The following is a 57,671-nucleotide window of genomic DNA, read 5'->3' as shown; positions in this document are numbered from 1 at the left end:
CCACCCCCCAGATCGCCAGGCGCGGCCCGCCGATGGCCAGCAACAGGGGCAGCAGCACCCACAGCGAGACCACGCGGATGATGTTGTCCATGGCCTGGTACTTGGTGTGCCCCAGGGCGATCCAGATCTGGTGGGTCAAGGTATAGCGCAGGGTCAGGAACGACAGCGACAGGATCGCCAGCATGGGGCCTGCGTCGACATAGCGTTCGTCGTACATCCAGCCGATCAGCAGCGGGCTGCCCGTCAGGAACACCCCGCAGACGAACAGCATGACCAGGTCGACCAGCAGCTTGAAGCGATCGTACAGGGTGCGCAGGCGGTCTTTGTCGCCGTCGCGGGTCGCCTCGCTGAACGCCGGCAGGGCCACCGCACCGAACAGCTTCATCAGGCCGGTCTGGAGGGAGCCGAGGATCAGCACGGCAATCGAATACACGCCCAGTTCCGCCACCGTCATGCTGGCGCCGAACCAGATCCGGTCACCGTACATCGCCAGCACGCCGACCACCGATGACAGCAGGATCCAACGCCCGAAATTGACCAGTTCGGTCAGCGCAGTGCGGTCCCACTGCAAGCGATTGCCCGGCCCCTGCAAGGCAGTATGGCCAAGTACCGTGCCAGCCAGGGCGGCCACTACGCCTGCGGCGACCAGGGACCAGATGGAGCGGGTGAACCAACCGATCACCAGCATCACGACCAGACCGATGACCTGCGAAGCCAGGTCGATCAGGACCACGCGCTTCTGTTGGAAAGTTCGCACGGCGACATCCATCTTGGTCGACTGGAACCCCCAGATGATCGCCTGCACGCCGGTTACCGCCAGCACCAGGGGCAGTTCCGGCGCGGCATAGGTGGACGCGGCGGGCCACAGGTTGGCCTGCTGGGCGAACCAGGCTGCCACCGCCAGCACCAGCGTCAGGCCGAACAGCACCAGGCCGCGCAGAATCTGCACGGTCCAGGCGGTATTGAGGAACAACGGGTCGTCGCCACGGGGGCTCTGGATGATGTTCTGGCGCAAGCCGACGTCGGAAAGCAGATGCAGGAGTACCGAAACGGTGGTGGCGATGACCATTACCCCGAACATTTCCGGCAGTAACAGACGTGCCATGATCAAGTTGCCACCCAGGCGCATGCCCTGTGAGGCCAGCAAAGACACCAGGTTCCATGCCCCGGCACCCATTGCACGCTTGCGCAGACTCCCAGCTGCTGACGCTTCAATCGACGGCATGACTTCAATCTCTGACTGAATGGCTAGAACTCACTATAGTTTCAATTAGCCATGACGCTAGCCGTCGTCCACCGACAGAATTTATAGGTGCCTGTAGCCCATGCCTGAACAATTTCGTGCGCTAGTCGTCATTCTGTTTGTCGCGAGCGTGGTGTTCTTCCTGGCCCGCCGACCGGCCAGCGACCTGATTCCCGACCGCGACTTCAAGCGGCGGCGCAATCTGTGGCTGCTGATTACCCTGCTGGCGTTCTTCTCCTTCAGCTTCTGGGTCTACACCGCGGCGGCCATCGTCACGCTGGTGCTGGCCAGGCGCCGGGAACACAACCCCATGGCGCTGTTCTTCATGCTGGTGTTCGCCATTCCGCCGGCCTCGATGAATATCCCCGGGTTTGGCGTGATCAATTACGTGATCGAACTCAACCATATTCGTATCCTCACCCTGTGCGTACTGCTGCCGACGGCGTTGACCCTGAGCAAGCAGAACGACACCGTGCGCTTCGGCCGCCTCTTGCCAGACAAGCTGCTGACCGCAAGCCTGGTGCTGATGACCTTGATTTACCTGCGCGAAACCACGGTCACCGATACCCTGCGCCAGGCCGTGTCGCTGTATCTCGATGTGTTCCTGCCCTACTACGTCGCCAGCCGCGGGCTCAAGACCGTGCAGGATTTCAAGGACGCCCTGCTCGCCTTCGTCCTCGCCGCGTTCCTTTTGTCCATCATCGCGGTGGCCGAGTTCGCCCGTCACTGGCTGCTGTACAACGGCCTGATCAGCGCCATGGGGATGCAGTGGAGCATGTCCAGCTACCTCAGCCGCGGCGGCTCGCTGCGGGCCAGCGCCACCACCGGCCAGGCGATCGCCCTGGCCTACGTCATCAGCGTGGCGATCGGCATGTACCTGTTCGTGCAAGGCTATGTGCGCAACCGCCTGCAGCGCTACATGGGCGCCCTGCTACTGGCCGCAGGGCTGGTCGTGCCGTTGTCGCGTGGGCCCTGGATCGGCGCGGGGATCATCGTTGCGGTGTTCATCGCCACCGGCAAAGGCGCCGTCAAGCGCCTGACCCTGCTGGCCTGCGCCGGCCTGTTGGCGTTGCCGCTGCTGACCCTGCTGCCCGGCGGCGAGAAAGTGCTCGACCTGCTGCCGTTCGTCGGCAACCTGGAAAAAGAGAACATCACCTACCGCCAGCGCCTGCTCGACAACGCCTGGATCACCATCCAGCGCAACCCGATGTTTGGCTCGTTCGACTTCCGCAACACCCCCGAGATGCAAACGATGATCCAGGGCGAAGGCATCATCGACATCGTCAACAGCTACATCAGCCTGGCGCTGCGCTTTGGCCTGGTCGGGCTGGCGCTGTTCGTGGCGTTCTTCGCCAGCGTGTTGCTGGCGCTGTACAAAGCCTTGCGGGCATTTCCCGACAAGGAGGACGAACACCGACGATTGGGCCGAACGTTGCTGGCAACCTTGCTCGGGATTCTGGTGATCATCTTCACCGTCAGCAGCATTACCGTCATCCCGGTGGTGTACTGGTCGGTGGGCGGGCTGGGCGTGGCCTACGTGCAGATGGTGCGCAGGCTCAGGAGCAGTGAATCCACCGTGCTGGGCACTGCCCAGCCCACCAACCAGGTACTTTCATGACAAGGATTGGTCTGCGCCCGAAGGTCAGGGCTTCGCTACTCGTGGGTCTGTTGTCGCTGCCGGCACTCGCCTGGTCCTCGGCCTGGACCGTCAGCGTCGACGAACAGAATGGTCTGCCCAGCGTGACCCGCGGCGGCAGCCCCGCCATGCAGGCACGCTTCGATTTCTGGGGGCCCGACTGGAGCTGGACCGGCTTCGGCACGGCATTGAAGGTCAACGCGCCCTACCGCTACACGCTCAACGGCAAGAACCCGCAGCTGGATTTCGAGCTGGCGGCAGACATCAGCAAGCCGCAGCCACAGACCCTGAGCTGGGCGTTCGACCTGAACGCCCGAAGCCTGCGCCGTGGTGTGATGGGCGGCGGCATGGTGTTCCGCTTCGACCCTGCCCTGTTCAGCGCAGAAATGGGTGAACCGCAGCTGTTGCCCGGCAACCGCGGCTGGTCGTGGGGCAACGCTGCAAGGCGCATCGAGTTGCGTTTCGAGCCGGCGCTGGCAAAGGTGTATTTCGAGCGCGGCGACACCTCGGAAATCCGTGCGTTTTTCTACACCGACCCGATCGTGCCCGGCCAACAGCAAGTGAAGGCGGTGCTGAACCTGACGGGCGATATCGAGCTGGGCCCGACCGCGACCGAACGTTTCGGCCTGGCCGACACCACACGCTGGCCAGACGACCAGTTGGGCTGGCGCACCTCGCCGGTAGACCTGTCGTTTCTCAACGCGGCAGAGAAACCCGCCGGCAAACGCGGCTTCGTCAAGGCTGCCGGCGAGCAGCTGCAGTTCGCCGACAACACGCCTGCGCGCTTCTGGGGCACCAACCTCTCGGCCTACGCCCTGTTCAACACCCCCGACGATGAGATCAAGCAACAGGCCAAGCGCCTGTCCGCGCTGGGGTTCAACCTGGTGCGGCTGCATCACCATGACTCGCCCTGGGTCAGCCCGAACATCTTTGGCGACGTCAAAACCCTGCGTGATACCCAGCAGCTGAGCGCGGCATCGCTGAAGAAGATCGACTGGTGGATCAAGTGCCTGAAAGACGAAGGCATCTACGTGTGGCTCGACCTGCATGTGGAGCGCATCGTCACCGTCAATGACGGCATCTATGCCTTCGACGAGCTCGCCAAGGGCGAGCAGTACGCCGGAATCAAGGGCTATGCCTATGTGAACGTGGCCATTCAGCAGGCGATGAAGCGCTTCGCCGAGCAGTACCTGACCCATGTGAACAGCTTCACCGGCCTGGCGTACAAGGATGACCCGGCGGTCGCCGCCGTGCTCATCACCAATGAAAACGACGTGACCCAGCACTTCGGCAACGCCCTGCTGCCGGACAAGGGCGTGCCCAAGCACAACCAGCTGTTCATGGACCAGGCCAACGCCTTCGCCGCGCGCGCCAACCTGCCTGCCGACAAGACTTGGCGCACCTGGGAGCCTGGGCCTGGCAAGCTGTTCCTCAACGAGCTGGAGCATCGTTTCAATGTCGACATGATCGACCACCTGCGCACCCTGGGGGTGAAAGTGCCCATCGTCACCACCAGCACCTGGGGTGGCAACGGCCTTGCCGCGCTGCCGGCACTGACCGCAGGCAACGTGATCGATGCGCATGGCTACGGGGGCATCGGCCAGCTGGAGAAGAACCCGCTGACCAGCGACGGCATGATCAACTGGCTGGGCGCCGCCCAGGTGCTGGGCATGCCGATGACCGTCACCGAATGGAACGCCGAGCCCTTCCCCCTGCCCGACCGCCACTCGCTGCCGCTGTACGTGGCCGGCACCGCGAGCCATCAAGGTTGGGACGCCATCATGCAATATGCCTACAGCCAGCAAGCGTTCATCGAAGGCTGGCGCCGGGCCGACAACTGGAATGCCTACAACGACCCGGCGATGATCGCCACCCTCCCCGCCGCAGCCTTGCTCTACCGCCGTGAAGACGTGCAACTGGCCACCACTCACTACGTGTTCGCACCCAGCGCCGAAACCTTGTTCAACCGGGCCATCACACCCGCCAACTCGGTGCTGCTGCGCACCGCCATGGAAAAAGGCCGGCTGCAGATCGCCCTGCCGCAAACGCCCGCGCTGCCCTGGTTGCAGGCGGGCACAATGCCCAGTGATGCGCAGGTCTTGCGCGACCCTGACCAGTCGCTGCTGGACGCCAATGCCAGCGAGTCGACCAGCGACACCGGCGAGCTCAAGCGCAACTGGCAACAAGGCCTCTACACCATCGACACCCCGCTGACCCAGGCCGCAACCGGCTGGCTCGGCGGCCAGTCCTTGCGCCTCGGCGATATCGCGGTGCAGCTGAAAACCGCCTACGCCAGCGTGGTGGTGCAAAGCCTGGACGCCAAGCCGTTGAAGCAGTCGCACAGCCTGCTGATTTCGCTGGGCAGCCGTGCCGTGCCAAGGCCCGACGACATGACCCCGTTCCATGTCGAACCGCTGGAAGGCACCTTGAGCATCCAGGCGCCCAAGGGCCTGAAACTGTACAGCCGCCAGGCCGACGGCAGCGAACAGGCACTGGCTTCGACCTACAAGGATGGGCGCTACCTGATCACCTTCGACGGCCGGAACATGGCCAACTGGCTGTTCTTGAAATAGCCATCTAGAGTCAATTCAGACCTGTATTCCAGGCATTCGACGCTGCGTCTGTTCCAGGAGGATTGGATGAAGTACTTGGTTGTCGGCGGTGCAGGTTATATCGGTTCACACATGGTCAAGCACCTGGTGAACGAGGGGCATGAAGTGGTGGTGGCAGATATCGAGCCACCTGCGCCCGATGTCGAATGGGTCGAGCTGGATATCGCCGACGCAGGTGCACTGGACCGGTTGTTCGCCGACTACCACTTCAACGCGGTGTTTCATTTCGCGTCCTTCATCCAGGTGGGCGAGTCGGTCAGCGAGCCCGGCAAGTACTACCAGAACAACGTCGCGGCCACTCTGACCCTGGTTGAGGCCATGGTCCGCGCCGATATCAAGCACCTCGTGTTCTCTTCCAGCGCTGCCGTGTATGGCGACCCGCAGTACATACCCATCGATGAACAACACCCCAAGGCGCCGATCAATCCGTATGGGCGCAGCAAATGGATGGTGGAGCAGATACTGGAAGACTTCGACCGGGCGTATGGCTTGAAGTCGGTGTGCTTGCGCTACTTCAATGCGGCCGGGGCCGATCCCGAGGGATCGCTCGGGGAACGCCATGAGCCGGAAACCCATCTGATTCCGTTGATCCTGCAGGCGGCCTCTGGGCGGCGTGAGGCAATCACCGTGTTCGGCCATGACTACGACACGCCGGACGGCAGCTGCATCCGCGATTATGTGCACGTCGCCGACCTGGCGTCGGCGCATGCGCTGGCCGTAGCGTATCTGCTGGACGGTGGCGCCAGTGCGGCTTTCAACCTGGGCAATGGGTTGGGGTTTTCGGTGCAGGAAGTGGTCGATACCGCGCGGGTTGTCACGGGGCGGCCGATCACGGTGATCGAAGCGTCACGCCGGGAGGGTGACCCGGCGCGGTTGGTGGCGGATGCCGAGCGGGCGAAACGTGTGCTGGGATGGCAACCACGGTTTGCAACGCTGGAAGAAATTGTCGGCCATGCGTGGCGCTGGGAGTGCAAGTTTCCTTGGCGGTGAAGCGCATGAATGCGACGGGCGCGGTTGCCTTGGTTTTTGTAGCGTGTACGAGATCGAGCGCCGCCCGCGCGGCGCATCGCGGATAAATCCGCTCCTACATTTGTTGCAACGTGCCACGGTCTGTCAGGCCATGGTTGTCTGTTTTTTGGCGCCCGCCGAGATATCGTGTCGTACCCACAAGGCAGGCAACCATGGCCTATCAGGCATAGGTACGTTGCAACAAATGTAGGAGCGGATTTATCCGCGATGCGCCGCGCGGGCGGCGCTCGATCTCAAGAGCACAGACGAGGCTGGATCAGTAATAAGTCCGCAGCGGCTCATCCGCCTTGTTCAACACCGCCCCAACCAGGTTCGCGTTCGCCAGGTGATACAGGCAATCTTCGATATCCTTCTTGCTGTTCATGCCGTTGGCCACCACCAGCAACACGCAATCGAACTTCGGCAGCACGGTGATCGCATCATCGGAGCTCAGCAGCGGCGGCAGGTCGAAAATGCAGATACGCGAATCGTACCGGTCGCGCAGTTCGGTGATCAGGCTGTCCACCTTGGGCGAGGACAGCATCTCGGTCGACATCGGGATCGGCTCGCGGGTCGGCAGCACCACGAAGCGTGGCAGCGTCGGGTTGACCAGCACTTCTTCGAGCCAGGCCTTGCCGCTGAGCACCTCGTTGAGCGCCTTGTCCATCGGCAGGCCCAGGCTGCTGCCCACCCGCGGCCGGCGCAGGTCGAAGTCCACCAGCAAGGCGGTCTTGGTGGTGTGGTGGGCAATGCTCATGGCCAGGTTCACCGCCAGTACGGTCTTGCCGGCCTCAGGCGTCGGCGAGGTGATCGCCAGGGTGCGCCAACCGTTCTCGTCCATGGCTTTGAGCACTTGCGTGCGCAACAGGTCGATGGCCCCGCTCATGTTCGAATTCTTGTTGTACGACACGATCCGATTGCGCTCCAGGTGCTCCGCACGCAGCGGTACCACTTTGGTCTGCACGTAGTCGAACTGGCCCAGGGGTTCGGGCTTGTCCGCCAGCAACGGCGCTTTCGGTGTTTCTATGGGTGTGGGGGAAATCTGGTGAAGGTTCTTTCCAATAGCCGGCGTAATTCTGTCCATTGCTGAGTTCCCTATTCAAACCGCGCCATAGCTTTAAACAGCAGGACGTCCAACGGCATGTAGAACACATGGACGACCACCAGAAGCATAGCCACCAGAACCAAGCTGGCGACGATCATCAGCATCAGCCATTTTCGCCGCTTGGCCTTGTCGGCCTGGGTAGCGATGTACGGCACAGCCACCAGCACCCGCTTGCCCAGCACGCTTTCCAGTGCACCGACGCCGCGCACCCGCTGGTTGAGCATCTCCAGCAACATCACCAGCCCACCGCCCACCGCCGGTGCCAGCACCAGGCCCAGGGCAACGATTTTCTTGCGGTTGGGTTTGATCGGTTTTTCCGGCATCAGCGGCGGCTCGAGCAGTACGAAACGCTCGGCCTTGTTTTCCTGCTCCAGGCTTTCGGTGATCTTCGCGCCCATTTCCTTGTTGCGAATTTCTTCATATTTCTTGCGTGCGTTGTCGTGGTCGCGCATCAGGGTAATCAGACCGCGCTCCACTTGCGGCGCCTCGAGTATGTCTGCCTCGTAGCCTTCCATCTTGGTGGTCAGCTGGCGTTTCTGTTCAGCCAACGAGGCGATGCGCGATTGCGCCGCTGCCATCTTGGTCCGCACCCGGGCCGCATCGAGGTTCATCGACGCTGCGGCAGCGATGCCCTTTTCACCCGAGGCCTTGAGCAGGTCGATCTTGCGCTTGACCGCCTGCACGTCCGGGTGCGCTTCCTTGTACTTGGTCAACAGCCGGGCGTACTCGGCCTTGAGGCTGGGCAGGTCCTGCGCCTGGTCGACCGCTGTCGACCTGCCATTGGCAGCCGGGGTGCTCGCCCCGGCATTGGCGGCGGACAGTTCCAGCTCCAGGTAACGCAGTTCTTCCTGGGCCGATTTGTAATCGCGGTCGACTTCACGAAACTCCAGCTCCGAACGCGACAGCATGCTCATGCGCAGTTGCTGGTTTTCCGGCAGGGCATTGGCGTGGGCTTGCTTGAAGTCAGCCAGCTGGTTTTCCAGGTCGGCCAGCTCGGCGCCCAGCTTGTTCGCTTCCTGGGACAGGAACTCGGTGGTTTCGGTGGCCCGTTCGGTTCGTTGCTTGATGTTCTCGTTGAGGAACAGCGTCACCAACTCGTCGGCCACTTCCTTGGCGACTTCCGGGTGCTTGTCCTCGTACGACACGGTGAAGGCCACGGTGGCCTCGCCTCGCCCCTTGATGAAGGTGCTGAGCGTGGCCACCACGATCGCATTGCGCATCTGTTCGATCTTGTCGGTTTCGCTGAACCGACTCCCCTTGTCGGCGAACAGGTTGTACTTGTCGATGATCCGCAGCAGGTTCTCGCGGGTCATGACGCGTTGGCGAATGACCTCGATTCGCTCATCGGCAAAGCTGTTGTTGCCCGCCGACACCAGGTCTGGCGAGATCTGCTGCGACTCCACCAGGACGGTGCCGGTCGACTGGTAGATGGGCGGCACACTGAGCGCGACGCCCACGGTCGCCGCCAGCACGACTACGATGCTCACCCCCAGCAACAAGGCACGGTCCTTGATGATGGCGATGTAATCTTTGAGGGAAAGCTCGTACTCGGATTTCATAAGTGGCCGCCCTTGCAAAAGTCAGATGTCGGGATATCGGTAGGTCAGCGTCATTCCAACGATCGTTGCTTCAGCATCTGGCAAGCCATCTTGCTGACGCTCCTTGTACATCAACGAAAACCGCATGTCCCAGGCCCGCGAGAGTTCCCGGCTGGCCCAGACACTGTAAGTCTGCAAGGTATTGGGCGTTTCCCCCTTGGCGTCCTGCCAGGAGGCATCGACGCCCAACCGGCTGGTTTCGGTGACCAGGTAGCTCCAGCCACCGCGCACCATGTCCAGCTCGGCGAAACCGCCCTCGGCGCTGGCGACGGTGCTGCGCTCGGCGCTCAGGCTGGCCTCGGCACGCGAGCCACGGTAGAACAGCGACATCCCACCCTCACCGCGGCGCCCGCCGCCGGAGCCGGTGGTTTTATTGACGCCGGCGTGCATCGCGCCTTCGAAACGCTCGGAAAACTGGTGCTTGAGGCCAATACTCGGCACATAACTATTGCTGGCGAGGGCCGTGGTGGTGTCCTGCGGCTCATAACGCCGGGCTTCGAAACCGCTGATGATGTCGGTGCGCTCGCTCCACGCGTAGGTCCAGCTCGAGTAGTTCGAGTACTCGTCGTAGCCGGTCAGGGTATCGATGTCGTAGCGGGCGTGGTTGTACCGGGTTTCGTTGGCCAGGGTGCTGCGCTCGGTGACCGTGCTGCTCCAGTTGGCTGTCAGCGAGGACATCTTCTGGGTGCCGTCGGTGGTCACCACGCCGGTATCGAGCACCGTACCGGACAGCGTCGAACTCTCGTTGTACTGCGCCAGCAGACCGAAACCGCCGGTTTCGGTCTGGCGTTGCCAGCCCAGGCTCAGGTTGGGGTCTTCGCGGTCGTCGACGATCGAACGGTCGGATGAGCGCAGCAGATGCATCCCCATGCCCAGGCGCAGCTGGTCGCGGTCGAACTGACCGATCAGGTTGTAGTCAGGTGCAATGATGGTACGCGTCACACCTTTCTCCTCGGACGTCAGGAGCAATGGGTTACTGTCGTACTCGACAGTCGTGGGAACCACAACTGAGGACTGCCAAATGGCGGCATTAACCACCCCCGCGAACGGCATCATCATGATTGCCGCCGCCATACGCTTCGGTCGAAAAATAGGCACTAGGAATTCTTAATTATTAGAAGATTCAAGGTACGACCAGCGTATCGCCAGCCTGGAGTTGGAAGTTGGTGGACATGTCTCGCCCGGAAACCAGATCCTTGTAGCGCACTGGCAGTACCTTTTGCGAAGGGCCGCTGCCGCGGATCACCTTGATGGCACTTTCGTCGGCGAATTTGTCCATTCCACCCGACATGCTCAAGGCCTGCAGCACCGCGGTAGGGCCTGCCATCGGCACCGGGCCGGGTTTGATCACTTTGCCTTGAACGTATACCAGGTTGCCGGCAGTGCCGGTGACGACAACGCTGACGTTCGGGTCGGCGAGATAGGGTTTCAAGCCGTCGGTGACCTTCTTGGCCACCGCGGTCACATCGAGGCCTGCCACATCGATGCGGCCTGCCAGGGGGAAGGTGATACTGCCATCGGGGAGGACAACGGTTTCCTGGCGCAGGGTGTCTTCCTGCCAGACCGAGACCAACACTTTGTCGCCGGGGCTGAGCAGGTACGCCGCACCTTGGTCATTGGCGACACTCGCGCCAGACCAGGCGCACAGAACGCAGAGCATGGAAATCAGCAAACGCGCCATGAGGGATCCCTCCGGCCAAACGGCCCAGGTTAAGAGCACTGAATGAGAACAACCGCAAACCTCTCGCTCCACTGCGCAACGTGAAACCCGCTGCGCTGGCCTGCCAATCCTGGAGGCCCTTTACCGCGATGCCGCTTTGCCTGCCTCTGCCACCACTCGCCTCAGGCGCTGGCTAGTGGAATATAGCAATGGCTGGAAAATTGACAAGCGCACACCAGCCCTACCCTTCTGAAAACATTCTTGAAGCATCAAGCTGCTGGCGTCGCGGTAAAATCAAACAAACTTATTTAAATGAACAGGGTAAAACTTTAAATCTTCTTTCTATTGGCTACCGCCACGAAGCCAATGACTGCAAAGGCAAAAAGCCAACCCGCCGTCGTCAAGGGAACAATGTTCGACTGGTTCATGTAGGAATCAGCTGCTCGTGCCGCACCACTCAATAACACCAACAAAAAGATCGATTTGATGAACAAAGTCGAGCGCATGTTCCCCTCCTGAAAGAGGACAATTATCGTTGATTGGTTTGAAGATTTGACTGCTGTTGAATGGAGCTTATGGGCACAATGACACTACGTCAATGATCCGACACCATAATAAAATTCAATGGACCAGCCTGTGCCTCGTCAATTTACCGCCATGCAGAAAATGCAGCGCAGATCGAGCGCTAACGAACGATAGCAAGTCGTTGATATCCAGAAATATTGCTTGTTTCATGGTTCCGTTTCCGAGGCTTGTCAAACGCGACTTGAGCAGCCCTTGACCATCACTAAAGTGTTTCATCAGCGAGAACAGGTGCGAATCGTTGCGTTTACCACCCTGCTTATGACGGAAAAAGGTCGAGGGTCCGTTCGACTTCGTCGATGTCCACGGTAAAACCCTCCCCCTGGGGCTGACCGACGACAAAGCCAAAGTGCTGGCCATCACGATCCGTCAGGTATTTGTAATAGCTGACGAAGCGGTTCGGTGGCTGCAGCACCAGGAGATTACCGCCGGTTTGCAGCACATTGACGCCATGGACCAATTGGCTGCCCTCCACCCCGATCACCGTCCTCGCCCCCGCGCAGGCTGCCACGATGGTCGGCACATCGGATTTCATCGGGTTGATCACGCGAAATCCGCGATGCTTGCGCAGGTGTTCGGCGAGTTCCAACTCATTGCGCAGCAAGCGCAGGTCACCGTCGCTGCCCCGCAGGAGGAACACCCCTGGGTGCGGCGCTGCATCCACGTGCGACAACAGTTTGTCGCCCATGGCACGGTAGCGTTGATGCCTGCTGCGGTTGTTGCTCACATCATCGAACAGCACCAGTTCATGGAAGAAGGCACTGCGCAAACGCAACGGTTGCATGCCAAGCCACTGCTCGTAAGCCGGCCCCTGGGCGAACAGGGGATAGCGTGCCGAAGGCGCGGTGGTCACAGGTACGCCCTCGTTGCAGGCCAAGGCATAGGTGGGACAATCTTCCATCAGCCAAGTGCCGAACCAGGTGTTGCCATTTTGCGTGCAGTAGGCGGCGCCTCGGTCTATTTCATGTTCCACGACGATGCGCGGGAAGGTGCTGGGCTTGAGCGACAGCCAATGGCTGGCATTGCCTTTGTACAGGGCGCCATCGATCAGCCAGACGTCCTTGAGCAAGTAGCCGCGGGTCGGCCCCTGCTCCGCGCGAATGCCGCCTTCCATGGTGCGTACCGGGTGCACATAGGGATAGAAACGCTTGGCCTCCCAACCGGTGACCCGCTCCAGCTGGTTGGGCAGGTAGAGGGCCGGCGGCGAACACGTCATTTCACCGGGTGCGACATCCCAGGTTCTTTCAGCGAGGCTTTTCAGATCGATATCCGCTTGGCGTGCCAGGCGCTTTCGCGCCATGTGCCGGTAGGCCGCCATGGTCCAGGCATGGCCACTGGCAACCGGATAATCACTGAGTTTCGAGATGTCGCTTTGCATGACGCGGCCTCCACGGGTGACGGGTCAAGGATCTGGCGCAAAGGGTCTGTTACCGGCCCGGCAGGGTGCTCAGCTGGAAGGCACCCGCTCCATCTGGGGCGGTGAGTGGAAGGTGGCATAGCGTGCGCGCAAGGTTTCCAGGAACGACTCTCCTGCACTTTTGGCGCCATAGAGATAGATCTTGTGGAGCCCGCCAAAGACCATTTCGTGATAACGGCTGGCCACTTCTTCATCCGTGGTGCCTTCGGGCAAGCCCAGGTGCAATGTCAGCTTGTTGCCCTCCATGGCGAACAAGGGCGTGTCCCACAGAAATTGCGCGGTGCCGTTTCGGGGCAAGCGCACGAACAGGTAGGCGTGATTGCCCAGGGAATCGACATCGCCCCCACGGCGGCGCTTCCATTTGAGCAAGCCATCATCGGGCCGTGCCAGGCAAAGGCCTATGTCGTAGTAGTCATAACCGTGTTCCAGGGCCCATTCCAGGGCCATGAACGTGGTGATGGAGTTGACCTCGCGCAAGCGCTTGGCATCGGAAAACACCGCTTCGCAGTAACCGAAACGCAAGGTGCTCCAGTAGCGCTTGCCGCCGCGGGTGATCTCGCAGCCCAGGTGGCAGGCCACCACTTCGTCGTTCAGGGTGATCAGGTCGAGCCGGCCCACGCCCTTGGCCAACCTGAAGACTTCCTCGGTGGCGAATTGCGCGGCATGGATGCCTTGGCGTGCCGTGGCATAGGGCCGCAACAGGTCGCGGTCGGCCATGGCGATTTCAGCATCGTCAAAGGTCTGGCGCATCTGGTACAGCGGCCGGTTCTTGCGAATGCTGCGGCGCAGCTCGCTGTCGTAGCGCCCGGTGATGTCGTCCAGCGAGCGCCCCAGCGGTACCACCGCGCTCAGGTAATGAGGCACCGACAGCGCACCGGCGGTGGGCACTTCGCTCACCACCACCACATGGTTTTGCGCCGCGGGTGCCTCGGGGTCCGTCACCTCCCCGGCCTCTCGCGGCGCCTTGCCGCCGATCAGCAGCTTGGCCATTTCGCGCTGCTGCTTCCTGCCGATGTAGAGAATTTCATAAGGGCTGGTCTGCTGCAGCCGGAAACGGGCGATTTCCCACCGCCAGAAACAGGCACGACCGGCCATGTCCCGTAACATGCTTGAAACGGTTCTGATCTCGTAACGAAGGGAGGGCGAGATGAGTTTGCGGGCCACTGCCACCAAATGCGCTTTCATTCTTTTTTGACGTCCTTTGTATGTTTCGACTGGTGGTATCGCAAAAGACTATGATGGTTTTTAAAAACAGCCACATAACTTACTGATTAATCAGTAACATTTAACCGTTGCCGCCCTAATATTCAGTAACAATTTAAGATGCAAGCGCGCGGGTTGGCAAGCGGCATTTTGCTAGTACCCAGCCTTGTTTTATGACGTCAAACATACTGACACCTACGCGTTGTCCATTCATTTATTCAATTGATAACTATCTACTGCGCCTGAGGCATCACTTCAGGGCTTCCTGCAGGTCCATTTCAGCAGGAGCCGTGCCATGTCCCCGCTCAATCCGCATCATCACTTGATTGCCGAGCAACTACCTTCCTGGTCTGCCCATGCCAACGTCGAACAATGGCGCACACTGCGCGAAAGTCTGCTGCCCGAACAAGGCCTGGACGACGCGCAAGCGCCCTGGTTCGCCAATGCCCTCCCCGACCTGCGCGAGGCCGTGCTCGCCAGCCAGCTACGGCTGCATCGCGCTCAGCAGGCCTTGGCCGTTACGCTCAAAGACCTGCGCAACATTGCAGAGTTCGCCGAAAGCCTGCTCATGCACACCTTGCAGACTCAACACGGGCTATCCGTACCCGCGCGTACCACCGAACTGGTGCTGGTCCGGCACCTCTTCACGTTCGGTACTTATGTCACCGAACACACGACGGTGAGCCTGCTCGAAGCAGCCCTGCACAATTTCGAATACGGCGCCGAGTTTGGTCGCGACAGCGCGTTGGCGCTGGCGGGGAATGCACAATTCACCCCCATCACCGTGGTCGGCCAGACCACCCTGGGTGACAGTGACACAGTGGTCGATATCGACTTGCCTTCAGAATCGGTCACTATCGAACCAGTTGACCTGCCCCCCGAAGTGTTCGCCAGCACCTGCCGACAGCTGGATATTGGCCAGCGCTATCAGGAACACCTGCTGGCATGCTTCGACACCCATTCGGACACCGTGAGCACCGCGTTTATCGACGTTCAGCGCGAGCAGCTGCAACTGGCGGCTGACCTGGCCTTCATGCGTCACGACATCGACGGCCTGGCACGGGATGTCATCGCCGCGTTGGCAGCTGAAGGCCCTGTGCGTTGCTGGCAGCCCACCCTGTTCGATATTCCGTTGCATGAAGTGCTGGTCGTCGACGACGGGCGCGATGGACTGCTGTTTTACTGCCCGGGCGGCGAGCGAAGCCTGTTGCACTTCAGCGGCGTTACGTCCCTTCGCCAGCATCTGGCCACAGGGTTGTTGCAACCCACCACTCGAAACGCATTCCTGCGCTATGTGGAGAGGGCACAGCACTATCGTTTACTCGATCTGCTGCAGCAGAACACGGATGGCGACACCCTCGACCTGCACCTGAGCCTGACGACGCTCGACTCACCGCTGTTCCCCTGGCGCTACGCCGAGCATGTCCGACGCCTGAAGGCTGAAGCCGCACTGCTGGCAGTCCCCACCGCTCAGGTCGACGAGCAGGCCCGCCAGCGTCGTGTTGCCCAGTGGCAAAGCCTGGGCATGGACACCCTGATGCTCGCCGGCTTCTTCATCCCTGGCCTGGGTACCTGCATGACAGCGGTCATGGTGTGCCAACTGCTGGGCGAGGTCTTCGAAGGCTACGAGGCATGGAGCATCGGCGATCGCCATCTGGCCTTGCGGCATCTGGAGTCCGTAGGCCTCAACCTCGCGCTGGTTGGCGGCTTGCACGCGGCCGGCCAGGTACTGCCCACATTGTTCAGCAGCCCATTGATGGAAAAACTGAACCCGGTGGAGCTGGCGGATGGCAGCAGGCGCCTCTGGGATGCGGACCTCTCGCGTTATGCAAGCGCCGTCCAGCTCCACGAGGCGCTTGCAGCCGACAGCACGGGCCAGTTTCTGCAGGGCGGCTCACGGTTCATCCGCCTGGGGGATGAGCTGTGTCAGGTGCGTCTTGACGAAAAGACGCTGCGCTGGCGCATCGTCCACCCTGACAACCCGAAGGCCTACCAGCCGCTGCTCGAACACAATGGCCAGGGTGCCTGGCGCGAAGAACACGAAGTGCCACAGGCCTGGTCTGACAGCCAGGCCGTGCGACGCCTGGGGTTGGATACAGGCGCACTGGATGACACTGCGCTAGGACATGCGTTGATCATCAGCGGCGTGGATCGCGCAAAGTTGCAGGCCGTCCACCTGGCGGGGGCCACCACGCCCCCCTTGCTGACCGAAACCTTGCAGCGCCTGGCGTTGGCCAAGCGCCTGCCGGAACTCTCGGCTGCACAACGGGAGAGCCTGCAATCGCCGTTGGCAGCGCTGGCTGAAACCGGGCATGAGCGTGCACTGGCCAGAGCCCTGGAGGGCCTGTATGAGCCCGGCCTGGGAAGTGTCGACAGCGATCGCTTGCTGCTTGCCTGTATCCAACGGCTGGGCGAATGGCCCAGTGAGTTTCACCTGGAAATTCGCGCCGCCAGCCCTGGCGGCGAGTTGCTCGTCAGCTTCGGCTCTCCCCAGGCCAGCCAGCGTGCCGTGCTGATCAAATCGAATCAGGGGTATGAGGTGTATCGGGGCGAACGCCCGGCAGCCGGCCCCTTGTTCACTGACCGCTTCCAGGCACTGTATGCCGCTGTGCCGCCTGCGCTCAGGCAGCAATGGGGCGAAGTCGGCGCGCTGCGCGAACGCGTGCAGCAAGTGGCTGGCGCGGAACGTTCGAGCTGGCCCTCTCGCCTGTGGGGATCGGCGGCCAACCGCACGGCGCCGCGCCTAAGGTTGCTCGGTGGCGCTCCGCTGGATCCGTTACCGCCACCTTCACCGTTTTTCAATGACTCGGTGCCAGCACGCCTGCGCCGGCTATACCCGGCCATCACACCGGAACAAGTCGATCAGCTGCGCAGTGACTGGCAACGCGCCATGCGCTCGCCGGAGCTTGAACTGCGGATACGCGAAACCGCTTTGCAGCAATTGCGCACTTACCTGGAGCAGTGGGCTGCCGGCGCGGCGCGTCGACAACGTGCCAGTACCGCCCTACTCAACAGCTGGCGGTACAACTCGATGCTGCGCCTGCCCGATGGCGAGCTGATCCCTAACCTGGACCTGGCTGGCCTCGGACTGGAAAACCTCGATCTGGCCACACTGCCCATGCCCAACGGCCTGGAGCATGTGGTCGAGCTGGACCTTGGCGGCAACTCACCCTTGAGCGAGTTGCCGGCGCATTGGTTCGAGCGCCTGCCCAACCTGCGTAGGCTGATCCTGGGTCGTTGCGGGTTCGAGCGGCTGCCACAGGTTCCCGATGCCTACCAATTGACCTGGCTGGACATGGAGGGCAACCGTCTCACATGGGATGCCCAGGCCCAGGCGACGCTGGAACAGATGAGCTCACTGCAGGTGCTTGACTTGTCACTGAACCGGCTGATCAATGCACCCGACATGACACGGATGACCACGATCAGATCGTTGTTCATGGTTCAGTGCAGCCTTTCGGACCTGCCAAGGGGGTTGGAGCATTTCACCGCCCCCAGGGTCATCGATCTGTCGGACAACCATTTCGTGCGATTGCCCGCAGGGTTCGTGTTGCCCACTGCAACCGCCAATGCCCTGAGCTTGGAGAGCGATACGCTGGGCTTGCCAATCCGCGAACAGATCGAAGACTACTATCAGCGCCACGGCACCGATCTGCTGGTTTCGGATTTCGAGTACGAGCCATTGCTACTGGACGCGAGCGCGAACCAGCGGCAGCTGTGGTCGCGCGTACCGCTGCACTACCGCCGTGAATTGCGCCTGCTGATCGATGACGTTGCCGAGGAGAACGATGTCGCTGCCAGCCATCAGGCGATCTGGTCAGCGCTCCAGCGCATGGATGAAGACGCCGAGTTCCGGGATCGCGCGCTGGCCACGTCGGCCTCGCTGTTGCTGGATCTCTGAAAGCTCATGCGCCGGCCTGGCGGCCCTGCTCGCGGCGGGCTGCCAGCCAGCGCGCCAGGTCCGCCGCCGGCATCGGCCGGGCCAGCAAGTATCCCTGCCCCTGGTCGCAGCCAGCGTTGCGCAGGAAGTCGTACTGTTCCTGCGTTTCGATACCTTCAGCGGTAATGCGAAAGCCCAGCGCATGGCCCAGGTCGATGATCGCCCTGGCGACCGCCACGGCATCGTCGTCGTGGGGCAGGTCCTTGATGAAGGCGCGGTCGATCTTCAGGTGGTCGATCGGCAGTGCCCGCAGGTAGGCCAGGGAAGAATACCCGGTGCCGAAGTCGTCCACCGCCGTGGTCACGCCCATTGCCTGCAACTGGGCCAGCACCGCGCAGGCCTGTTGCTGGCTCTCCATCAGCAGGCTTTCGGTAATTTCCACCTCCAGCAAATTCGGCGGTAGATCATGGCGCTCCAGGGCCTGGGCCAGGCTTGAGACATAGTCGCTGCGCTCGATCTGCAGCGCCGCCACGTTGATCGCCATGGGCCCCGGCACCCGGTCCTGGCTGCGCCAGGCGGCCATCTGCGCGCAGGCCAGCTCCAGCACCCGCTCGCCCAAGGGAATGATCAGGCCGGTGCGCTCGGCCAACGGGATGAAATCGGCAGGCGACACCAGGCCATGGGTCGGGTCGCGCCAACGCAGCAGCGCTTCCACGCCCTCCAGGCAGCCACTGAACAGGTCGACCTTGGGTTGGTACCACAACTCGAACTCGTTCGCCTGCAAGGCCCGGCGCAGGTTGCGCTCCAGGTCCAGGCGCTGCTGCAGGCGCGCGGTCATGTCGGCATGGTACGGGCGCCAGGCGTTGCGCCCGCTTTCCTTGGCGGCATACATGGCGGTGTCGGCGTGACGCAGCAGGCTGCCGACGTCGGCCCCGTGCTGCGGGCACCAGGCCAGGCCGATACTGCCGGTGACCAGCGCGGCGTTGCCATTGAGGTCGAACGGCCGCTGCAGGCAGCGCAGCAAGTGGGCCAGCTGGTGGCTGATCTGGCCTTGGGTGCCGCGCAGCATGAACACGAACTCGTCGCCGCCCAGGCGGCACACCCGGTCGGACGTATCGAGCTCTTGCAGAAAGCGCGCGGTGGCTTGCTGCAACAGCAGGTCGCCCATGGCGTGGCCGAGGCTGTCGTTAACCTGCTTGAAACCATCGATGTCCAGCAGCAGCACGGCCAGGCCATCGCCCTTGAGGATCGCCTCGGCCAGCTGCTGCTGGAACAGCACCCGGTTCGGCAGGCCGGTGATGGTGTCGTAGTGGGCCAACCGCTCCAGTTGCGCCTGGGAGCGGCGCAGTTCCTGGTTGCGCTGCTGCAGCAGGCGTTGCTTGCGGTGGGTCTGCTTGATGAACAGACAGGTCAGGCCCGTGCAGGCCAGGGCGAACCAGAACACGGGTGAGACGAACAGACCGGCCTGCAATCCGTCCTCGTGCCGCTGGATGGCCTGCTGCCCCAGCCATGCCGATGCACCGACGCCGGCCACGGCGAAACCCGCCGGCAAGCAGCGGCAAAAGGCTTGGCGCAGCGTGCCGACGGTCGGCTTCTGCTCTTCTGGAGAGGGGGAATTGGACGGGATCATAAGCCTGCGAGCGCGGTCGATTGCTTCTGTATCGGCGCACGTCCGGCAATGTTGAGCCAGACTGGTATTTTTCTTTGGCCAGGTGCATGCTCGAAGCTGAAGCGATTCACCTACCTAGACTTGCGAGGTGCGGCACCCATGGATCCCCTGCTCGATTCGCTGTTTCCCAGCCCAGACGACATCCCCGAGGCGTGGCACCTGGGCGACCCCCTGGAGCAACGCGATTACCTGGTCAACGGTGAACTCAGGCGCTGGGACGGCCCGCTGGCCACGGTGCGCAGCCCCGTGTGGCTCAAGCAGGCCGACGGCGAACGCCAGGTCATCCTCGGCAGCGCCCCGCTGCTCGACGCCGACACCGCCCTGACCGCCCTCGACGCCGCCGTGCAGGCCTACGACAAGGGCCGCGGCAGCTGGCCGAACATGCGCGTGGCCGAACGCATCCAGCATGTGGAAAATTTCCTTGCGCGCATGCGCGAACAGCGCACGGCGGTGGTCAAGCTGTTGATGTGGGAGATCGGCAAGAACCTCAAGGACTCGGAAAAGGAATTCGACCGCACCTGCGACTACATCGTCGACACCATCAACGCGCTCAAGGACCTCGACCGCCGCTCCAGCCGTTTCGAGCTCGAACAAGGCACCCTCGGCCAGATCCGCCGGGCGCCGCTGGGCGTGGCACTGTGCATGGGGCCCTACAACTATCCCTTGAACGAAACCTTCACCACGTTGATCCCGGCGCTGATCATGGGCAACACGGTAGTGTTCAAGCCGGCCAAGTTCGGCGTGCTGCTGATCCGCCCGTTGCTAGAAGCCTTCCGCGACAGCTTCCCGCCGGGGGTGATCAATGTCATCTATGGCCGAGGTCGGGAAACGGTGAGCGCCTTGATGGCCAGCGGCAAGGTCGACGTCTTCGCCTTCATCGGCACGCACAAGGCCGCCAGCGACCTGAAAAAGCTCCACCCTCGCCCGCACCGCCTGCGTGCGGCCCTGGGCCTGGATGCCAAGAACCCCGGCATCGTGTTGCCCCAGGTCGACCTGGACAACGCGGTCGACGAAGCCGTGACCGGCGCGCTGTCGTTCAATGGCCAGCGCTGCACGGCGTTGAAGATCCTGTTCGTGCACGAAGACGTGGTCGAGGCCTTCCTCGACAAGTTCCAGCGCAAGCTCGCCGCGCTCAAGCCGGGCATGCCCTGGGAGCCGGGCGTGGCGCTGACCCCGCTGCCGGAGCCTGGCAAGGTCGATTACCTCGACGGCCTGGTGGCCGATGCCACCGCCAAGGGTGCGCGGGTGCTCAATGAAGGCGGCGGGCAAAGCCGTGGTTCGTTCTTCTATCCGGCGCTGCTGTACCCGGTGAATCGTGACATGCGCGTGTACCACGAGGAGCAGTTCGGCCCAGTGGTGCCGGTGGTGCCCTACCGCGACCTGCAGACTGTGATCGACTACGTGCTCGATTCCGACTACGGCCAGCAGTTGAGCCTGTTCGGCAACGACCCGCAGACCATCGGCAGTCTGGTCGACATCTTCGCCAACCAGGTTGGCCGCATCAACCTCAATGCCCAGTGCCAGCGCGGCCCTGACACCTACCCATTCAACGGCCGCAAGAACAGCGCCGAAGGCACGCTGTCAGTGCACGACGCCTTGCGCGTGTTCTCGATCCGCACCTTGGTGGCGACCCGCTTCCAGGAGGCCAACAAGACGCTGATCAGTGAGATCATCCGCAACCGCCAGTCGAGCTTCCTGACCACCGATTACATCTTCTGAACGTCGGCCATTTATAGACAATCGGTCTAGCAGTCCTGTCGATCTTTCACCCGTGCAAACGACTCTATGCAACAGGGGCACGCGACGTGCCCCCTTTGCAACCCCGTCAAAAGGAGCACTGAACATGGCAGCCAAACCCATTCCCGAAGGCCAGCACAGCATCACCCCTTACCTGGCCATCAAGGACGCCGCCAAGGCCATCGAGTTCTACAAGAAAGCCTTTGGCGCAGTGGAGATGTTCCGCCTCGAAGGCCCGGACGGTCGAGTCGGTCATGCCGAGCTCAAGATCGGCGATTCGTCGCTGATGCTGGCCGACCCCTGCGACAACATGGAAGGCGGCCTCACCGCCAGCCAGAAGCTCGACGGCGCTGCCGTTGGCCTGCACCTGTACGTCGAGGACTGCGACAAGGTCTATGCCCAGGCCCTTGCCGCCGGTGGCACCCAGCTGCACGAAGTGAAGGACCAGTTCTACGGTGACCGCAGCGGCACGCTCAAGGATCCGTTCGGCAACCTGTGGTTCGTCTCCACCCACAAGGAAGACCTCAGCCCCGAAGAAATCCGCGCCCGCGCCGCCAAGATGTTCGGCGGCAGCTGAGCGCCAGGTTGAAAGCGGCGCGACTTTGCCTGAAGCTTGGGGCTCGTAGCTGGGAGCTGCCTCATGCGAATCATCGACAAAACCGCCGCGCAGGTGCGCAGCCTGACACCGGCCGAAGAGGAACTGCTGGCGGGTTTCGCCAGCGGCAACCTTGCCGGCCCCCGCCTGTTGCAGGCCAACCAGTTGCTGATGAAGGTGCGTAGCGCCAACCAGTGGCTGGCCTGCGACTGCCGCAAGGACGCACTGCCGGTGCTCAATGTCACCCTCAACGGCAACACCGGCACGCTGTTTCTCAAGAACAACCCCGGTACCGCCGAGCACGCGCCCGGTTGCCCGTTCACCAAGGACGAACGCGAGGAGGCGGAGCGCGAGGCGCAGCCCACGACGCCCGCCGCCTGGCTGGCACCCGATACGCCCTTGCGGCTGATCGGCGACTTTGCCAAGGCCAGCGACAACCCTGCTGGCAGCGGCGAAGGCAGCGAGCGCCGCGAACAGCAACGCTTGCTGTCGCTGTTGCTGACCTGGCTGGAAACCAGTGGCCTGAACCTGTACGCCACGCACCTGAAGAAAGACCTTACCGCCCAGTTCGCCGAACTGCGCAGCGTCGCCAGCCGCTACCCCCTGCTCGAACGGGTGCCCGCCAGCAACTACCTGGAAACCCGGCTGGACATGAAGCACATGATGATGCTCAAGGCACGCCTGCGCGAAGCCACGGTGTTCGGCAACCACCGTCGTCATGGGCTGATGCTCGATTGCGTCGAGCAGATCCGCGGGCGCAAGTTGTTCAACAATCGCAGCGAGGACGGCTTCGACTTCCAGGGGCACCATCTGTACTGGGGTGGCAGCCGGGCGTCGGGGCCGCTGCTGGCCCTGGCGGTGTACTCCCCTGCCACGGCCGGTAGCCACTTCTATGAACTGATCCATGTGGCCAGCGTACCGGTACTGTCACGCGCGCACCTGTTCCCGGTTTACCGCGATGAAGAACGAGAGCCGCTCAAGGCGTTGGTCTCGTTGATCGACTGGATGGCCAGCAAGGGTGTGAAGGTGCAGATGCGCCGGCCGGTGATCGGTGGCCAGGTGATGGATGAACTGGTGCTGACGTCGGACCAGGACCGGGTGCTGTCGGTCTCGTTGCTGGAACAACCCCTCGGGCCGGAGCCGGATGCCGAGAATTTCAAGCGCTTTGCCGACTTCAAGAGCCTGGAGACCTTCCGCAAGTATGTGGCGGGGTTCTTCATGCGCGAGCGCTAGAGACCGCGTCGCGCCTATCGCCGGCAAGCCGGCTCCCACAGGTACGGCGCAAGCCGCGAAGACTGTGTTTTACCTGTGGGAGCCGGCTTGCCGGCGATAGGGCCCGTTCTGACACTGAAGAATCTCAGCCAAGAAACAACCGATAAGCCGGATTCTCGGTCTCATCCCAATACCGATACCCCATCTCATCCAGCGCCTGCGCCAACCCCGCCTGTTCCTCCACCGGCACCTCCAGTGCCGCGAACACCTGCGCCTGCGCCGCACCATGGTTGCGGTAATGGAACAGGCTGATGTTCCAGCGCTTGCCCAACCGCTCAAGGAACCCCAGCAACGCCCCCGGTCGCTCCGCAAACTCGAAACGCAGCACCCGCTCTTGCGCCCCCGGCGCCGCATGCCCGCCCACGGTATGGCGTACATGCAACTTGGCCAGTTCGTTATCGGTCAGGTCGAGCACGCTGTAGCCCTGCTCGCCCAGGCTTGCCAGCAGCTGCTCGCGAGGGTCATGCAATGGGTGCGTCTGCACGCCGACGAACAGCCGCGCCTCTTTGCCCGGGTAATAGCGGTAGTTGAACTCGGTGATCTGCCGCCTGCCCAGCGCCTGGCAGAACGCGCGGAAACTGCCCGGCTGCTCGGGGATGGTCACGGCGATGATCGCTTCACGCTGCTCGCCCAGCTCGGCACGCTCGGCCACATGGCGCAGACGGTCGAAGTTCACGTTGGCGCCTGAGTCGATGGCCACCAGGGTCTGGCCCTGCACGCCTTCGCGGGCCACGTACTTCTTGATCCCGGCCACGGCCAGGGCACCGGACGGCTCGGTGATCGAACGGGTGTCGTCGTAGATGTCCTTGATCGCCGCGCACAGCTCGTCACTGCTGACCGTGATCACTTCATCGACAAAATGCCGGCACAGCTCGAAGCAGTGAGCACCGACCTGAGCCACCGCCACGCCGTCGGCGAAGGTGCCGACCTGCGGCAGTATCACTCGCTCGCCAGCGGCCAGTGCGGCCTGCAGGCAATTGGAGTCTTGCGGCTCGACGCCGATCACCTTGACCTGCGGGCGCAGGTACTTCACATACGCGGCGATACCGGCCACCAGCCCGCCGCCGCCCACCGGCACGAAGATCGCGTCCAGCGCACCCGGCTGCTGGCGCAGGATCTCCATGCCCACGGTGCCCTGCCCGGAGATGACATCCGGGTCATCGTAGGGCGGCACGAAGGTCGCACCCTCGCTGTCGGCCAGGGTCAAGGCATGGGCCAGGGCATGGGGGAAGCTTTCACCGTGCAACACCACCCGGCCACCCCGCGAACGCACGCCCTCGACCTTGAGCGAAGGGGTGGTGGTCGGCATCACGATGGTTGCCTTGATGCCCAGCCGTGCGGCCGCCATGGCCACGCCCTGGGCATGGTTGCCCGCCGAGGCGGTGATCACGCCGCGCTCGCGCTGGGCCGGGCTCAGCCGCGACAGGCGGGTGTAGGCACCGCGGATCTTGAACGAGAAGGTGGGTTGCAGGTCTTCGCGCTTGAGCAGCACCTGGTTGCCCAGGCTGGCGGACAGCGCCGGGGCCGGTTGCAGCGGCGTCTCGATGGCCAGGTCGTACACCGGCGCAGACAGGATGCGCCGTACCTGCTCCGACAGCAGCTGCTGCGGGGTGAGCGGTGTACGTGGGCTGACGTTGAGATTGGACATCGAGGCAACTCCTTGGCTGTATTCACGTTGCCCAGGAGTCAGAGAGAACAAACCCGCCTCCAGGGCGGGTTCGGTGCACGTGCGCGCTAGCCCGCCAAACTGATAATGGCGGTAATAATAATGGCGTTCACACGTGGGAAAGTATTCATGGGGTGGGAACTTATCCTGCCGGATGCCAGCAAGTCAACACTTGGCTTGCTGGGCCGAAAGCGGTACGTCGAACACCTTGTCGAAGCCCCACTGGAAGACGAAGGCATAGACGAAGAAAAACACGAACAGCGCCAGGTTGGTGAGGAACGCCGCCCACAGGCTGACATCCAGCCAGTACGCCACCAGCGGCAACAGGATCACCACCAGCCCCCCTTCGAAGCCCAGGGCATGCAGCAGTCGGCGCATGAAGGTGCGCTCGCGTTTTTGCTGACGGGCTTCCCAACGCTCGAACGCCCAGTTGAAGCCCATGTTCCAGCTCATCGCGATGCCCGACATCAGGATCGACAGCAGGGTCGACTGGGCCATGCCGGCCCCGAACGCCAGCTCCAGCGCCGGCGCCACGCAGGCCACAGCAATGACCTCGTAGAGAATGGCCTGGACGATCTTGCGTGCCTTGCCTTGCATGCGCAGCTCCGTATCGAAAAGGCTTACCAAATTACTAGATGCGTCCTGCAAGGAAAAGCTTGAAATACATATTTAGCTGACCATTCAGTCAAGGGTGCGCATTGGACAACCCTGCCCCTGACTGCTTGTATCTATCCATTGCATGCGGCGATAAGTCGTACAGCTTCGTCCGGGGAATCTCACGAGGAACACGACGATGGCTAACACAATCATGATGGTATTCGGTACCCGCCCAGAGGCGATCAAGATGGCGCCTCTGGCCAGGGTCCTGCGCGAATGGCCGGAGATCGACCTGCATATCTGCTCCACGGGCCAGCACCGCGAAATGCTCGGCCAGGTGCTCACGGCCTTCGGCCTGAGCGTCGACCAGGACCTCAAGGTGATGACTCAGAACCAGACCCTCAACGGCCTGGCGCGCGACCTGCTGGACAAGATCGACAAGGCCTATGAACAGGTCAAACCGGATATCGTCCTCGTTCACGGCGACACCACCACCAGCTTCATCGCAGCCCTCGCCGCCTTCCACCGGCATATCCCCATCGGCCATGTCGAAGCCGGCCTGCGCACCGGCAACCTGCAACAGCCCTGGCCCGAGGAAGCCAACCGGCGCCTGACCGGGGTGATTGCCGACCTGCACTTCTCCCCCACCACCAAGAGCCGCGACAACCTGCTGCGCGAAGGCGTGCCGCTTGAACACATCGAAGTCACCGGCAATACCGTGATCGACGCCCTGCTGTGGATGCGCGAATACCTCACCACCAGCAGCTGGCACCCGGCCGCCGACTCGCCGCTGCACGCCCTGCGCGACGACCAGCGCATGGTGCTGATCACCGGCCATCGTCGGGAAAACTTCGGCGCAGGCTTCGAGCGCATCTGCCTGGCCCTGGCCGAACTTGCCCTGCGCCACCCCGACGTGCAGTTCGTCTACCCCGTGCACCTCAACCCTCATGTGCAAAAAGCGGTCTACGGGCTGCTTTCCGGGCGCGACAACATCCTCCTGGTGGCGCCGCAGGACTACCAGCATTTCGTCTGGCTGATGAACCGCGCGCACATCATCCTCACTGACTCCGGCGGTATCCAGGAAGAGGCCCCGGCCTTGGGCAAGCCGGTACTGGTGCTGCGCAAGGTCACCGAGCGGCCCTCGGTGCTGGAAGGTGGCACGGTGAAACTGGTCGGCACCCTGACCGAGCGCATCGTCAAGGAAACCAGCCACTTGCTCGACGACGACGCGGCCTACCGGCAGATGGCGCGGGTGTTCACGCCGTTCGGTGACGGCCACGCCAGCGAAATCATTGCCGAGCGCCTGTGCCGCTGGTTCGAGGAATCTGCCAATCAACGGGACGACGCATGAGCCTGGCGTTTATCGACTTCCTGACCTATGTGCTGTTCGGCCTCAAGATCCTGGCGATCATCCTCGCCACGCTGATGTTCCTGCTGGGCCTCGATGACCTGTTCATCGACCTGTGCTACTGGGGTCGCAAGCTGATCCGGCGCTTTCGCATCTACGACAAGTACGAGAAGGCTGACGAGAAACGCCTGTACGAAGTGCCCGAAAAACCCCTGGCGATCATGGTGCCGGCCTGGAACGAGGTGGGTGTGGTCGGCGAGATGGCGCGCCTGGCGGCGTCGACCCTGGACTACGAGAACTACCAGATCTTCGTCGGCACCTACCCCAACGACCCGCAGACCCAGGCCGATGTCGACGCCGTGTGCCTGCACTACCCCAACGTGCACAAGGTGGTCTGCGCCCGTCCCGGCCCGACCAGCAAGGCCGACTGCCTGAACAACATCATCGACGCCATCCTGCGCTTTCAGGACGATGCGCGCATCGAGTTCGCCGGTTTCATCCTGCATGACGCCGAAGACGTGATCTCGCCCATGGAATTGCGGCTGTTCAACTACCTGCTGCCCAACAAGGACATGATTCAGATCCCGGTGTACCCCTATGCACCGGAATGGAAAGGTTTCACCGCCGGGCACTATGTGGACGAGTTCGCGGAAAACCACGGCAAAGACGTCATCGTGCGCGAAGCGCTGACCGGCCAGGTGCCCAGCGCCGGGGTCGGCACCTGTTTCAGCCGACGCGCCATCAGCGCGCTGCTCGAAGACGGCGACGGTATCGCCTTCGACGTGCAAAGCCTCACCGAAGACTACGACATCGGCTTTCGCCTGAAGCAGAAAGGCATGAAGTGCATCTTCGCCCGCTACTCCATCACCGACCCGGCGCTGACCCTCAAGCAGGACTGGCGCCCGGGCATGAGCCGCGAGTTCTCCCAGGTGATCTGCGTGCGCGAGCACTTCCCGCGGGACTGGCAGCATGCCATCCGGCAGAAGTCGCGGTGGATCGTCGGCATTGTCTTCCAGGGCACCAGCAACCTTGGCTGGAGCCGCACCGGCGCACTCAACTACTTCCTCTGGCGCGACCGCCGCGGGCTGTTCGCCTACCTGCTGAGTTTCCTGGTCAACCTGTTGCTGCTGGTGCTGCTGGCCATGTGGCTGGTGACCGTGATCGCGCCGCAGTCGTGGCAGTTCATGTCGATTCTCGGCGACAGCCGGCTGCTCACCACCCTGCTCTGGCTCAACGGCCTGATGCTGATCAACCGCCTGTTCCAGCGCGGCTGGTTCGTCACCCGCTACTACGGCATTGGCGAGGGCCTGCTGTCGGCGCCGCGGATGATGTGGAGCAACTTCGTCAACTTCTTCGCCAACCTGCGCGCCTTGCGCCAGGTCATGGAGATGGGCGATTCGCGCCGGGTGGCCTGGGACAAGACCACCCACGAGTTCCCCGCCCTCGCCACGCCCGCGCGCACCCCACTGGGCCACCGCCTGGTGGAGAAGGGTTACATCAGCGAACAACAGCTGGAGCAGGCCATCACCAGCCCGGTGCGTCGGCGCCTGGGCCGCGAACTGTTGCTGCGCGGCTGGCTGACCAGCGAACAGCTGGTGCAGACGCTCGCCGAGCAACTCGACCTGCCCTGGGCACCGCTCAATCCGTTCAAGCTCGATGCCCGGCTGATCGCCGCCCTGCCACGTCGGCTGGCCACCCACTATGGCGTGCTGCCGGTGGACGAAGACGGCGACACCCTGGTGCTGGCCAGCGAGAGCCCGGTCAGCCAGGTATCGCTGGGCGTGATCAGCCGTCAGCTCAAGCGCCCGGTCAGCTGCCGCCTGGCGCCCCAGGGCCGGGTGACCCTGGGCCTGCGCTACCACTACCCCAGCCCGTGGCAGAAAGAAGAAACCCGGCACATGCTCAAGGTGCTGGAGCAGCACCAGGACAACGCCGAGCTGATCGAGAAGGTCAGCAGCCACCAGACCATGCTCGGCACCTTGCTGCAGGTACGCGGCATGGTCCCGGTGACCCTCTTCAACCAGGCGCTGATCGATTTCGACCCCGAGCGGCAGAGCCTCGGCGAGCACCTGATCGCCCGCGGCATCATCACCGAGCACGTGCTGCAGCAGGCCCTCGACGAACAGGCCAGCGAACAGCGGGCCGCCTATGACCTGATCCGGGAGGTGGCATGAAGCCGCGCTTTACCCTGACCTTCACTGGCCTGTTGCTGTGTTCCACCGCGCTGCCCGCCCTGGCCGCGCCCATGACCGAGTTCCAACGCTTCACCAGCTACCCGTTCATGGAGCGCAGCTACCGCGAAGCGAAGAAGGACAACTGGGCCGAGGTCGAACGCCTGACCCGCCACGTACTCGGCCGCGTACCGAACAACGACGAAGCCCGCGCCCTGCTGGTCGAGGCCCTGGCCCACCAGCGCCGCTACAAGGAAGCGCAAGCGGCGGCCGAGCAGATGGACGCCAGCGCCGAGCATGCCGACGCCCTGCTGGAGCTGCGCCTGACCTGGATCGAACAGGACCCGCCAGCGGCCAGCCAGGTGGAAAGCTGGTTGGCCAGCGCCGAAGGCAAACAGCGCGTGCGCCTGTGGCAGGCCTACAGCCTGAGCCTGGCCAAGTTCGGCGGCGCCGGCAAAGCCCTGGAGTGGCTCAACCAGCTGCCCCCGCGCAACGATGGCCAGGTACTGCGCCTGGCACGGGCCAATTTCGCCGAGCAACTGCGCGACTGGAATGAAACCGTCGAACAGCTGCAACCGCTGGCCGACAAGGGCCAATTGCCCGCACAGGACTGGCAGCGCCTGGCCAATGCCTATATCCAGCAAGTCGACGAGCAGGGGCTGAGCAAGCTGCTGGAAAGTGCCCCCTCCGCCGAGGCAGCCAATCAGGCGCGCCTGGCCATGGCCAACCGAACCATCGCCGTGGGCCACAACCAACAGGCGCAGCGCTGGCTGCAAGCCTTGCCGAGCGAGCAACTGCAACGACCGGAACAGCGCCAGCAATTGTGGGAGCTGGCCCGTGAAGGCGACGACGCGCCGCTGGTAATGCGCCTGAGCAACGAGCTGCAGCGCCCCTGCCTCGAGACCGTGGACTGGCTGTCCCGGCATGACCCGGACCTTGCCCGCGAACAGTTCAAAGGCTGCTCCGCCACAGCGGACGCGCGCGCCTACGCCGTGCTCAAGCAGCGCCTGTACGGCGACCCGGTGCAACCGCCGCAACCGCGCACCGCAGCCGAATGGGAGCAGCGTTATCGCCAGAGCGGTGACCTGGCGGCGCTGGAGCAAGCCACCTTCCTGTTGCTGCAGCAGGGCCACAGCGAGCGTGCCAGGTCACTGCTGGAACAAGCCTACGACCGCCGCCAAGGCCGGCTGACACCGTCGCTGCTGCAACGCCTGGGCAATCTCTATGCGCGCAACGACAGCCCGCTGGACAGTCGTCGCATGCTCAGCCTGGTGCCCAGGGTCGATGCCGCTACCCGCGCCCAGCTGCTCGGCCGCCTGGCCGAGAACGGACAGTGCGACGCGGTGCGCCAGGCCATCCCGGCCACGCCGACCGAGGCCGGCCAGTTGCGCGCCCTGGGTCGCTGCGCCATGCCCGACCAGCCCGGTGAAGCGGTGGTCTACTACCAGGCCGCCGAACGCCTTGGCGGCCCTGGCGACCGCCTGCCGCTGGCCTATGCCCTGGAAGCCGCTGGCGACTCGCAGTCGGCGGCGCCGCTCTGGCGCAGCCTGCCGAACAGTGCCTGGACCGACAATGCCCGACTGACCGCTGCCAGCGGCGCCCTGAACAACGGTGATGCCCAGGCCGCCCGCCGCTACTGGGATGCCGCGCAGCACCACAGTGCCGATGACTGGGCGCTGGGCGCCGCCATCGCCCAGCGCCAGGACGACCCCCAGGCAGCCCTGGAATTCCAGCGCCAGGCCCTGGCGCACAACCCGCGCGCCGATCACTACTATGCCGCTGCCAGTACCGCGCAATGGGCTGGCGACAGTGCGCAGAGCACGGCCTGGCTCGCCGAAGCCGTGCGCCTGGCCCCCGACCAGCCCCGCTACCGCGCCGACTATGGCATGCGCCTGGCCGGCTCGGCCGACAAAGCCCAACGCCGCCAGTCGATCCCTTACCTGGAACGGGCCACCCGCGACTTCCCCGAAGACTACCGCCTGGGCGAAACCCTGGCGCTGCGCTACGACGAAGCCGAAGACAGCGCCTCGGCGCGCCGGGAACTGCGCCGGATCATCGACGTGGAAGACAACCTGGTCGACGGCGACGACGAGTACGGCAGCCTGGAAGCACGCAAGTACCGTCAGCGCCGCGCCCACGAGAGCCTGTCGCGGCGCGACACCATCACCCTGGCCAGCACCTGGTCGCCCGCCGGCACCTCGACCAACGACAATTTCCTCGACAACGGCCAGCGCAGCGGCAGTTCACGGCGGGCCCAGTCGCAGAACGTACAACTGGCCATGTGGGACCACGCCCTGGGCGAGGAACCCAGCCGCAACGGCAGTACATTGTCGGTCTACGGCCGGGTGCTGTTCGGTGGCCAGAGTCGCACCGACTATGCCCAGAGCATGGGCACCGGTGTCGGCCTGCGTTACAAGCCATTGGGCCAGGCCAACCTCAACCTGTATGCCGAGCTGTACCACCAACGGCAGATCGATGATGAGCACTACAGCGGCCTGAGCCTGGGCGAGCTGCTCAGCCCGGCCAAGGTTGGCAGCAACTGGGGCGATCTGCGCCACAACGCCGAATCGAGCAACGACCTGCTGCTGCGCGCCACCGCCTCGTTCCTCGACCAGGGTGACTGGCGCAACGACTGGCGGGTCGACGAAGACGACTGGAACGAACGCTTCCTCTACCTCGACGCCGCCTGGTGGACCCGCGCCGGTGACCACGCCTGGCTGTCGCGCTACCAGCAGGGCCACGCCTGGAAGCTGCCCGGCACCTCGCCGCAAACCCTCATGCCGTACGGCTTCCTTGAATTCTCCAGCCAGGACCCGAGCAACGACTGGCGCCAGGATGCCCGCGCCGGGGTCGGCGTGCGCTGGCAATGGTGGTTCGACGATGACCGCTACAACGCCTATCGCGGCTCGCTGAAAGTGCGCGCCGAGTACCAGCAGTCGCTGGGAGGCAACCTCTACGAGCGCGCCAATGGCGTGCTGGTTGGCGCGGAGATGAGCTTTTGATGCGTACCTTCCTGGCAGTCTGCCTGCTTGCCCTGTGCCTGCCGGCCATGGCCGACCAGCGCCTGTTCTATCAGCCGCTGAACCGCGATGCCGGCGTGACCGCTGCCCAGTGGCAGCAGCTGTGGCGGGCAACGGTCGCCCAAGGCGGCAAGACCCTGATCGTGCAATGGAGCGCCTACGGCGACAGTGATTTCGGCGGTCCTCAGGGCTGGCTGGCGAACAGCTTGCGCGAGGCTCGCGCCCAGGGCTTGGCGTTGGTGCTGGGGCTGTACATGGACCCGGCCTACTACCAACGCATCGATGAAATCGACGGTGACGGGCTGAGCAACTACTGGAAGGCGCAACTGGGTCGCTCGCTCGGCCAGTACCGGCAGGTGCGCGAGCAGTGGCAGTTGCCGGTGGCGGGCTGGTACCTGCCGCTGGAGCTGGATGACCTGCATTTGCGTGACGCCAGCCGCCGCGAGGCGTTGCACAAGCAGCTGCAGGCCTTCAACCGGCAGCTGGACAAGCCCTTGCATATCAGCGCCTTCAGCGCCGGCAAGCTGGCACCGCGACTGAATGCCGCATGGCTGGATGACCTCGCCGGGTTAGGCTTGACTGTGTGGTGGCAGGATGGTGTCGGGACAGGGCGGTTGCCGCCATTAGTGCGCCAGGGCTACGAGCAGGCGTTGCCATGTCGGGTGGGCGTGGTGCGCGAGGCGTTTCGCCAGGTGAGTGCGCAGGGGCAGGCGTTTCGCGCGGAGCCTGCCGAGCCGAAGCTCGCTGGCGGGTGCCATGCAGAGGCGGTGTTTTCTTTGCGCTACCGGCCTTGGGCCCGGGGTATTCTGCCATTGAATTGAGTGTCTGTACGGGCGCTATCGCCGGCAAGCCGACTCCCACAGGTACAGCACAGGACTCCCTGGCTGTGGGGATCCTGTGGGAGCCGGCTTGCCGGCGATAGGCCACGGCAGGCAAAAGCAGTTTCACAAGGAACCCACCGATGCTCAGGACCATCGAGCAACACGTGCGCGAACAGGTCGCCCCTGCCGCGCTGCGTTCAGAATTCCGCCAACACGAGTTCGAAAACTCACGGCGCTTCTGCCAACTGATCTTCTGCGTCAGCATCACCATCTGGCTGGTGTTCGACCTTATCGTCAGCTACCTCGGCGGCCAGGGTTTCACCTGGCTGTCAGGCGCGTTCATGGCACTGATGTGCAGCCTCACGGTGGTCCTGGGCTTCACCCGCAAGTCCCACCACTTCGACGTCCTCAACCTGCTGTTCGTCGCCGTCATCACCTTGGGCATGCGCCTGCTCATCGAAGGCATCCCGATTGCCCAGCGCCCGCTCTGGCTGGTCCTCGGCACGTCAACCGTGCTGTACAGCGTGTCGGTACTGCCGGTTCGGCGCTGGTCATTCTTCTGTGCCATGGCCATCACCTGGGCCATGCTCAACCCGTTCTTCAGCACCAACATCGACCTGGACGACCTCGAAGCCGCCATGCTGCTCAGCTATGCAGTGTTCCTCAGCGGCCTGGTGATCTACAGCTACCTGCGCATCCGCCAGGCCAAGCTGTACAACTTCTACATGTCCAAGGTGCTGCTGGACCAGGCGTATGTCGACGTGCTGACCGAGATCCCCAACCGCCGATCGTTCATGGCCAAGGCCGAGCGCCAGCTGCAGGACGCCCCGGCCGGGCAGTACCTGGCGATGATCGACATCGACAACTTCAAGAAGGTCAACGACCGCTTTGGCCATGACATTGGCGATGAAGTGCTCAAGCGCGTGGCCGTGCATATCAAGGCAACCATGGGCGCCTACGAGTTCGCCCGGCTCGGCGGCGAGGAGTTCGTGATCTTCTTCAAGGGCCTGGACCAGGCAGGGGCCGAGCGGGAGGTGGCGGGTTTGTGCACGCGGGTCCGGGAGGATGTTGGGGATCATCCGGTGACCATCAGTATCGGGCTTGCCCGGGTCGAAAGCGCAGATAGCCTGACCATGGCGCTGGTCAAGGCTGACCAGGCGTTGTACGAGGCCAAGCACAGCGGCAAAGACCGCTTTGTATTGTGGACCAGCCGTTTGGCCGACAGCGCCTAGCAGGTTCGGCCCCTTCGCGGGACAAGCCCGCGAAGGGGCCGGACCTGCCCACCTACCCACCCGCAGGCAAACGAATCCTGAACTGCGCCCCACCCAGCGCCGACTGCGCCACGGTCAGTGTCCCGCCCTGCCCCTCGATCGCCCGCCGGCTGATCGCCAGGCCCAGACCGAACCCACCGGTGTTGCGATCTCGGCTACGGTCCAGGCGGTAGAACGGTTGAAAAATCCGCTCCCGCTCCTCCACCGGAATTCCGATGCCGTCATCCTCGACCGTCAACAGGCAGGCGCCGTCCTCTTCCAGGCGCAGGCGCAACAGCAAGCTCTCATCGCAATAGCGCATGGCATTGCGCACCAGGTTCTGCACCGCTCGGGCCGTCAGGCGCGGGTCGAGCACGAAGCGTGGCAGCGGGTCGTCGGCTTGAACCTCCCAGCGAATACCCCGCGCATCGAGCTCTTCAGCGAAACCACCGAGCACACTGTCGACCAGCTCCAGCAACGACACCTCGACCCGCTCACGGGCCTGGTCGGCGTTGTACAGCCGGCTGTAGGACAGCAGTTCGAGCACCAGCTCGTCCAGCTCGCGCACATGCCCCACCAGCTCCAGCAGGCGCTTGCGGCTGGCCGGTGGCACTTCGTCGAACAGCAGCACCAAGCCGAAATCCAGGCGGGTGAGTGGTGTGCGCAGTTCGTGGGACACCGCGTTGAGCAACTCGCGCTGCTGGTTGACGTGGCGTTCCAGGTCGCTGGCCATGGTGTCGAACACCCCTGCCAGCTCGCCGATGTTCGAGTGCGGCGAAATGTGCGTGCGCTCGGCCATCTGCCCCTGGCCGAGGCGCCGGGCGGTTTCCTTGAGGCGCTCCAGGTCCCGCCAGTGCGGCCATACCCACAGCAACAGGCAGCCGAGCATGGCGGCGACGATCAGCACGGTGACGCCCCAGGACAGGACATTGATGTCCAGCGGGTCAGGCGGTGAATGCAGGCTCACCAGCCAGTCCTGGTCCAGCGGTGCCAGCACCGTCCGGTAGTAACCCCAGTCGCCAATGCGCACCACGTACAGGCCATGTTCCACACGTGCTAGCTCAGGCGCACTCAAATCGGCCTGGTCGCTGCGCAACAGGCTGACCTGTAACGGCGCAAACGCCTGCGCCAGCTCCTCTTCCACCGCTGGCCATTGCTCGCGGGGCGCCTGGCGGAACTGGCGAACGATCAGCGACTGCACGCCCTTGGCCTGGTCCAGGTTGTAGGCCATGAAGCGCTCGTGAAACAGGCCGACGATGGCGTCGGGGATCAACAGCAACGCGCCGGCATAGGCGACGATGATCACCAGGTACAGGCGCACCAGGATCTTCAGCACCCCTTCAGCACTCCCACTCGACGCGGCTGAACAAGTAGCCCTTGCCCCACACAGTCTTGATCTTGCGGGCTTCGCCGGCGCTGTCGTCGAACTTGCGGCGCAGCTTGGAAATGGCCACGTCGACCGAACGGTCGGTGCCATTGAACTCGATACCGCGCAGTTGCTGGAGAATGCGGTCACGGCTGAGCACTTCGCCGGCATTGCGCGCCAGCACCACCAACAGGTTGTATTCACCGCTGGACAACTCCACCTCTTCGCCGCGCCAGCTGACCAGGCGCTCGGCCAGGTCGATGTGCAGGCCGCCCACCTGGATATGTTCGTTGTCCAGGCGCGGCTCGTTGACGCTGCTGCGGCGCAGCAGGGTGCGCACACGCGCCAGCAGCACCCGCGGCTCGCAGGGTTTGGTGACGTAGTCGTCGGCCCCCATTTCCAGCCCCAGCACCTGGTCGTGGCTGTCGTCGCGGGCGGTCAGCATCAGGATCGGCACGCTTTGCGAGGCCTGGCGCAGCAGGCGGCACACCTGCAGGCCGTCGAGGCCCGGGAGCATCAGGTCGAGGATCACCAGATCCGGTTTGTCGCGGTGGAAGCTGTCCAGCACGTGATCGCCCCGGGCGATCACCTGTACATGGAAACCGTTGCGTTGCAGGTAGCTGGCGATCAGTTCGGACAGGGCGCTGTCGTCTTCGACCAGGAGAATGTTTGGCATAGGCGCTTGACAGAATTTAGAGAGGACCTTACTGGCCCCTGTGGGAGCGGGCTTGTCCCGCGAAAGGACCAGCACCGATATCAGCAAGCAGAATATAGAATCCTACAAGCCGACAGGATTATTCATCACACTTTTTCACACACGTCCTACAGCTGTTAACAGGCACCCAGGGAACGACTGCCGTAGCATACAGCCATCATCATCGGAAGATCCGTATGCCTACCATTCTCTCCCCTCGCCTGCGCCCCGTGGCGCTCGTGGCGCTGCTGGCCCTGCCCCTGGCCGGTTGCAACGACAGCGCCGAACAGGCCGAAAAAGCCCCCATGCCCCAGGTGCGGGTAGAAACCCTGCAACTGCAACCGCTGGCCATTACCACCGAGCTGAGCGGACGCATTCTCGCCCCGCGCACCGCCGAAGTCCGCGCCCGCGTCGCCGGCGTCGTGCTCAAGCGGGTCTACCGTGAGGGCAGCGACGTCAAGCAGGGCGATGTGCTGTTCCTTATCGACCCGGCGCCCTTCAAGGCCGACCACGACAGTGCCCGCGCCACCCTGGCCAAGGCCCAGGCCAACTTGTACCAGGCGCGCCTGCAAGAGCAGCGTTACCGCGAACTGGTGGACGACAAGGCGGTCAGTCGCCAGGAGTACGACAACGCCCGCGCCGCCTTCCTGCAAGCCGATGCCGTGGTCGCCGAAGCCAAAGCCGCCCTGGAACGGGCACGCCTGAACCTCGGCTACGCCACGGTCACCGCGCCGATTTCCGGACGCATCGGCCGCGCCCTGGTCACCGAAGGTGCGCTGGTGGGGCAGAACGAGACCACACCGCTGGCCACCATCCAGCAGCTGGACCCGATTCACGCCGACGTCACCCAGTCGACCCGCGAGCTCAATGCCCTGCGCCGCGCCCTGCGCGCCGGAGAACTGCAGCAGGTGGGTGCCCGCGAGGCGCGGGCCACGCTGATCCAGGATGACGGCAGCGCTTACCCGCTGCCCGGCAAGCTGCTGTTCTCGGACATCAGCGTCGACCCGAGCACCAACCAGATCACCCTGCGCAGCGAGTTCCCCAACCCCGACCTCGACCTGCTGCCCGGCAGCTACGTACGCGTGCGCCTGCAGCAGGCGCTGCAGCCCAAGGGCATCAGCGTGCCGCAGCGGGCCATCCTGCGCGACAGCGCCGGGGTACCGAAAGTGCTGGTGGTCGACGCCCAGGCGCGCATCGGCGAACGCCCGGTGCAGCTGGGCAGCGCCCAGGGCGACCGCTGGGTGGTCAGCGAAGGCCTGGCCGCCGGCGAGCGCGTGGTGGTCGAAGGCTTGCAGCACGTGAAGGCCGGCGACCAGGTCCAGGTCGACGCCACCCCGGGCAGCCAGCCCATCGCCCAGCACAACGGCCAGTGAGGGCCTGATCCATGCCGCAATTCTTCATCGACCGCCCGGTGTTCGCCTGGGTGGTCGCACTGTTCATCCTGCTGGCCGGCGCGCTGGCCATCCCGCAGTTGCCGGTGGCCCAGTACCTCAACGTGGCGCCGCCGCAGGTGGAAATCTATGCCGTGTACCCCGGCGCCTCGGCGGCGACCATGGACGAGAGCGTGGTCAGCCTGATCGAGCAGGAGCTCAACGGCGCCGACAACCTGCTGTACTTCGAGTCGCAGAGCAGCCTGGGCAGCGCCACCATCACCGCCACCTTCGAGCCCGGCACCCACCCGGACATGGCCCAGGTCGACGTGCAGAACCGCCTCAAGGTGGTCGAGTCACGCCTGCCGCGCCCGGTCACCCAGCAAGGCCTGCAGGTGGAAAAGGTGTCCACCGGTTTCCTGTTGCTGGGCACCCTCACCTCGGTGGATGGCAGCCTCGATGAAACCGCGCTGTCCGACATCCTGGCGCGCAACGTGATGAACGAAATCCGTCGCCTCAAGGGCGTCGGCAAGGCCCAGTTGTACGGTGCCGAGCGCGCCATGCGGATCTGGATCGACCCGGCCAAGCTGGTCGGTTTCAACCTCACACCCAACGACGTGGCGGTCGCCATCGCCGCGCAGAACGCCCAGGTCGCCCCTGGCAGCATCGGCGACCTGCCTGCCCGCGGCACCCAGGAAATCACCGCCAACGTGGTGGTCAAGGGTCAGCTGAGCACGCCCGAGGAGTTTGCTTCGATCGTCCTGCGTGCCAACCCCGACGGTTCCACGGTGACCATTGGCGATGTCGCCCGGGTCGAAATCGGCGCCCAGGAATACCAGTACGGCACGCGCCTGAACGGCAAGCCGGCCAGTGCCTTCAGCGTGCAGCTGGCGCCGGGTGCCAATGCCATGGAAACCGCCACGCTGGTACGGGCGAAGATGAAAGAGCTGGCGCGCTACTTCCCCGACGGGGTCAAGTACGACATTCCCTATGACACCTCGCCGTTCGTCAAAGTGTCGATCCAGCAGGTCATCAACACCCTGTTCGAGGCCATGCTGCTGGTGTTCGCGGTGATGTTCCTGTTCTTGCAGAACCTGCGCTACACCCTGATCCCGACCCTGGTGGTACCGGTGGCGCTGATGGGCACCTTCGCGGTGATGCTGGCGCTGGGCTTCTCGGTCAACGTGCTGACCCTGTTCGGCATGGTGCTGGCCATCGGCATCCTGGTGGACGACGCCATCGTGGTGGTGGAGAACGTCGAGCGGATCATGGCCGAGGAAGGCCTGCCGCCCAAGGAGGCCACGCGCAAGGCCATGGGCCAGATCAGCGGCGCCATCATCGGCATTACCCTGGTGCTGGTGGCAGTGTTCCTGCCAATGGCCTTCATGAAGGGGTCGGTGGGCGTCATCTACCAGCAGTTCTCGCTGTCGATGGCGGTGTCGATCCTGTTCTCGGCGTTCCTCGCCCTGAGCCTCACCCCGGCCCTGTGCGCCACGCTGCTCAAGCCCCTGGCCAAAGGCGAGCACCACGAACGCAAAGGCTTCTTCGGCTGGTTCAACCGCCGCTTCGACGCCCTGAGCAACGGTTACGAGCGCTGGGTCGTACAGGCACTCAAACGCAGCGGGCGCTACCTGTTGGTGTATGGCGTACTGCTGGCGGTGCTCGGCTATGGCTTCAGCCAGTTGCCCACGGCGTTCCTGCCGACCGAGGACCAAGGCTACACCATCACCGACATCCAGCTGCCGCCGGGTGCCAGCCGCATGCGGACCGAGCAGGTGGCCGCGCAGATCGAAGCGCACAACGCCGAAGAGCCCGGCGTTGGCAACACCACGGTGATCCTCGGCTTCAGCTTCTCCGGCAGCGGGCAGAACGCGGCACTGACCTTCACCACCCTCAAGGACTGGTCCGAACGCGGCGCCGACGACAGCGCCCAGTCGATTGCCGACCGGGCCAGTGCGGCATTCTCCCAGATCCGCGACGCCGTCGCGTTCTCGGTGCTGCCACCGTCGATCGACGGCCTGGGCGAGTCCACCGGTTTCGAGTTCCGCCTGCAGGACCGTGGCGGCATGGGCCATGCCGAGCTCATGGCCGCGCGTGACGAACTGCTGGAAGGCGCGCGCAAGAGCAAGGTACTGGTCAACGTGCGCGAAGCCTCGCTGGCCGAGAGCCCGCAGGTGCAACTGGAGATCGACCGCCGCCAGGCCAACGCCCTGGGCGTGTCGTTCGCCGACATCGGCGCAGTGCTGGACACCGCCGTGGGTTCCAACTACGTCAACGACTTCCCCAACCAGGGGCGTATGCAGCGGGTGGTGGTGCAGGCCGAAGGCGACCAGCGCAGCCAGGTCGAGGACCTGCTGAAGATCCACGTGCGCAACAGCAGCGGCAAGATGGTGCCGCTGGGGGCCTTCGGCCAGGCCCGCTGGGTCAGCGGCCCGGTGCAGCTGACCCGTTACAACGGCTACCCGGCGGTGTCGATTTCCGGCGAGCCGGCGGCCGGCTACAGCTCTGGCGAAGCCATGGCCGAAGTCGAACGCCTGGTCGCGCAGTTGCCAGCTGGAGCGGGCCTTGAGTGGACCGGCCTGTCGCTGCAGGAGCGCCTGTCCGGTAGCCAGGCACCGCTGCTGCTGGCCCTGTCGCTGCTGGTGGTGTTCCTGTGCCTGGCGGCGTTGTACGAAAGCTGGTCGATCCCCACCGCCGTGCTGCTGGTGGTCCCGCTCGGCGTACTTGGCGCGGTGCTGGCGGTGACCCTGCGCGGCATGCCCAACGACGTTTTCTTCAAGGTGGGCCTGATCACCCTGATCGGCCTCTCGGCGAAGAACGCCATCCTCATCATCGAGTTCGCCAAGAGCCTGGTGGACCAGGGCGTGGACGCCGTGGACGCCGCCGTACAGGCCGCCCGCCTGCGGCTGCGCCCGATCGTCATGACCTCGCTGGCCTTCATCCTTGGCGTTGTGCCCCTGGCCATCGCCACCGGCGCCAGCTCGGCGAGCCAGCAGGCGATCGGCACCGGGGTGATCGGCGGGATGCTCAGCGCCACCCTGGCGGTGGTGTTCGTGCCGGTCTTCTTCGTGGTGGTGATGCGTGTGGCTAAGCGTGGCCAAGCGGCCAACCAAGCCATGAGTGAAGAGCGCGGCTCGTAACAGAGCTGCTCGTAGGGGTAAAAGTCGTTAAGTCAATGATGCTGGCATCAATGGAGGACCTAAAATGAAAAAAAATCGCGATGCCAGTATCAGCAGCCAAGTCCATTCGCTCGCAAGGCGGCATGGCGTGACTGGCGACAAGGATCACGTCAGCGATCTGGCTACCACGATTACCCGCCTCTCTGGCGATGCCGTAGCGCTCGAAACCTTCGAGAGAATGCTCGTGTCACTCAAGAAGAAAGGCATTTTGTCCAAACAGCAGATTCTGCAGTTGGAGGCCCGCTATCTGCGCGAGCAATCGAGTACTGAACGCCTCATTGAAACGATGCCTGGTACTAAATCCCAAGCGTCATCCTCACTGAATGGATAATGGGTGGCTTGAACAGCTAAACTGTCAGCCTTTTGCACTTCCCCGCACCTTGTAGGCTGGGAGTTCCTGAACTCAGTGGAGGACCCCTGTGAAGCTCTCCCGGCTACGACTGCGCGATTATCGCTGCTTCGAATCACTTGATATCGATTTCCACCCTCAAGTGACTGTTCTGGTCGCTTCGAACGGTGTGGGCAAAACTTCAATCCTTGATGCCATCGCAGTAGCTTACGGCCCGTTTGTCGGTGCGTTCGACGAAGCGGTTGGCAGCCATTTCGAGCCTCGAGACATACGCCAGTTCGCAGTTCGTAAGACATCCTCTAATGAGATGGAGTACGCCGCCAAAGGTGTGAGCATGGAGGCAGAAGGTACTATTCCGGGAAGCCTCATGCATTCTCTGGATATAGGGCTGACTAGTGCCTGGCGCAGAAGCCTTTCGAGTGCGACGAAGACCAAGACCACGGTGAAGGATGCCAAGGAGCTGAGTGATTATGGCAAAAGGCTCCAGGAGGCCGTTCGCACACCAGGTAATGAGGTGTTACTACCACTCATCGCCTACTACGGCACTGGTCGACTATGGCAGCAGAAGAACAAGAAACGTGAATCAGCTCCCCTGCAGCGCACTTCGCGGACGGTTGGCTACACCGACTGCCTGGATCCGGCCTCCAGCTACAAATCCTTCGTGGATTGGTTCCGCTACTGGAGCATCAGCGCCAAAGAGTACCGCTACAAAGCGATGGAACTTGAAAAGCCACCACGCTCTTCAGAATTCGACGACTACATCGAGTCGGTGAGCACCGCCGTTGATATCTGTATGTCCCCTGCGGGTTGGCAGGGGATTGAGTACTCACTGGCCAAGGAAGCACTGGTTTCCTATCATCCCGAATTCGGCCAGCTTCCTGTGGAACTATTGAGCGATGGCATCCGAAATATGATTGGGATGGTCGCAGACATTGCATTCCGCGCCACCAAACTCAATGGTCAGCTGGGTGCCTTGGCAGCCCGGGAAACTCCCGGAATCGTGCTGATCGATGAAGTGGATATGCACCTTCACCCAGAATGGCAACAAGCAGTAATACCTTCGCTAACCAAGGCTTTTCCCAAGATACAGTTCATCGTCACCACCCACAGCCCTCAGGTGCTCAGCACCGTTGGTAGCGAATCGGTGCGGATGATCCGCAGCGGACGCGACACTGAGTCGGGTCGGATGGTCACATTGATAGAAAGCCCGCAGTGGCAGACCCGTGGTGTTGCCAGCACGGACTTGCTAGCACGCATCATGGACGTCAATCCGGTTCCCGACGTACCCGAAGCGATTTGGATCAACCAGTTCCAGGCTCTGATCCAGCAGAATCTGCAGGGCTCGGCCGAAGGAACTGCACTGCGCGCAAAGCTGGAGCAGCATTTCGGCGCTGGGCACCCCATCATGCTGGAGTGTGATCGCTTGATACGTCTGCAAAGCTTCAAGCAGCGACTGCCCAAAGCCATAGGCAAGGAGTGACGCTAGGTGCGACGGTTGAACAGAGATGTAGAACCGCCCGAGGGCCTGAGCCGCTATCGTCACGGTCGCGATCAGTGGGCCAGTATCACACTCGATAATCGCCAAGAGATATGGGACAAGCTGGACGCTATGCAAGGAAAGCGATGTGCCTATTGCGAAGCCGATATCAACCACGAAAGACGGCACATTGAGCACTTTCGCCAACGGGACCGCTACCCCCGAGGAACATTCGACTGGCACAATCTCTTCGGCTCCTGTAACCGCACAAGCACTTGCGGGAAGCACAAGGACAATTGTGGTGCCTACCGCCATGAGGACCTGATCAAGCCAGATGTGGAGGACCCTGAAGCCTTTCTAGTTTTCACCCCTAATGGTTCCGTCCAACCAAGAGCCAATCTCAGCGCAAGAGACAGGAACCGAGCCGAGCAGACCATTCGAATACTCGGTTTGAACGGCGCACTGACGCAGATCAGGCTGGAGCAGATACGTGGCCACCTTGATACAGCAGTGATGATCGCAGAGCTGGCCAAAGAGTATCCCGTAGATGAATGGCTGCCGTTCCTTGCTGACGAGCTCTCGCTCATTACCGATCATCCGTTCGCAACCGCCATCAAGCATGTACTGACACCACAAAATGAATGACATTTCACCTTTCTGCCTTTCGCATTGCTCAATACTGATTCTCGCCGGCGGCCGTGGCCAGCGCATGGGCGGCCGTGACAAAGGCCTGGTGCAATGGCGCGGCGAGCCGCTGGTGGCGCATGTGCAGCGCATCGTGCAGCCACTCAGCGACGATGTAGTGATCTCATGCAACCGTAACCAGGACCTCTATCGCCCATTTGCCGATCAACTGGTGGGCGATGCCGAAGCGGACTTCCCCGGGCCATTGGCCGGCGTGATCGCTGGGTTGGCGGCGGCGCGGCATGAGTGGGTGGTGGTGCTGGCCTGCGACGCGCCGTTGGTTGACCGGGGGTTGATCGAGGATTTGCTGAAGTTGGCGGTTGCCAATGACAGTGCAGCCATGGTGCGTCAGGGGGGGTATTGGCAGCCGATGTTCAGTGTATTGCCGCGCCGGCTGCTGCCGGGGCTGGAGCAGGCCTGGGCGGCGGGTGAGCGGAGTTTGCAGAAGGCCCTGCTGGTCGAGGCGGTGCAGGGGCTGGAATGCGCCGAAGGGGATGCTCGGTTGAGCAACTTCAACAGCCCGGACTTGTTGCAGGGCTGAGGGCCCCATCGCCGGCAAGCCGGCGATGGGGCCATCAAATCCAACCCATCAACTGCCAGACAACTCTTCGATACTGATCTCGCGCATCCTGAACTTCTGAACCTTGCCCGTCACCGTCATCGGGAACTCATCGACAAAGCGGAAGTACCTGGGCACCTTGAAGTGCGCGATCCGCGCCCTCGCCCACTCGCGCAGCTCGTCTTCGCTGGCCACATGCCCCGGATGCAGGCGCACCCAGGCCACGATCTCCTCCCCGTACTTGCTGCACGGCACCCCGATCACCTGCACGTCGGCCACCGCCGGATGGGTGAAGAAAAACTCCTCCAACTCACGCGGGTAAATGTTCTCGCCCCCGCGAATGATCATGTCCTTGCTGCGCCCGACAATGCGCACATAACCCTGCTCATCCATCACTGCCAGGTCACCGGTGTGCATCCAGCCTTCGGCATCGATGCTTTCCGCCGTCGCCTTGGGGTTGTTCCAATAACCCAGCATCACGCTGTAACCCCGCGTGCAAAGCTCGCCTATCTCGCCGCACGGCACGGTATTGCCGTCGCCATCGACCACCTTGTTCTCCAGCCGTGGCTGGGTACGGCCGACGCTGGTCACGCGGCGTTCAAGATCGTCGTTGGCCCCGGTCTGCAGCGACACCGGGCTGGTTTCGGTCATGCCATAGGCGATCTGCACCTCGGCCATGTGCATCTCGTCGATCACCCGGCGCATCACTTCGATCGGGCAGGTAGCACCGGCCATGATTCCGGTGCGCAGGCTCGACAGGTCGAAGTCGCGGCGTTGCGGGTGGTCCAGTTCGGCGATGAACATCGTCGGCACGCCGTACAGCGCCGTGGCTTTCTCTTCGGCCACGGCACGCAGGGTGGCCAGCGCGTCGAAGGCATCGTTGGGATAGATCAGGGTGCTGCCGTGGGTCATGCAGCCCAGGTTGGCCATGACCATGCCGAAACAGTGGTACAGCGGCACCGGCACCACCAGGCGGTCGTGCTCGGTCAGGCCGAGGCTTTCACCGACCATGTAGCCGTTGTTGAGGATATTGCTGTGGCTGAGCGTGGCGCCCTTGGGGAAACCGGTGGTGCCGGAGGTGTACTGGATGTTGATCGGGTCGCTGCAGCGCAATTGCCCCTGGCGTTCGGCCAGGGCCTGGTGGCTGACCGCTTCGGCGCGCGCCTGCAGGTCATGCCAGGCGAGAAAGCCCGACGGCGGCGCAATGGCCAGGCTGACCACCCCGCGCAGCTCGGGGAAGCGCGCGCAGATCAACGCGCCGGGCTGCCCTTGCGCCAGGCCTGGGATCAGGCTCAGCAGCATGGCGTGGTAGTCGGAGGTCTTGAAGGCATCGGCGCAGATCACCCAGCGGCAACCGGACTGGCCGAGGGCGTAGTCCAGTTCGCTGGCGCGGTAGGCCGGGTTGATGTTGACCAGGATCGCGCCGACCTTGGCACTGGCGAACTGGGTGATGCACCACTCGGCACAGTTGGGCGCCCAGATGCCTAAACGGTCGCCAGGTTGCACGCCCAGGGCCATGAGGGCGCGGGCGTGCTGGTCGACGGCGTCGGCCAGTTGCCGCCAGGTGTAACGCAGGGCCTGGTGGCGCACCACCAGGGCTTCGCGGTCGGGGAAGCGGGCGACGGTGGCGTCGAAGGCATCGCCGATGCATTGGTCGAGCAGGGCTTTGTCCTGGTTGCCTTGGGTATGACTGGGCTTGGTCATCAGAGCGCACTCTTTGAGATTGTCGGGGGCGCTGTGCGCCCCTTTCGCGACACAAGGCCGCTCCTACAGAGGTACGCCGCTGCCTTTGTAGGAGCGGCCTCGTGTCGCGAAAGGGCTGCGCAGCAGCCCCAGCGATCTACCGGATAAACACCTGCGGCGTAGTGGTCGACATGTCCCCCCCCGGCAGCTTGATGTTCTTCACCTTCTCCAGCGTTTCCGGGTCGAACACCGCCAGGTCATTGAAGGTGCCGCCCAGGTACAGCTTGTCGCCCTTGGTGTCGAAGGCCACACAGTAGTAAGTGTGGTCCAGATTGGCGGCCTTGATCAGCTTGCGCTGCTTGATGTCATACCGCGCCAGGCGGTTGAGCACCCCGTAGATCTGGTTCGGGTCCTTCGGCGAGCGCAGGCCGGTGAAGTACAGCTCGGTCAGGTCGGCGAACTCCTGGGTGTGGGACTTGCCGGTCTTGAGGTCGACGCTCAGGTAGCCATACAGCAGCTCGGCAGTGTTCGGGTCCTGTTTTTCATCCTTGAACTTGGCAATGGTGTAGAGCATCGAGAACTCGTGGCGCGGGCTCTGGTGCGGCCAGAAATACAGCACGTCCGGTGCGCTGTAGCCCTTGCGGTTCCAGTTGCGCAGCGGCAAGGCCACCTCGTACTTGCCGGTCTTGACGTCCATCTTGTAAAGGTCAGGCCCGGCGATGAACAGGCTGCCGTCATCGGCAGCGCGCATCAGGTACACCTGGCGCGGCATCGGGAAGGTGCGCACCGGCTTGGCGTTGACACCGTCGGCGGTGCTGAACACCTCCAGGCGTGGCGGCTTGACCACGTAGTGGTCGTTCAGGCGCTGGGTCGGGTTGACCGTGGCATAGATTTCCTTGCCGTCCGGACTGATGGCGAACGAGTACATCGACTTGCCGACTTCACCGGGCACGCTCGAGAGGTCGGCGTGGAAGGTGGTCTTGCAGGTGTCCAGGTCGACGCCGTAGATGTCGGCATAGTGGTTGTTGAGCACGTAGGCCGTGTGCTTGTCCGGCGCGATCATCGCGGTGCCGGGGCCGAAGCTGCCGGGCAGCGTGCAGCTCTTGTAGAGCGTGTCGCTGGCCACGTCGATCAGGTGCAGGTTGTTCGGGTAGTTGGTGGTGACCAGGTATTCCTGGCCGGCCTTCAGGGCCTTGCCTGTGTCATCGGCCTGTACCGCCCAGGCGCAGGCCGTGGCGGCGATGGTGAGCGCGAGTTGCGCGCAGCGTCCAGCATTCATGCGGTTTCCCCTTGTCATTCTTGTCGGGCCGGTCACTTGTCTTTCGGGAACACGGTGCCGAGGTTGCGCCAGTCGTCCTGGGAGTTGGTCGCCTGGGCGTTCCAGTCCTGGTAGGTGCTCATCATGTCCGGCACCTGGGCCGGCCACCAGCAAGGGTCGGAGCAGCCATACAGGTCGGCCTCCATCGGCTGGCACAGCGAGCTCACGCCGCCAAAGGCGTCCACTTCCCAACCCGGGTCGGTGGTGGCGGTGCAGCCGGCGACGGCGCTCATGGCCATGACTTCTTCGACGCGGTCTTCGGCGGCGGCCTGCTCAAGGATGCGCGCCTTGTTGTTGAGGGGCTTCAAGTGCTTCATGTCAGTGCGCCTTCCGCGGAGTGATGTAGCGATCGATGAAGGCCGGGTTGGCGGCCATGATGCGGCTGTAGACCTCGATGCCGAAGTCGACCCAGTCGCGCATCAGCTCGCAATAGTGGTAGGTCGGGTGCTGAGGGTCGCCGTAGCGCGCGTAGCTTTCGTGGTAGCAACCACCGGAGCACAGGTTGCGGATACGGCAGCTCTCGCAGCCGGTGTTGCTGCGGTCCAGACGCTGGGACAGGAAGTCGTTGAGCTGCGCCTGCTTGACGCCCTGGTGCACGTTGCCGAAGGTCGGCAGGCTGGAGCCGGTGAAGCGGTGGCACAGGTTCAGCTCGCCCTCGTGGTCCACGGCCAGCATCTTCAGCCCGGCGCCGCACGGCAGGGCCTTCTTGTGGCCCTCGTGGATGTCGGTGATCAACTGGTGCAGGTTGGAGAAACCGATGTTGCGGTGCTCCAGCGCAGCGTCCAGGTACCGCCGGCCCAGCGCCTTCATGTTGGCGAACACCTCGACCAGTTCTTCGCCGGTGAGGTTGAAGTCGGACATGTCGCCAGAGGTGACCGGGGCGAAGCCGACTTCGGCAAAGCCCATCTCGTTGAACAGGTGGTTCCAGATGGTCTCGACATCGGTGATGCCGCGGGTCAGGGTCACCCGCGCGCCGACCGGGCGGCTGGTGTAGCGCGACAGCAGCATGTCGGCCTTGCGCCGTACCACGTCATAGGTGCCCTGCCCGCCCACGGTGATGCGGTTGCGGTCGTGCACGGTCTTGGGCCCGTCGATGCTCACCGACAGGCCGAAGCGGTGGGCGTTGAGCCAGTCGACGATCTCTTCGGTGAGCAGCGTGGCGTTGGTGGTCATGATGAACTCCACCTGCTTGCCCGCCTCGGCGAAGCGCCGCTCGCAGTAGGCCACCATGTGCTCGATCAGCGGCCGGTTGGACAGCGGCTCGCCACCGAAGAACACCACGCTGTAGCGCTGCTCGTCGGGCGACTCCTTGAGCAGCATCTCCACCGAGGCTTCGGCGGTGGCGGTGCTCATTTTCTTGCCCGCCGACGGCTTGTCCAGGTCTTCCTTGTAGCAATAGGTGCAGCTCAGGTTGCAGCCGGTGTTAACGTTGAGCACCACGGTGTTCAGTGCAGTGCGCTCGACCTGCTTGAGGGCGATTTCCGGGGTCAGCGGCGAGCCGTCGCTGACCAGCTCCAGGGCGATCAGCTCGCGCAGGGTTTCCTGGATGTCCTGCCCGGCAAACTGCTGGCCGAGGCGCTGGGTCAGCTCCTCGGCGCTGCAGCCTTGCTGGCGCAGGGTGTCGATGATGCTGCCGGTCACCGCATCGGTGGCGAACAGCGAACTGCTAGGGATATGGAACAGCATGCGGTCAGCGTCGACTTGCACTTCGTGCAGGTTGCGCTCGACCAGGTTCAGTAGTGCGCCCATGGCGACCTCCGAGTAATCGATCCGTTAGATGTGCGCTTGGTAACCGCCCCTTATGGCAAGGGCGGGTTGTTCCAGCGCTGAACGGTGACGATCATGTGCCCCTCGCCCGTCTGGCCGCCGTCAGCCAGGGTGGCGATAACCTTCAGGTTGCCGGCGTTGTTGGTCATCATCTTGCGCGCCGGGTTCGGACCCGCGCCGCCTGGCACGAACACGCCGTCGGCCTGCATCTGGCCGGCGAACTTGACGTCTTCGTCCTCGACCGCACGCTCGTTGAAGGCCTCGACCTTCCAGGTCGCCGGCAGGTAGCCGATGCGCAGCGGCTGGCCGCTGGCGTCCTTGCCCCAGGCTTCGGCCTCGAAACGGCCCTGGACTTTCGGCACCGAAGCGCCGTTCTCGCCGATACGGGCAATGGAGAAGGCCGGCACCACTTTGACTTCCTCGACCTTGTCGTAGACCGCCAGGTTGACGCCCTTCAACGCCCCGACCGCGACTTCACGCTGACCTGGCTTGGCATCGGCGGCGGCACGCGCCTTGACCCGCACCAGGGTTGGGGTCTGCTCCAGCACCTCGGTCACTTCGACACCTGCGCCCAGGTCTGGTTTGCCGTCAAGGCCAGTCCCCACCAGGGTGATCTCGCTTTCGCCGCCGGCCTTGATGAACGCCGGTTGCACCGCCAGCAGGCGGGCCTTGCCTGCCTTCACGGCGGTGAAGTCCAGCCCGCGCTCATCGTGATCGGCCTCGTACATGCGGCCTTTCATCTCGCCATCGAGCGCCGCGAAGACCTGGCGCAGGTTGGCCTCGCCGACCTTGACGTTGCCGCGCCATTCATAGCCGTTGTAAAGAATCGCCGTGCCGCTGCCGTTGAACGGCGTGCCGTCGGCGTAGGTGCCTTTGACGTCGACCTTGAAGGTGTCGCCCTGGTCGGGGCTGACCGTCATCACGCCGCGCACGTCACCTTTGGCGAGCATGTGGCCACTGAAGGCCCACTGCCCCGGCAAGGCATCGGCCTTGGGCTTGGCCTTCTGCCATTCGGCCCATGCCGGGCTTTCCAGCGGGAAGCGCTTGGCCAGCTCCGGCACCACCTGGGTCAAGGCGATGTTCAGCCAGTCGCGGTCGCGGGCCTGGGCCTGGTATTCGAGGGACGGCCACTGGCCGAGGTGGAAGTTGACCAGGTGCTCCCATTCCTGCGCCGGGCGGCGCTGCAGGGCGACGCGGGCCCCGGAGTGGCAGCGGCCGCAGGTTTCGCTGAGCATGCTGTCGAAGTGCTCGACGGTGTTGAGCCGGCGCTCCATGGCGTAGCGCACGCCGTCGGTCTCGCTTGGCGCCAGGCCCTGCTTGTCGGCCAGGTACTTGACCAGGGTGCGGCGGTCGTCGTCGCTGATCTGCAGGCCGTGCATCACTTGCATGCGGGCGATGCTCATCAGCCAGCCCTCGGGCGTCTTGCGCTGATGGCTGATGCGGCTGTAAGTATCGTTGCCCTCGGGGATATGGCACCCCATGCACTTGTTCTGCAACAGGCTCGGGCCCTGTTCGGCCGCCATGGCCTGGGTGCCCAGCAGAGCGGCGGCGACAAGCGCCAGTTTGCCCGCATGCTGCCGGAGTCGAGTCGTCTTCAAGGTCAGACCTCCACGGTGTTGTTCTTATCGTTTTCGCACGCTTTGGTACAGCAGGTGTGCATGTGACGGTTGTGATACAGAAACTGTGCCACATGCTTGGAATTCGTTGTATTTCAGGCGCTTAAGGGCTTTTGAAGGCCCTTGTGCGCTGGGTGAGGCCGAGTAGGACCGTGCCATTTCGCGACAGGGTGTTTCAGGTTGAGACAGGGCCTGCTGCGCAGGCCATTCGCGGGACAAGCCCGCGAATGGGCCCGAACAGTCACTGTTTCACCACCGTCTCACACCGTCTCAATGTGCAACAGCGCAACCACGCAATCGCGCCCTTGCACACAGGCAAACCCAAGGCAGCACAGGCCTTTGCGCCCATTGCACCACCTTGGCACGGCCATTGCGCCAGCCCCCGCCACATCCAATGACAAGAGGCACCGCCCCATGCTTTCCGAACTGCCCATCCTGCCCGCCACCCGCGCCTTCCTCGAGCGCAAGCTGAAGATGCGCATCGGCGCCGACTGGCAGGACGCCGCCAGCGGTCGCACCCTGTCGTTCCGCAACCCGGCCACCGGCGAGATCCTCGGTGAAGTCCCGGCCGCCGAGGCCGAAGACGTCGACCGCGCCGTGCGCGCCGCCCGCCAGGCCTTCGACGATTCGCCCTGGAGCCGCCTGCGCCCGCGCGAGCGGCAGAACCTGCTATGGCGCCTGGCCGACCTGATGGAGCGCGATGCGCAGCAGCTGGCTGAGCTGGAGTGCCTGAACAATGGCAAGAGCGCTGCCGTGGCCAAGGTCATGGACGTGCAGCTGGCCATCGATTTTTTGCGTTATATGGCCGGTTGGGCCACCAAGATCGAGGGTAGCACCGTCGAGGCCTCGATGCCGTTGATGCCCAACGACCAGTTCCATGGTTTCGTGCGCCGCGAAGCGGTAGGCGTGGTGGGCGCCATCGTCGCCTGGAACTTCCCGCTGCTGCTGGCCTGCTGGAAGCTCGGCCCGGCCCTGGCCACCGGCTGCACCGTGGTGCTCAAGCCGGCCGACGAAACCCCGCTGTCCGTGCTCAAGCTCGCCGAGCTGGTGGATGAAGCCGGCTACCCGGCCGGCGTGCTCAACGTCATCACGGGCACCGGCCTGAACGCCGGCGCCGCACTGAGCCGCCACCCCGGGGTGGACAAGCTGACCTTCACCGGCTCCACCGAAGTGGGCAAGCTGATCGGCAAGGCGGCGATGGACAACATGACCCGCGTCACCCTTGAGCTGGGCGGCAAGTCACCGACCATCGTCATGCCCGACGCCGACCTGCAACAGGCCGCCGCCGGCGCCGCCACGGCGATCTTCTTCAACCAGGGCCAGGTGTGCTGCGCAGGCTCGCGCCTGTACGTGCACCGCAAGCACTTCGACAACGTGGTGGCGGACATCGCCGGCATCGCCAACGGTATGAAACTGGGCAACGGCCTGGACCCGTCGGTGCAGATGGGCCCGCTGATCTCGGCCAAGCAGCAGGACCGGGTCACCGGTTACATCGAGCTGGGCCGCGAGCTGGGCGCGACCATTGCCTGCGGTGGCGAAGGGTTTGGCCCGGGGTACTTCGTCAAGCCGACGGTGATCGTCGATGTCGACCAGCGTCATCGCCTGGTGCAGGAAGAAATCTTCGGCCCGGTGCTGGTGGCGATGCCGTTCGATGACCTGGATGAAGTGATCGGCATGGCCAACGACAACCCGTATGGGTTGGGGGCGAGCATCTGGTCCAATGATCTGGCGGCGGTGCATCGGATGATCCCGCGGATCAAGTCGGGGTCGGTGTGGGTCAACTGCCACAGCGCGCTGGACCCGGCGCTGCCGTTTGGGGGATACAAGATGTCTGGGGTGGGGCGTGAGATGGGGGCGGCGGCGATCGAGCATTACACCGAGCTGAAGTCGGTGCTCATCAAGCTCTGATCAGGCATTTGTAGCGTTCTGGAGATCGAGCGCCGCCCACGCGGCGCTCGACTTACGCCGCTCCACGAAGCCAAGACATACAAAGCATCGAGCGCCGCACGCGCGGTACATCCACCATGACACAAGACATTGGGTACCGAAGGCAACTTAACCGGCAGCAATCAACCTTTCCAGTTCGCTCATTCATCTGCGATAGGAATTTCTACGAACAAGATAAGCTCCTAATTCCGTCCGAACCACCACCCTATCAAGAGCCGCCTCACGAACCACATAGCTATCTCTAATTCTAATACCATCGCTAATGTTATCAATATCAACGCCCGCCTTCAGGCCCTTGAAGTCTTTTATAAAAACGCCAAACACATGCCCTTGCCCTTTCTCACGGGACATCATTCCAGTGTACATCTCAGCTACATCACGGCTCTGTGAAAAATAAAATCCCGGCCCAAAAACATTTCGCTTGCCAGATTGAAGCTTAACTTTTTCTTGCAAAGAGGATGCGTGCCCTATTTGACTACCGTGATACCCCACAAAATCGTAGTCATCTACTGCAATGCCTCCGCGCGTCCACAATGGCGCCTCGATGGTTCTCTGTTCATACGTTCGGGACGTTTCAGTAAAACGACGCTTTTCTTTGAAAACTGCCCCTTCTCTCTTCGGAATTTTATGCCCACCCAATTTTTTGGTGATCCGTCCATACAATCTGGAAAAGAACCTCCCGAATGGCACATGCCCACTTGGATCTCGAAAATTTATTGGATCCTGTTGGCAATAACCATAAGGGTTTAGGCCTCCGAGTCCGAACGGACTCATGCTATCCGGGGAATTGAAACGCATCAAAATGGGATTAAACCCTCGATAGCCTCTGCCAAGCAAATAATGACCCGTCACCGGATCTGGCCGCTCACCATTGAAGCCGAGCCACCCAGAACCTGACAAGCGATGACCATAAGGTGTGTAAGCAATGGGCTGTTGTGACTGGGCGCCCCAGTTCAGGGTCCGTTGCATTAGCGTATTATTTGTCATAAAAACGCTCCAAGAAAGTTAACTTGCTTTCATAGAAAATATCCATAACAAAGAGCTGCAACTGCACGCCATCATATTCTGTACCGCAAACGGAGTGACGGCGCGGAGGCAGACTTCGCTATCGCTGATTGCATTTACCTTTGTTTTTCGATAAAAAATTTGGGACCGGAAAGCACCAAACTGGATCTCGGAAATTTATCACCCCGAGCATTAACCGAATGAATTCAACCCACCCGATCCGAAAGAATCATGATTCCGGCATTAAGGTCTTGACGCTTCAGTCTCACATTTCAACTTGAGAACCGCCACTGGCAAAACTGATAGTATTGGAGTGAAATTCAACTCGATCGATTGCGGATAAATCCGCTCCAACAGGTGTTGCACCAGGCCATAGTTGCCAACCTTGTGGGTACGACGCGATGCTTCGGCGGGCGCCAAGGGCGGACAACCATGGCCTGACAGACCGTGGCACGTTGCAACAAATGTAGGAGCGGATTTATCCGCGATGCGCCGCGCGGGCGGCGCTCGATTTACGCCCCACCGCAAAACCCAAGACATGCACCTGGCAACACCAAATATCCTCAACCATACCCCTGCTCCCCCAGCCACCGCCGCACCATCCCCTGCTGCTGCAAAGGCAGACCCTTCAACACGTCCTCAATCCCCAGCCCATTGCAAAGCCCGCGCACCACCGGTGCCAGCGCCACCCCTTGCAAATGCCAGATCCCCAACGGCTGATCCGCCGTCACCACCACCTCGGCCTCATCCACTAAGCCGTCGCGCAACACAGGCCGCTTCTCCACCCGCACCGCCGCCCAATCCGCGTCCAGGTGCAGCGGCTGCGCATCCGGCCAACCCCGACGCCGACCCCAGAACGCCAGCCCCGCACGTGTCTGCTCCTGGCCATAGAAATCCCGCCCGATCCGGGCAAAACGCAGGAACAGCTGCTCGACCCGCTGCTGGTGAAAGCGCTGGGCCAACGCCGCCCGCTCAGGCTTGCGCAACAGCGTGTTGACCACCACAGGCGCCTGCAACGCCGAAGACAACGACTGGAAAATCCCATTCCCCGACAATGGGTCAACCGCCATGGCGGCATCCCCCACCCGTATCCAGTCATCCCCCACGCACTCGCCAGCGAGGATCGCCGTGCTGCTGCGGGCATGCACGTGCGCAGGCTCCAGCGCTCGGGCGCCGAACAGTTCGGCCACCAACGCCGAACCGCGACGGCGCTCGGCGCAGTATTCAGGTAGCCCGGCCTTGCCCGGCAACCCGGCGGCCTCCAGGGTGATCTGCCAGTAGCAGCGGCCATCGGCACGCCTGGCCATCCACGCCCAGCCCTCATCCAGGCTTTCCACAGCCGATGCCGGTGCACCCGGCTCACCCTGCCAGAGGTTCAGCAGGCTGACGGTCTCTGGGCCGCGCAGCCGATCTGCCGCCAGCGGTGCCTGGCGGCCACGCGCTTCGACCAGGAACTCCGCCTGCAGCACCTGCCCGTCGTCCAGGCTGATGCAGTACACGCCCTTGCGGGTAACTTCGCGAACGCGCCCCCCGACCACGGACACCCCTGCCCGTTCCAGGTCAAGACGCAGGGCACGGTCGAAGCACTGCCGGTCGAGCAGAAATTCCTGATTCAGCTTGAGGTGCTGGCCGTTCCAGCGCACCTCGCGGGTCGCCGGCATCGCCGCTTCTGCCAAGGCGGCGCCCAGGCCAGCGTTACGCAGCCCCTCCAGGACCCGCTGGGAAACCCCTTCGAGCGCCGCAAAACGCCTCCAGTCGGAAACCACGGTAACCGGGTAGCCCAGGCGGCGCAGGCCAAGCGCCGTGGCCGCGCCGGCCGGGCCGGCGCCCAGCACCAGAATGCGGGGTTCAGGCATCCCCAGCCCCCCGCCGCTCCGGGCCGATGAAGCTGGCGTGGGCCTGCATCCAGGCCAGCACCTGCTGACGCTCAAGGCCCGGCTGTTGCTGCAGCAGCGCGGCGATGCGCCCGGCCACGGCCGCGCAGCCGAGGCTGGCGCCGGCCATGCTGCGTTCGCCGACATGGCCGCCGAAGTCGGCCTGGGCGCTGCCCAGCCACGACCACTGGCCCGGCGCGCAGCGAGCATCGCCGGTGATGCGGATCACCCCGGGGTAGCTGGCCGGGTAGACCGCCGCGCCTTGCGCTGGGCTCGACGCGCACAGCAGCACGCCCGCGGCCTGAACCTCGGCGCAGGCCTGGCGCAGCACCGGGCGGTCCTGCTGCAGCCCGAGGCTGAGGTTGATCAGCGTGGCGCCCTGCTCGGCCAGCCACAGCAGGGCCGCGGCCACCTGCAGGGCGCTGGTGCTGCCCTGTTCGCCGAACACCTGGGCCAGCAGCAGCGGCACCCTGCCCGCCTCGGCATGCAGGCGCGCCAGCACGGCACTGCCATGGCCCAGGCGATCCGGCTGCAGTTCGCCTTCACGCAGCACACCTTCTTCCAGCCAGAACCGACGAGCCGCCTGCATACCTTCGGCCTGCGCCTGCGTGCAGCCGCTGTCGACCAGACCGACCCGCAGTTCAGTGACCATGCTTGATGGCCTCCTGAGGCAACACCCGCAACTGCCCGTCCTGCAGGTGCAGGCGCAGGTCGGCATCGGCCAGGGTCGAGGCACGGTGGCTGATGAGGATGCGCGTGCGCCCGGCGAACAGTTCGTCGATGGCGGCAATCACTTCGCGCTCGGTGGCTTCGTCCACGGCCGAGGTGGCTTCGTCCAGCACCAGAATCGACGGTGCCTGAAGCACCGCGCGGGCGATGGCGATGCGTTGCTTCTGGCCACCGGACAACTGCTGGCCGCGCTCACCGAGCAGCCCGTCCAGGCCCAGCGGCAGGCTCTCTACCAAGGCGTCCAGATGGGCCAGCCGCACCACCCGTTCGAGCGCCTCGCGGCTGGCCTGGGGGGCACCGTAGGCGAGGTTCTGCGCCACGGTGCCACGGAACAGCACGATGTCCTGGCTGACCACCGCGATGCGTTGGCGTACGGCGCCCAGGTCGAGCTCGCGCAAGTCGGCGCCGTCCAGCAGGATGCGCCCGGCATCCGGGTCATAGAAGCGCTGCAACAGGTCGATCAGGGTCGACTTGCCCACGCCCGAGGCACCGCTGATGGCCACCTTCAGACCGCCCGGCAGGCAGGCATCCACGCCGTCCAGTACCGCGCCCTGGCGGCCGTCATGGGCAAAGCGCACACCTTCCAGGCGCAGCTCGCCTGGCCCCTCCGGCATCGGCCGAGGCGCAGGCGCTTCGTGCACCGCCACGGCTTCCTGCTTCAACTCCATCACCCGGCCCAGGCTCACCGCCATGCGCTGCACCGCCACATACAGCCCCAACAGGCTCTGCACCGGGCCGACGGCCATGCCCATGTAGGTGGAAAACGCGATCAGGGCGCCCAGTTGCCAAGTGCCCTGGATCACCCACCAGCCGCCCACCAGGAACGCACAGGCGCGGCACCACGACGTCAGCGTGCCGGGGATCGCCTGGGTGAAGAACTCGGTGACCTGCACCTTGAGCAGCTGGCGCATGTAGCCTTGGCCCAGCTGATCCAGGCGCCCGGCTTCGCGGTCTTGCTGGCCGGCGGCCTGGATGAACTTCATCGCCGGCAGCGTCTCGACCAGAAACGACGAGACATCCGCCGAACGCTCGCGCAGGCTGCGCACCTCGCGCTCGACCTTGCGCCGCATCCAGCGCAGCCACAGCACCTCGATCGGGATCAGCAGCGCCAGCAGCAGCGACAGTTGCCAGGACAGCATCAGCATCAGGCTCACCGCACCGACCAGGCCGATCACCGCGGACACCGCCGAGAACAGCGAATCCACGGCAAAGCGCTGGATCTCGGCAACGTCGCCATCCAGCCGGGACAGGATGTCACCCGTGCGCCGGCGCCCGTAGAAGGTCGGCGACAGCCGTTGCAGGTGGCGATACAGGTCGTCGCGCAGGGCAAACAGGATGCGCCCGGACAACCGCGTGTGCAGGTAGCGGTTGACGCCCGCCAGCACGGTGCCCAGCAGGCCGGCGACGATCATGATCGCCGCCATGTGCCAGAGGGTCTGGTAATCCTTGGCCAGCAGGCCCTCGTCGATGAGTGTCTTGACCAGCCAGGGTTGTGCCAGGGCAAGCAGCGATGCGCCCAGGGACAGCCCCAGCAACACGCCGATGGCACGCCGCTGCGGGCGCACGAAACCATACAGCCAGGCCAGGGCCTGGCGCATGAGCACAGGATCGCTGGACTCCACCAGCCTTGAGAACAAGCCGCCCATGTCAGCCGCGCAACTGTTTGAGTTTGCGGTACAAGGTCGCCCGGCTGATGCCCAGCGCCTCGGCGGCCGCCGAGACATTGCCCTGGTGGCGCGCCAGGGCGTTGCGGATCAGCTCAAGCTCAGTGTCCTTCAAACTCCCGGAAGGCGTGCTACCGCTGGCCAGCTCATCGAGCAGGCAGTCGGTGAGGTGGTCGAGGGTCAGCACTGGCTCGTCGTCTTCGCGCATGGCCAGGGCGGTACGCACCACCATTTCCAGCTGGCGGATGTTGCCCGGCCAGTCGAAGCCTTCGAGCAGCGCGGTCAGGGCCGGATCGAGGC

Annotated in this window: 42 protein-coding genes (2 of these 42 running past the window's edge); 19 read left to right on the top strand and 23 right to left on the bottom strand. The window is 63.5% G+C overall.

Translation table 11 applies throughout. The annotated features are described in order from the left end of the window. Positions 1–1,225, bottom strand: partial view of an oligosaccharide flippase family protein gene (locus tag ACIPZG_RS15615; RefSeq protein ID WP_400715189.1) — the 5' portion only. The gene continues 152 nt to the left of window position 1, outside the view; only the first 1,225 of its 1,377 coding nucleotides appear in the window; the start codon lies at positions 1,223–1,225; the stop codon falls past the left edge of the window. A 100-nt stretch (positions 1,226–1,325) separates the two neighbouring features. Here ACIPZG_RS15615 and ACIPZG_RS15610 point away from each other — a divergent pair, with 100 nt between their 5' ends. From ACIPZG_RS15610 to galE, 3 genes are all read left to right on the top strand, one after another. After that, the gene (locus ACIPZG_RS15610; RefSeq protein ID WP_400715187.1) at positions 1,326–2,861 is read left to right on the top strand and encodes an O-antigen ligase family protein; all 1,536 of its coding nucleotides are present in this window, start codon (positions 1,326–1,328) and stop codon (positions 2,859–2,861) included. Further along, positions 2,858–5,452, top strand: coding sequence for a glycosyl hydrolase family 5 (locus ACIPZG_RS15605; RefSeq protein ID WP_400715185.1), 2,595 nt, complete (start codon positions 2,858–2,860; stop codon positions 5,450–5,452). Before ACIPZG_RS15610 ends, ACIPZG_RS15605 begins: the two co-directional genes overlap by 4 nt. A 66-nt stretch (positions 5,453–5,518) precedes the next feature. After that, positions 5,519–6,481 (top strand): UDP-glucose 4-epimerase GalE, encoded by a 963-nt coding sequence (gene galE, locus ACIPZG_RS15600; RefSeq protein WP_400715183.1) that lies wholly within the window; start codon positions 5,519–5,521, stop codon positions 6,479–6,481. 295 nt (positions 6,482–6,776) lie between these two features. Here the strand turns inward: galE and ACIPZG_RS15595 are convergent, their stop codons facing one another. The 7 genes from ACIPZG_RS15595 to ACIPZG_RS15565 all read right to left on the bottom strand — a co-directional run bounded on the left by ACIPZG_RS15595 (position 6,777) and on the right by ACIPZG_RS15565 (position 14,046). Next, positions 6,777–7,583 (bottom strand): CpsD/CapB family tyrosine-protein kinase, encoded by an 807-nt coding sequence (locus tag ACIPZG_RS15595; protein ID WP_400640953.1) that lies wholly within the window; start codon positions 7,581–7,583, stop codon positions 6,777–6,779. 11 nt (positions 7,584–7,594) lie between these two features. Beyond that, positions 7,595–9,163 (bottom strand): GumC family protein, encoded by a 1,569-nt coding sequence (locus tag ACIPZG_RS15590; RefSeq protein WP_400715181.1) that lies wholly within the window; start codon positions 9,161–9,163, stop codon positions 7,595–7,597. A 21-nt stretch (positions 9,164–9,184) separates the two neighbouring features. Beyond that, positions 9,185–10,255, bottom strand: coding sequence for a hypothetical protein (locus tag ACIPZG_RS15585; protein ID WP_400715363.1), 1,071 nt, complete (start codon positions 10,253–10,255; stop codon positions 9,185–9,187). A gap of 70 nt (positions 10,256–10,325) precedes the next feature. Beyond that, complete coding sequence (locus ACIPZG_RS15580; protein ID WP_400715179.1) at positions 10,326–10,883, bottom strand: polysaccharide biosynthesis/export family protein; 558 nt, start codon at positions 10,881–10,883, stop codon at positions 10,326–10,328. A 308-nt stretch (positions 10,884–11,191) separates the two neighbouring features. Continuing rightward, positions 11,192–11,368 carry an EPS-associated small membrane protein EppA gene (eppA, locus tag ACIPZG_RS15575; protein WP_400715177.1) on the bottom strand — a complete coding sequence of 59 codons (177 nt, stop codon included), beginning with the start codon at positions 11,366–11,368 and terminating at the stop codon, positions 11,192–11,194. Between the two features lie 335 nt (positions 11,369–11,703). Further along, positions 11,704–12,822: a glycosyltransferase 61 family protein gene (locus tag ACIPZG_RS15570; protein WP_400715175.1), complete on the bottom strand. Its 1,119-nt coding sequence runs from the start codon at positions 12,820–12,822 to the stop codon at positions 11,704–11,706. Between the two features lie 69 nt (positions 12,823–12,891). After that, on the bottom strand, positions 12,892–14,046 hold the full coding sequence (locus ACIPZG_RS15565; RefSeq protein WP_400715173.1) for a hypothetical protein: 1,155 nt from the start codon (positions 14,044–14,046) through the stop codon (positions 12,892–12,894). A 313-nt stretch (positions 14,047–14,359) separates the two neighbouring features. Between ACIPZG_RS15565 and ACIPZG_RS15560 the strand changes: the two genes are divergently transcribed. After that, entirely contained in the window at positions 14,360–17,965 is a 3,606-nt protein-coding gene (locus ACIPZG_RS15560; RefSeq protein WP_400715171.1) for a dermonecrotic toxin domain-containing protein, read from the top strand. Positions 17,966–17,969: 4 nt separating this feature from the next. Here the strand turns inward: ACIPZG_RS15560 and ACIPZG_RS15555 are convergent, their stop codons facing one another. Next, positions 17,970–19,574: a putative bifunctional diguanylate cyclase/phosphodiesterase gene (locus ACIPZG_RS15555; RefSeq protein ID WP_400715169.1), complete on the bottom strand. Its 1,605-nt coding sequence runs from the start codon at positions 19,572–19,574 to the stop codon at positions 17,970–17,972. A 138-nt stretch (positions 19,575–19,712) separates the two neighbouring features. Here ACIPZG_RS15555 and ACIPZG_RS15550 point away from each other — a divergent pair, with 138 nt between their 5' ends. From ACIPZG_RS15550 to ACIPZG_RS15540, 3 genes are all read left to right on the top strand, one after another. Next, positions 19,713–21,332 carry an NADP-dependent glyceraldehyde-3-phosphate dehydrogenase gene (locus ACIPZG_RS15550; protein WP_400715167.1) on the top strand — a complete coding sequence of 540 codons (1,620 nt, stop codon included), beginning with the start codon at positions 19,713–19,715 and terminating at the stop codon, positions 21,330–21,332. Positions 21,333–21,456: 124 nt separating this feature from the next. Then, complete coding sequence (locus tag ACIPZG_RS15545) at positions 21,457–21,927, top strand: VOC family protein (RefSeq protein WP_400715166.1); 471 nt, start codon at positions 21,457–21,459, stop codon at positions 21,925–21,927. A 63-nt stretch (positions 21,928–21,990) separates the two neighbouring features. Then, on the top strand, positions 21,991–23,178 hold the full coding sequence (locus ACIPZG_RS15540; protein WP_400715164.1) for a hypothetical protein: 1,188 nt from the start codon (positions 21,991–21,993) through the stop codon (positions 23,176–23,178). 124 nt (positions 23,179–23,302) lie between these two features. On the opposite strand, the gene ilvA is transcribed toward ACIPZG_RS15540, so the two are convergent. Further along, positions 23,303–24,865 carry a threonine ammonia-lyase, biosynthetic gene (gene ilvA / locus ACIPZG_RS15535; protein ID WP_400715162.1) on the bottom strand — a complete coding sequence of 521 codons (1,563 nt, stop codon included), beginning with the start codon at positions 24,863–24,865 and terminating at the stop codon, positions 23,303–23,305. Positions 24,866–25,048: 183 nt separating this feature from the next. After that, on the bottom strand, positions 25,049–25,480 hold the full coding sequence (locus ACIPZG_RS15530) for a PACE efflux transporter (RefSeq protein ID WP_400640970.1): 432 nt from the start codon (positions 25,478–25,480) through the stop codon (positions 25,049–25,051). A gap of 196 nt (positions 25,481–25,676) precedes the next feature. Here ACIPZG_RS15530 and wecB point away from each other — a divergent pair, with 196 nt between their 5' ends. The 5 genes from wecB (at position 25,677) to ACIPZG_RS15505 (ending at position 34,072) form a co-directional block, all read left to right on the top strand. Beyond that, positions 25,677–26,831, top strand: a complete 1,155-nt coding sequence (gene wecB, locus ACIPZG_RS15525; RefSeq protein WP_400715160.1) for a non-hydrolyzing UDP-N-acetylglucosamine 2-epimerase — start codon at positions 25,677–25,679, stop codon at positions 26,829–26,831. After that, complete coding sequence (gene nrfB, locus ACIPZG_RS15520; RefSeq protein WP_400715158.1) at positions 26,828–29,002, top strand: cyclic di-3',5'-guanylate-activated glycosyltransferase NrfB; 2,175 nt, start codon at positions 26,828–26,830, stop codon at positions 29,000–29,002. The genes wecB and nrfB overlap by 4 nt, the downstream gene beginning before the upstream one ends. After that, positions 28,999–32,001, top strand: coding sequence for a phage receptor (locus ACIPZG_RS15515; protein ID WP_400715156.1), 3,003 nt, complete (start codon positions 28,999–29,001; stop codon positions 31,999–32,001). Before nrfB ends, ACIPZG_RS15515 begins: the two co-directional genes overlap by 4 nt. Then, entirely contained in the window at positions 32,001–32,840 is an 840-nt protein-coding gene (locus ACIPZG_RS15510) for a DUF4434 family protein (protein WP_400715154.1), read from the top strand. Before ACIPZG_RS15515 ends, ACIPZG_RS15510 begins: the two co-directional genes overlap by 1 nt. A gap of 140 nt (positions 32,841–32,980) precedes the next feature. Then, positions 32,981–34,072 (top strand): GGDEF domain-containing protein, encoded by a 1,092-nt coding sequence (locus ACIPZG_RS15505; protein WP_400715152.1) that lies wholly within the window; start codon positions 32,981–32,983, stop codon positions 34,070–34,072. A gap of 52 nt (positions 34,073–34,124) precedes the next feature. On the opposite strand, the gene ACIPZG_RS15500 is transcribed toward ACIPZG_RS15505, so the two are convergent. Next, positions 34,125–35,426 carry an ATP-binding protein gene (locus ACIPZG_RS15500; RefSeq protein WP_400715150.1) on the bottom strand — a complete coding sequence of 434 codons (1,302 nt, stop codon included), beginning with the start codon at positions 35,424–35,426 and terminating at the stop codon, positions 34,125–34,127. 4 nt (positions 35,427–35,430) lie between these two features. Beyond that, positions 35,431–36,132 carry a response regulator transcription factor gene (locus tag ACIPZG_RS15495; protein ID WP_008091692.1) on the bottom strand — a complete coding sequence of 234 codons (702 nt, stop codon included), beginning with the start codon at positions 36,130–36,132 and terminating at the stop codon, positions 35,431–35,433. A 215-nt stretch (positions 36,133–36,347) separates the two neighbouring features. On the opposite strand from ACIPZG_RS15495, the gene ACIPZG_RS15490 reads away from it, so the two are divergent. From ACIPZG_RS15490 to mobA, 6 genes are all read left to right on the top strand, one after another. Further along, positions 36,348–37,523, top strand: a complete 1,176-nt coding sequence (locus tag ACIPZG_RS15490; protein WP_400715148.1) for an efflux RND transporter periplasmic adaptor subunit — start codon at positions 36,348–36,350, stop codon at positions 37,521–37,523. A gap of 11 nt (positions 37,524–37,534) precedes the next feature. Continuing rightward, positions 37,535–40,660, top strand: coding sequence for a multidrug efflux RND transporter permease subunit (locus tag ACIPZG_RS15485; protein ID WP_400715146.1), 3,126 nt, complete (start codon positions 37,535–37,537; stop codon positions 40,658–40,660). A 64-nt stretch (positions 40,661–40,724) separates the two neighbouring features. Beyond that, on the top strand, positions 40,725–41,030 hold the full coding sequence (locus ACIPZG_RS15480; protein ID WP_400715144.1) for a hypothetical protein: 306 nt from the start codon (positions 40,725–40,727) through the stop codon (positions 41,028–41,030). Positions 41,031–41,118: 88 nt separating this feature from the next. Then, positions 41,119–42,528, top strand: a complete 1,410-nt coding sequence (locus tag ACIPZG_RS15475; RefSeq protein WP_400715142.1) for an AAA family ATPase — start codon at positions 41,119–41,121, stop codon at positions 42,526–42,528. 6 nt (positions 42,529–42,534) lie between these two features. Continuing rightward, positions 42,535–43,170 (top strand): retron Ec78 anti-phage system effector HNH endonuclease PtuB, encoded by a 636-nt coding sequence (ptuB, locus tag ACIPZG_RS15470; protein WP_400715140.1) that lies wholly within the window; start codon positions 42,535–42,537, stop codon positions 43,168–43,170. Then, positions 43,163–43,750: a molybdenum cofactor guanylyltransferase MobA gene (gene mobA / locus ACIPZG_RS15465; RefSeq protein WP_400715138.1), complete on the top strand. Its 588-nt coding sequence runs from the start codon at positions 43,163–43,165 to the stop codon at positions 43,748–43,750. Before ptuB ends, mobA begins: the two co-directional genes overlap by 8 nt. A gap of 48 nt (positions 43,751–43,798) precedes the next feature. On the opposite strand, the gene ACIPZG_RS15460 is transcribed toward mobA, so the two are convergent. The 5 genes from ACIPZG_RS15460 to peaA form a co-directional block, all read right to left on the bottom strand. Continuing rightward, positions 43,799–45,472: a fatty acid CoA ligase family protein gene (locus tag ACIPZG_RS15460; protein ID WP_400715136.1), complete on the bottom strand. Its 1,674-nt coding sequence runs from the start codon at positions 45,470–45,472 to the stop codon at positions 43,799–43,801. Between the two features lie 136 nt (positions 45,473–45,608). Beyond that, entirely contained in the window at positions 45,609–46,730 is a 1,122-nt protein-coding gene (peaD, locus tag ACIPZG_RS15455) for a quinohemoprotein amine dehydrogenase subunit beta (protein ID WP_400715134.1), read from the bottom strand. A 32-nt stretch (positions 46,731–46,762) separates the two neighbouring features. After that, entirely contained in the window at positions 46,763–47,086 is a 324-nt protein-coding gene (gene qhpC, locus ACIPZG_RS15450) for a quinohemoprotein amine dehydrogenase subunit gamma (protein ID WP_008091708.1), read from the bottom strand. A 1-nt stretch (position 47,087) separates the two neighbouring features. Further along, positions 47,088–48,518, bottom strand: coding sequence for a quinohemoprotein amine dehydrogenase maturation protein (peaB, locus tag ACIPZG_RS15445; RefSeq protein WP_400715132.1), 1,431 nt, complete (start codon positions 48,516–48,518; stop codon positions 47,088–47,090). 50 nt (positions 48,519–48,568) lie between these two features. Next, positions 48,569–50,134, bottom strand: a complete 1,566-nt coding sequence (peaA, locus tag ACIPZG_RS15440; RefSeq protein ID WP_400715130.1) for a quinohemoprotein amine dehydrogenase subunit alpha — start codon at positions 50,132–50,134, stop codon at positions 48,569–48,571. Positions 50,135–50,566: 432 nt separating this feature from the next. On the opposite strand from peaA, the gene ACIPZG_RS15435 reads away from it, so the two are divergent. Beyond that, positions 50,567–52,060: an aldehyde dehydrogenase gene (locus tag ACIPZG_RS15435; RefSeq protein ID WP_008091713.1), complete on the top strand. Its 1,494-nt coding sequence runs from the start codon at positions 50,567–50,569 to the stop codon at positions 52,058–52,060. 183 nt (positions 52,061–52,243) lie between these two features. Here ACIPZG_RS15435 and ACIPZG_RS15430 read toward each other — a convergent pair whose 3' ends face one another. The 5 genes from ACIPZG_RS15430 to ACIPZG_RS15410 all read right to left on the bottom strand — a co-directional run. Beyond that, positions 52,244–53,086, bottom strand: a complete 843-nt coding sequence (locus ACIPZG_RS15430) for an RHS repeat-associated core domain-containing protein (protein ID WP_400715128.1) — start codon at positions 53,084–53,086, stop codon at positions 52,244–52,246. A gap of 581 nt (positions 53,087–53,667) precedes the next feature. After that, complete coding sequence (locus ACIPZG_RS15425) at positions 53,668–54,960, bottom strand: NAD(P)/FAD-dependent oxidoreductase (RefSeq protein ID WP_400715126.1); 1,293 nt, start codon at positions 54,958–54,960, stop codon at positions 53,668–53,670. Next, positions 54,953–55,630, bottom strand: a complete 678-nt coding sequence (locus ACIPZG_RS15420) for a S8 family serine peptidase (protein ID WP_400715124.1) — start codon at positions 55,628–55,630, stop codon at positions 54,953–54,955. The genes ACIPZG_RS15425 and ACIPZG_RS15420 overlap by 8 nt, the downstream gene beginning before the upstream one ends. Beyond that, positions 55,620–57,353, bottom strand: a complete 1,734-nt coding sequence (locus ACIPZG_RS15415; RefSeq protein ID WP_400715122.1) for an ABC transporter ATP-binding protein — start codon at positions 57,351–57,353, stop codon at positions 55,620–55,622. The genes ACIPZG_RS15420 and ACIPZG_RS15415 overlap by 11 nt, the downstream gene beginning before the upstream one ends. A gap of 1 nt (position 57,354) precedes the next feature. After that, positions 57,355–57,671, bottom strand: the 3' end of a protein-coding gene (locus ACIPZG_RS15410) for a sigma-54-dependent Fis family transcriptional regulator (RefSeq protein WP_400715120.1). It continues 1,597 nt past the right edge of the window; only the last 317 of its 1,914 coding nucleotides appear in the window; its start codon lies off the right edge, out of view; its stop codon occupies positions 57,355–57,357.

This window comes from Pseudomonas sp. NPDC089395, assembly GCF_044749525.1.
GTDB lineage: Bacteria > Pseudomonadota > Gammaproteobacteria > Pseudomonadales > Pseudomonadaceae > Aquipseudomonas.
Note: the sequence above shows the minus strand (reverse complement) of the source record. Positions and strands in the feature narration are given on the sequence as shown.

Bases quoted from the DNA above. Each gene is read 5' to 3' on its own strand.
- ACIPZG_RS15565 (WP_400715173.1), bottom strand. From the start codon at position 14,046: ATGAAAGCGCATTTGGTGGCAGTGGCCCGCAAACTCATCTCGCCCTCC.
- ACIPZG_RS15420 (WP_400715124.1), bottom strand. From the start codon at position 55,630: ATGGTCACTGAACTGCGGGTCGGTCTGGTCGACAGCGGCTGCACGCAG.
- galE (WP_400715183.1), top strand. From the start codon at position 5,519: ATGAAGTACTTGGTTGTCGGCGGTGCAGGTTATATCGGTTCACACATG.
- ACIPZG_RS15505 (WP_400715152.1), top strand. From the start codon at position 32,981: ATGCTCAGGACCATCGAGCAACACGTGCGCGAACAGGTCGCCCCTGCC.
- qhpC (WP_008091708.1), bottom strand. From the start codon at position 47,086: ATGAAGCACTTGAAGCCCCTCAACAACAAGGCGCGCATCCTTGAGCAG.
- ACIPZG_RS15550 (WP_400715167.1), top strand. From the start codon at position 19,713: ATGGATCCCCTGCTCGATTCGCTGTTTCCCAGCCCAGACGACATCCCC.
- ACIPZG_RS15585 (WP_400715363.1), bottom strand. From the start codon at position 10,255: ATGCCGTTCGCGGGGGTGGTTAATGCCGCCATTTGGCAGTCCTCAGTT.
- ACIPZG_RS15435 (WP_008091713.1), top strand. From the start codon at position 50,567: ATGCTTTCCGAACTGCCCATCCTGCCCGCCACCCGCGCCTTCCTCGAG.
- ACIPZG_RS15510 (WP_400715154.1), top strand. From the start codon at position 32,001: ATGCGTACCTTCCTGGCAGTCTGCCTGCTTGCCCTGTGCCTGCCGGCC.
- ACIPZG_RS15555 (WP_400715169.1), bottom strand. From the start codon at position 19,574: ATGATCCCGTCCAATTCCCCCTCTCCAGAAGAGCAGAAGCCGACCGTC.
- mobA (WP_400715138.1), top strand. From the start codon at position 43,163: ATGAATGACATTTCACCTTTCTGCCTTTCGCATTGCTCAATACTGATT.
- ACIPZG_RS15595 (WP_400640953.1), bottom strand. From the start codon at position 7,583: ATGGACAGAATTACGCCGGCTATTGGAAAGAACCTTCACCAGATTTCC.
- ACIPZG_RS15580 (WP_400715179.1), bottom strand. From the start codon at position 10,883: ATGGCGCGTTTGCTGATTTCCATGCTCTGCGTTCTGTGCGCCTGGTCT.
- ACIPZG_RS15415 (WP_400715122.1), bottom strand. From the start codon at position 57,353: ATGGGCGGCTTGTTCTCAAGGCTGGTGGAGTCCAGCGATCCTGTGCTC.
- ACIPZG_RS15540 (WP_400715164.1), top strand. From the start codon at position 21,991: ATGCGAATCATCGACAAAACCGCCGCGCAGGTGCGCAGCCTGACACCG.
- ACIPZG_RS15610 (WP_400715187.1), top strand. From the start codon at position 1,326: ATGCCTGAACAATTTCGTGCGCTAGTCGTCATTCTGTTTGTCGCGAGC.
- eppA (WP_400715177.1), bottom strand. From the start codon at position 11,368: ATGCGCTCGACTTTGTTCATCAAATCGATCTTTTTGTTGGTGTTATTG.
- ACIPZG_RS15460 (WP_400715136.1), bottom strand. From the start codon at position 45,472: ATGACCAAGCCCAGTCATACCCAAGGCAACCAGGACAAAGCCCTGCTC.
- wecB (WP_400715160.1), top strand. From the start codon at position 25,677: ATGGCTAACACAATCATGATGGTATTCGGTACCCGCCCAGAGGCGATC.
- ACIPZG_RS15425 (WP_400715126.1), bottom strand. From the start codon at position 54,960: ATGCCTGAACCCCGCATTCTGGTGCTGGGCGCCGGCCCGGCCGGCGCG.
- ACIPZG_RS15560 (WP_400715171.1), top strand. From the start codon at position 14,360: ATGTCCCCGCTCAATCCGCATCATCACTTGATTGCCGAGCAACTACCT.
- ACIPZG_RS15515 (WP_400715156.1), top strand. From the start codon at position 28,999: ATGAAGCCGCGCTTTACCCTGACCTTCACTGGCCTGTTGCTGTGTTCC.
- ACIPZG_RS15485 (WP_400715146.1), top strand. From the start codon at position 37,535: ATGCCGCAATTCTTCATCGACCGCCCGGTGTTCGCCTGGGTGGTCGCA.
- ACIPZG_RS15530 (WP_400640970.1), bottom strand. From the start codon at position 25,480: ATGCAAGGCAAGGCACGCAAGATCGTCCAGGCCATTCTCTACGAGGTC.
- ACIPZG_RS15590 (WP_400715181.1), bottom strand. From the start codon at position 9,163: ATGAAATCCGAGTACGAGCTTTCCCTCAAAGATTACATCGCCATCATC.
- peaD (WP_400715134.1), bottom strand. From the start codon at position 46,730: ATGAATGCTGGACGCTGCGCGCAACTCGCGCTCACCATCGCCGCCACG.
- ACIPZG_RS15480 (WP_400715144.1), top strand. From the start codon at position 40,725: ATGAAAAAAAATCGCGATGCCAGTATCAGCAGCCAAGTCCATTCGCTC.
- peaB (WP_400715132.1), bottom strand. From the start codon at position 48,518: ATGGGCGCACTACTGAACCTGGTCGAGCGCAACCTGCACGAAGTGCAA.
- ACIPZG_RS15430 (WP_400715128.1), bottom strand. From the start codon at position 53,086: ATGACAAATAATACGCTAATGCAACGGACCCTGAACTGGGGCGCCCAG.
- nrfB (WP_400715158.1), top strand. From the start codon at position 26,828: ATGAGCCTGGCGTTTATCGACTTCCTGACCTATGTGCTGTTCGGCCTC.
- ACIPZG_RS15605 (WP_400715185.1), top strand. From the start codon at position 2,858: ATGACAAGGATTGGTCTGCGCCCGAAGGTCAGGGCTTCGCTACTCGTG.
- ACIPZG_RS15545 (WP_400715166.1), top strand. From the start codon at position 21,457: ATGGCAGCCAAACCCATTCCCGAAGGCCAGCACAGCATCACCCCTTAC.
- ilvA (WP_400715162.1), bottom strand. From the start codon at position 24,865: ATGTCCAATCTCAACGTCAGCCCACGTACACCGCTCACCCCGCAGCAG.
- ACIPZG_RS15495 (WP_008091692.1), bottom strand. From the start codon at position 36,132: ATGCCAAACATTCTCCTGGTCGAAGACGACAGCGCCCTGTCCGAACTG.
- ACIPZG_RS15570 (WP_400715175.1), bottom strand. From the start codon at position 12,822: ATGCAAAGCGACATCTCGAAACTCAGTGATTATCCGGTTGCCAGTGGC.
- ACIPZG_RS15490 (WP_400715148.1), top strand. From the start codon at position 36,348: ATGCCTACCATTCTCTCCCCTCGCCTGCGCCCCGTGGCGCTCGTGGCG.